The following is a 42687-nucleotide window of genomic DNA, read 5'->3' on the forward strand; positions in this document are numbered from 1 at the left end:
CAAGAGGTTGTTCCAGAGGTTATGCCTAAGGAGCGTGTATCAGAGTCTCAAGAGGTTGTTCCAGAGATTATGCCTAAGGAGCCTGTATCAGAGCCCCAAGAGGTTGCTCCAGAGGTTATGCCTAAGGTGAGCGCATTAGAACCTCAAGAGGGTGCTTTAGGGGGGCTGTCAGAGAAGATTCTAGAAACGTCAAAAAATCAAGAAAATACATTGTCGGATGAATCCACAAATACGACACAAAAAGCACTTGTAGAACGCGCACAAGCTCCCAAAATTACGCTACCTAGTACATCTCCCCTTCCACAGTTTAAGCCAAAATCTGCTAACGACAAAAAATCCTTGCCTCAAAATGCGCAGGCAGCAAAACACAAAACTCAACAAACAAATGTGCAGACAATTGAAGATATTTTAGCAATGGAAGAAAAAAATCTGCTCAACCATACGCGCACACAGGGAGGTGGGGCTAAGCGTTCCAGTGAACCAGAAGCTTTGGGTGCACGAAAAAATATGGGCAATACCATAAAAATAGCACAAACATTAGTTAATATTGTAGGCTCTTGTATTCAAAAAAAGCTTAAACTCGTTGCTCTTGGTGGAGATTTAAAAAACCGTCCGGCTGTGCGTTTGCGATTTTACTTAAACTATGAAGGAATGGTTGTGGGAGAACCTGTTATTGATCCCTTAAGCGGTGGAGAGAGTCAGCAAGCTATTATGGTGAGACAGGTTTATGCAGCTGTTTTTTCATGTCAACCTTATCCGGGTCTTCCACGTGATCAATATGATATGTGGGAGCAAGGTTTTGATTTTAATGTTGATCCATTTAAAGATATAACCCGATGAGTTACAAATATATTTTCTTCCTCAATGAAAGGGATATTTCATTATGGCTATGACGAAACACACATTTTTTTCTTGGTTTATTGTCACAGTGGGGGTGTGGTTTTCGGGTTTTTCATCTGCTCAAGCACAGTTAAAAGGTACCATTGCTAGTGCTGATTTTAATCCCATTCCGATTGCCATTACAGATTTTGTTTCTGATGATTCAATTGGGCCGAGGATAGCGGCTGTTATTACAGCAGATCTTGAACGATCGGGACTTTTTTTGCCGCTTAGTCGAGCCTCTTTTTCTAATAAAATTCCTGATCCCAAGAGTCAGCCGCGTTTTGCTAATTGGCAAAAGATAAATGCACAGGGTTTGGTGACTGGTCAGGTTATGAGAGAAACTGATGGACGGTTGAGAGTGGATTTTCGTTTATGGGATGTCTTCGGGCAGCGACAACTTAAAGGGCGGCGCTTTTACACAGCAATAGAACGCTGGAGGCGTGTTGCGCATCTGATTGCAGATGAGATTTACAGCGAAATGACCGGGGAAAGCGGTTATTTTGATACGCGGATTGTTTTCATAGATGAAACAGGGCCTCAGGATGCGCGGATTAAACGCTTAGCGATTATGGATCAAGATGGTGCAAATTTGGTTTATATTTCTGATGGTAGTGAATTGGTTCTCACACCACGGTTTTCTCCTAAGCGTCAAGAAATCACCTATATGGCTTATGGGTATAAGAAAACACCTCATGTATATCTTCAACAAATCGAAATGGGACAAAGAGAATTAATTGGTGCTTTTGACAATATGACAATTGCCCCACGTTTTTCGCCTGATGGACAACAAGTGATTATGAGTTTGTTGCAAAATAATGGCAGTGCAAATCTTTACACTATGAATTTACGTACCCGCACAATGACACGCCTTACAACAACCTTAGCGATTGATACGTCAGCTTCTTATTCGCCCGATGGGAGTAAAATTGCCTTTTCTTCAGACCGTGAAGGAAAACCGCAAATCTACATAATGAATGCGGATGGTAGCAATGTTCAGCGTATTTCTTCAAACGAAGGAAGCTATTCTACTCCCATTTGGTCACCTCGTGGTGATTATATCGCTTTTACACGACAATTGGAGGGTAAATTTTCCATTGGTGTTATGCATCCCGATGGACAAGGAGAACGAATTTTGACTACAGGCTTTCACAATGAAGGACCAACATGGGCTCCTAATGGTCGCGTATTGATGTTCTTTCGCAAAGATCCAGGCATGGGGCCTAAGATTTATACGATTGACATTACTGGTCGCAATGAACGTCAATTGCCTACGCCCAATGATGCTTCTGATCCGGCATGGTCACCGTTACTCAATACGCGATAAAAAGGTCAACCATTTTATTTTATAAAGATGTAAAGCTATGCATTACTAACATATAATGATAGCTGTACATTTCCAGCTTAAAGGAGCTAAATTGCTCTTCTGTTATAGCTATTGTGTTTGGAGCATCTGGATATGGCAATGGCTTTTGTCTTGAGAGACTTTTTTAGAATTTTAGAAAAATTGGAAAAAAATCCAAGAGTTTTCATCTTTGAGGTTTTGGTTAAAAATATGGAGAAATATGAAGGAGAAACCCCGCAAGGCGGGGTTTTTACGTGTTAAGCTATAAGAATGAAAACTGTAAACAATTTTGGAGAAGGCTCCTGTACAGAGAATATCACCAAAGAACAAGCATAAGGGAGACAAATCCTATAGAAGGGGTCTTATTGGCATGATAAAGCGATAAGAAATTATGCAGACAGTTTGGCTAAAATCTCATCACTGACATCAAAATTAGCATAGACGTTTTGGACATCGTCATCTTCTTCTAATGTTGCAATAAGCCGTAAAATTGACAGAGCTTTTTCTTCATCAACGGGAGCAAAGGTGGTTGCTTTCCAAACCGTTTTGATTGATTCTGCTTCGCCAAGCTTTACTTCAAGCGTTTTAGAAACTTCGCCAATATCTTCAAATGCGCAGGTGATATGATGCCCAGTTTCTTCGGATTGTACATCTTCGGCTCCTGCTTCGATTGCTGCGTCCATTATGCTTTCCATTGTTCCTGCTTCAGGCTTATAGATTATTTCACCAATCCGATTAAACATAAAGCTGACGGATCCTGTTTCTCCTAGGGCTCCACCTGATTTGGTGAAAGCGGCGCGCACGTTTGAAGCGGTGCGGTTGCGGTTATCGGTTAAAGCTTCAACAATGACGGCAACACCCCCTGGACCATACCCTTCGTAGCGGACTTCATCATAATGTTCGACATCATTTCCAGAAGCCTTCTTAATCGCGCGTTCAATATTGTCTTTCGGCATTGATTGCGCTTTAGCGTTCTGGATTGCAAGTCTCAAACGCGGATTCATGGCTGGATCAGGAGCACCTTGTTTGGCTGCAACAGTAATCTCGCGTGCAAGCTTAGAAAATATTTTCGAGCGCATTGCGTCTTGACGCCCTTTACGGTGCATAATATTTTTAAACTGTGAATGGCCTGCCATGGTTTTCCTTCCAATTTTCTGGTTTTTTTCTGTTGGGAGATCCTTTCCGTTAAAAAAATTAACACGCGTCCCAAGAAAAAATATGCCGCATTATGAGATGAAGTGATAAAATAAATTCCTTATAAGAAAATTTACATTAAAGGTAAAGACACGCACTTGAGGTTCATTAATAAGACAGATATCTTGTCGTTAAGCAAAAATCACGCTATAACAGTATGTGGTTTCATGGAAAAAGTGGTTTATTCCATATCTCGCTAATGTTGAGAGCGGGTGGAGAGAACCTGACGTGTAAGAACTGAAGCTTCAGTGCTCCAAAGTGAGCGATAACCTGCCTGAAAAGAGGCAAATGAGAGGATATTATAAAGATGGCAACGCAACTTTTGATGCCTAAAGCTACGGCTGTTTGGCTGGTTGATAATACTGCACTTTCTTTCGATCAGATTGCAGAATTTTGTAAATTGCATGTCTTAGAAGTAAAAGCTATTGCTGATGGTGAAGCTGCTTATGGTATTAAAGGTTTGGATCCAATCAGTTCTGGTCAGTTGACACGCAGTGAAATTGCAAGGGTGGAGGCTGATCAAAACGCACGTTTGAGAATTTCAGAGTCCAGAGTACGCATTCCTGAAAAAAAGCGCAAGGGCGCGCGTTATATTCCTCTTTCTCGACGTCAGGACCGTCCTAACGGTATCTTGTGGTTGGTGGTCAATCATCCTGAGTTGAAAGATGCACAGATTGCACGGTTAATTGGGACAACAAAAGCAACAATTGAACAAATTCGCCATAGAACCCATTGGAATAGCGCGAATTTGGTTCCTCTTGATCCTGTAGGGTTGGGGTTGTGTTCGCAAATTGATTTGGACTTCGAACTCCAACGCGCAGCAAAAAATCGTCCAGCCTCTGTTGAAGGAGATAGGTCTTTGCTTCCCGCATCCGTGACAGAAAATGCTGCACTCAATGAGGTGGGGGATGAACAAAATTTCAATGAAAATTTCGATGCCGATAAAGTTTTTGCAAAATTAAACGCACTTCAAAAAAGTCATCAGGATGATACATAAACAGAATACTGCCTCGCAGCGGTAAGTGTATGCAGCTGTTTCCATGAGAAATACAAAGCTGTGTGTGAGAAAGATTAGGTGTAACGCAAAAAATAATGGTGAATAAAAAAAGAAAAATTTTATCTTTATTCAGAATTGATAACTATTCTTGAAGAGCTATTGAAATATGTATCCCTTCAATTTCAGTGTTTACTAACTAAGGAGAATTCCTACATGTGCTCTATCAAAAACATTATCCTTCATCCTCTTGCTGTAATCCTCTTTTTTTCGCTGTCTTTAGTTGGTTGTGGGCAAAAACGTATTGATGGAATAAATAGTTCTTGGAATAGTGCGGGCTTAAATCACGGGCCTTCAGGTTCAGGGCAGGACTTTATTGTTAATGTTGGAGATCGGGTTTTCTTTAGTCTTGATTCTTCTTCAATTGAACCTGATGCTCAGCGTGTTTTGATGCGACAAGCAGAATGGTTGCTTCGTTATCCTTACTATTTTATTACGATTGAGGGGCATGCTGATGAGCGCGGAACACGTGAATATAATTTAGCTCTGGGACAACGCCGTGCTGTTGCTGTACGCGATTATCTGATTTCTCTTGGTGTTTCTGCGCAACGCTTGCAAACGATCTCTTATGGGAAAGAAAGACCTGTTGCAGTGTGTGATGATATTTCCTGTTGGAACCAAAATCGCCGTGCTGTTACGACAATTCAAAATGTGAATGGTGAGTAACAAAACTGATGCCAATATTTAAATAAATTATTGGATTGATTCTTTTTGGAAGAAATGTATGTGTGCGTGTAAAAAACAGAATTGGAAAGCCGTTTTCTTTATATCGGCTTTCATTGTGTGTTTTGCTTTGTTTACACAAAGTGCACCACGAAAGGTTTCTCCATTCCTCCCTTATGATACGGCTGATATGTCGTCTGCTCCTGTAGGTGTTGCTCCAAGTGCGACTTCTAATTCTCAGAGGACTGCTCAAAAGCAAGGAATGCGTTTGGAAAATCAAGATTCTCTCCTTAAAGAGTATGATTTGGATAAGCTTTTGCATAGAATACAAACCGTACTTGAGCATAACAGTCTGGAAAATACCAAACAGCAGTTTCACCGGTTTTTTGATAAAAAGGACTCTGCTGTTTATTCTTGCCCGTCTTATTATCCCCCTTTGAATAAACAGTTGCAGACCATAAAAGACATAAAACAGAACCATACTACGACAAATGATCAGAATAATATTGCTCATGGAAAGAGCGATGATCATGAAAATCACCCGAAAGAAGCGCATAACCGTTTAGAGAAAATACATGAAGAGAACTCCCATACGGAATTGCATCAAGGCGAAGATTTGTCTCTTCTCACTGCCAAAACATTATATAAAAAGAGCTATGATTTTATTCTTTCTGCCAACTATGTTGAAGCTGAAAAGGCCTTTTGTGTTTTTCAAGACCGTTATCGAGAAGATCCTTTGAGTGGTGATGCTTTGTTTTGGTTAGCAGAAGCTTTATTGGGACAAAAGCGCTATCATGATGCTGCACAAGTGTATCTCGCTGTGTGGTATACAGATAAAAAGACTCTCTATGGATCTGAGATTTTACTGAAATTAGCAATAAGTATGGCTGCTCTTGGCCAAAATAAAGAGGCTTGTGCTCTCTTTTCCAATATACCAAAGCGTTATAAATCATTGGAATGCGCCTTTTGTAAACGTCTTGAAAAGGAGCGGAGTCGTTCGCAGTGCTCGTTAGACTAGCAGGAAATCTCTTTAAAACATCAGATTTTATCCAGTGTCAGAAGTTAATTCTTGCAGTTTCTGGGGGAGGCGATTCGCTTGCTTTGTTGTTTTTGGTTCAAGATCATCTTAAAACATTGTCTTTTCCGCCGGAGATGATTGTCGTTACTGTTGATCATCAATTGCGTCCAGAATCAGCGCGTGAAGCAGAAAATGTTGCAGAAATTTGCCGTGCTCATCACATTAAGCATATCATTGTGCGGTGGAAGGGTAAAAAGCCAAAGACACATATCGCTGAAAAAGCGCGCATTGCACGGTATGATCTTTTGTTCGAAGAAGCGCAAAAACAAAACGCGACGCTTATTATGACAGGACATACGCTTAATGATCAGATCGAAACCTATCAGATGCGGTATCAGCGGCTTCAAAAGGATATGGATGTTTTTTTGCAGGATAGTTCCCTTGTTACTATGCGTGAGGAAATCTTTAGGAAAGATGAAGGAGCAGAGAGTGCGAAAAAAAACACTGGGCTGTTGTATGCACGCGGTTTATCTTGCATTCCGCGTGAAGCATTGTTGCATCGCTCTGTGCGTTTAATTCGTCCACTCCTTGGTGTAAAGCGCGAAACATTGCGTGCTTATTTACGCTTAAAAGGAAAAACATGGATTGAAGATCCAACGAATGAAGATTTGAATTTTGAACGCGTGCGTGTGCGGCAGTCCCTTCATCCCCAACAGTTTATTACATTTGTTAAAAAGGTTCATGAAGCAGCGCTAAAACGTCGAGAACAGGCGCAAAAGATTGCCGATTTGATCTTGGCTCTGGATATTATTGTTGAACATGGGCGTTGTTTTATTGCAAAACCTGCGCCGTTCTTACACCAACATCCAAGTTTTCCTTTTGTTGTTGGGCTTTTTGCGGTGCTGATGGGAGGTAGCTCTTATTTGCTTCCTTATAAAAAATTAATCATGCTTGACAAAAAATTGTGTTTACACTCTTCTCAAAAACAGCGTTTTACTTTGGCTGGGTCTGTCATTGAATATAACAGCGATGGAATTTCTTTTTGGCGCGAATCTCGAAATATTAAAGAGATAAGCCTTGATCCAGGAAAAACGTGTTTATGGGATGGGCGCTATCAGATCACTAATCATGAACCTGATGCTATCAAAATTGGAGCAGCAAATTTGGAACAGCTAAAATATTTATGCAAAAACAGTAAATTAGATTGCGATCGTCCCCATTTTCCCTCTTTACAATCACTTTTGATGATCTCAAATGGTAAAGCTTTCTCCATTCCAGAGTTGACATCTCAAGCTGCTTCTCTACAAAATATAACCATGAAACGCGTAATGGCTCCCTTCAATTGGCTTTTGTCATATGAAGATGCCGTTTTTATTAATGTTCTTGAACCTTTTTTTAATATAGAGGTGAAAAGATGAAGAAAAATTACTCTAAAAGACAATAAACATCTTCTTATACCTTGGCAAGGGATAGACAAGGTTATATGTTAAGAAAAACTATTTGAAATCTATATTTGATGTATTTGATTAAGTGGACATAATATGAATTCCAATTACCGCTCTCTCCTCATTTGGGGAGTTATTGCCTTGATTTTGATTGTATCATTTTCTTTTTTTAATGGAGATAGCCAGCGTGCTGGAAGTGGAGAGGTTTCCTATTCCGAATTCTTGCAGAAAGTTGAAGCGAATGAACTTCGCTCTGTAACAATTCAAGGGCAAAAGTTAACAGGACAGACGACTGAAAATAGAGTTGTGTCTACTTATGCTCCACGCGATCCAGGGCTTATACAAAAATTGGAAAGCAAAAATGTAAATGTGAAGGCTGTTCCTGAAAGCTCTGGCAATAGTATTTTCCTCAATCTCCTCTTTTCATTGTTGCCTGTTATTATTATTGTTGGTGCGTGGATCTTCTTTATGCGACAAATGCAAAGTGGATCACGTGGCGCGATGGGATTTGGTAAATCCAAAGCAAAATTGCTTAATGAAGCGCAAGGGCGTATTACCTTTCAGGACGTTGCTGGCGTTGAAGAAGCAAAGCAAGATCTACAAGAGATTGTAGAGTTTTTACGCGAACCACAAAAATTTCAACGCTTAGGGGGGCGTATTCCTCGAGGTGTCTTGCTTGTGGGACCTCCAGGAACTGGTAAAACCTTGTTAGCACGCTCTGTTGCAGGTGAAGCCAATGTACCGTTCTTTACAATTTCAGGGTCCGATTTTGTTGAAATGTTTGTGGGTGTTGGTGCAAGTCGCGTACGGGATATGTTCGAACAGGCTAAAAAAAATGCACCTTGTATTATCTTTATCGATGAAATTGATGCTGTTGGACGCCATCGTGGTGCAGGTTTAGGTGGGGGTAACGATGAACGTGAACAGACCTTAAACCAATTGCTCGTTGAGATGGATGGATTTGAACCTAATGAAAGCATTATTCTCATTGCGGCAACAAACCGTCCCGATGTGCTGGACCCTGCCTTGTTAAGGCCAGGACGTTTCGATCGGCAAGTTGTTGTGCCAAATCCTGATGTTTCTGGGCGTGAACAGATTTTGAAAGTTCATGTGCGCAATGTACCGCTAGCCCCTAATGTGGACCTGAAAATTTTGGCAAGGGGAACACCAGGATTTTCCGGTGCAGATCTTATGAATCTTGTCAACGAAGCTGCTCTTATGGCTGCGAGCCGTAATAAAAGAGTTGTGACTATGCAAGAGTTCGAAGATGCTAAAGATAAGGTTATGATGGGGGCTGAACGCCGGTCAAGTGCCATGACACAAGAAGAAAAAGAGCTAACAGCATATCATGAAGCTGGACATGCTATTGTCGCGCTCAATGTGCCTGTAGCTGATCCTGTCCACAAAGCGACAATCGTTCCAAGAGGGAGAGCTTTGGGTATGGTTATGCAATTGCCTGAGGGGGATCGTTATTCTATGAGTTATTTGTGGATGATTTCTCGGCTGGCTATTATGATGGGTGGACGCGTAGCTGAAGAATTGAAATTCGGAAAAGAAAATATCACATCTGGTGCTTCGTCCGATATTGAACAAGCAACAAAGTTAGCACGGGCGATGATTACACGATGGGGATTTTCTGATCTTCTTGGAAATGTCGCTTATGGTGATAACCAAGATGAAGTTTTTTTAGGCCATTCTGTTGCTCGAACGCAGAATGTTTCTGAGGAAACAGCACGCATGATCGATTCTGAAGTGCGCAAGCTGATTGATGATGCTTATACCAGTGCTACAAAAATTCTGAAAACAAAAAAGAAAGAATGGTTTGCTCTTGCGCAAGGTCTGTTAGAATATGAGACTTTAACCGGTGCTGAGATTAATGAAGTCATTGCTGGAAAGCCTCCTTCACGAACACAGAAAGATGAAAATGCGCCTTTGCGTACTTCATCTGTGCCAAAAACAGGAGCAAATAAGGGAGAGAGTGCTGAACAAACGTCAGGGAAAATCAATACTGATAAAGGTGAAGCGGGAAAAGCAGAACTGAAAGTTGGAAAAGAAAAAACAAAATCTAATGATGTTGAATCCAAAGATACTGCATTTAAAGGCGCTAAATCTCATGAAATTGAGAAAAAAACACGGAGTACCAAAAAGAGTACCGAAGCTGTAGATTCTTTTGAAAATAAAGAAAATGCTAAAAAAGTAAGTAATACCGGACGGAAAGGGAAACAAGAACCTTCTAATGATGCCTGAATGACCGTGTTTTTTGAAAGATTCTAAACAATTTTTTTGACAGAGGCGCAAGCTTGCTTGCGCCTCCGCCATAATGTTTAAAGACATGCGTGTAAAGCGGTACGACATTTTTGAGAAGAGTATTTAAGGGTGTTTTTTTGAGGGAAGACGGTACGTTTGTTCTTTTGGTTGTATGCAAAGAAAGTAGCGTTTTCAAAACATGTCAAAGAAGAACATTGTGGGGTGTGTTAAGGCTTTAGAGGTGTGTCTATTGAAGTGATGTGTGGGGTTATAGAAATAGGATTTATTCTGAACGAAAATGTGTTCAACGTTTTGAGTTTTTTAAGAATAAAGGGATATATAAATGATCTCATTACATCGAGGGGCTCGCTGTACGAGGAATTTTTTCTGTCAGGAAAACAAAAGAAAAAGTGTGTATAAAGGAAAGAAGGATGGCACAAAAATATTTCGGTACAGATGGAATTCGGGGCAAAGCGAATTCTTTTCCTATGACACCAGATTTTGCCATGAAAGTAGGGATGGCCGTAGGGGTTTTGTTTCGTTCACAACATCAATCGTGTCGTGTGGTGATTGGTAAGGATACCCGATTATCTGGTTATATGTTGGAAAATGCTTTGGTTTCAGGTTTTACTGCTGCTGGAATGGACGCTTTTTTATTAGGTCCTGTTCCAACCCCCGCTGTTGCGATGCTCTGTCGTTCGCTGCGCGCGGATGTTGGAGTGATGATTTCTGCTTCTCATAATCCCTTCTATGATAATGGAATTAAACTTTTTGGCCCTGATGGCTTTAAGCTTTCAGATGATATCGAAGCAAAAATTGAACAATTAATTGAGACAGATCTTTCAAAATCTTTAGCAAGTTGTGCAGAAATTGGTTACGCAAAAAGGGTTGAAGGTGATATTTATCGTTATATTGAATACGCTAAACGGACCTTGCCACGTGATGTTCGCTTGGATGCTTTACGTATCGTTGTCGATTGTGCAAATGGCGCTGCTTATAAAGCTGCACCGCGTGCTTTATGGGAATTGGGGGCTGAGGTCATTGCTATTAATGACGCGCCAAATGGTCTTAATATTAATAAAAAATGTGGCTCAACCGATTTAACCTCTTTAAAACAAAAAGTTCATGAAGTGCGTGCTGATGTTGGGATTGCTCTTGATGGGGATGGAGATCGTGTTCTCATTGTTGATGAAAAGGCACAAACCATTGATGGAGACCAGTTAATCGCTGTTATTGCTGAACATTGGCTTAAAACGGAGCGTTTACAGTGCAACGGTGTTGTTACCACTATTATGTCAAATCTTGGACTTGAGCGTTTCTTGAATAGTAAAGGTTTGGATCTTATTCGGACAAATGTTGGGGATCGTTATGTTGTCGATGCTATGCGTCAGAAGGGATATAATGTTGGTGGTGAGACTTCTGGGCATATTGTCCTTAGCGATTTTGGAACAACTGGTGATGGACTAGTCGCTGCTTTACAGATTTTAGCCTGTATGCAGGAAAGCCAAATTCCTATGAGTCAGTTGTGTAAACGGTTTGAACATGTACCGCAAATTTTGAAAAATGTAAAAGTTCAAAACAAAAATGTGCTGAAAAAGGATGCTGTTAAAACAGCAATAGATCAAGCAAAGCAGCGTTTAGGAAAAGACGCACGGTTGGTTATACGTTCCTCTGGGACTGAACCGGTCATTCGCATTATGGCTGAAGGAAATGACAGAGAAACTCTTGATGCTGTCGTTACAGAAATGGTCTCTATTATCGCACATCATGATATCGCTGCAAAAGTGGGGGGAGCCATTGAAAAAGCATGAATTCTTTACGCAGAATTGCTGAAAGGTTAAATAACAAAGTACTTAAAAAAGAGGAATGATTGTTCTTTTGTCTTTCTAGAATTTGGCTGCTCATGGTTATTGAGGGTGCATTTGAGGCATCGAGGACTAAAGGCAATAATGTTTTGAGCGCTGTTGTTGGACGTGTTTTGTATATTTCCCTTAAATTGAGGAGAGGGTTTAAAGGAAAGAGCCGGTAGTTAGTAGGGGCCTTTGTGTATAACAGGAACATTGTTGTGTTTCTGTAGAGAAAGTTCTCAGGGAAATGTTCTTGGGGAAATGTTTTTGGGGGGATGAGAGTGTTTTCGTTACAGAAATGGTCTTTGTTATTTGCGTATTATGAGAGCGCTTCAAAAGGGCATGTTTGAAGAAATCTATAGGTTTCTGATGGTTATTGCCATTAAAAAACAGTCAGATGGAAGGGGATAAAGCCTTATGGGATAGATCTTTGCTGTCGAACATTCTTATTATTTTATTATACAAAAGATAGGGAAAGCATTTTCTAACCAAAGGATGCTAAAGTGATAGGAAGGATTAGCATTTTGTAGCATTGGCTGGGAGGTGTGGTGTTGGAACAAAAAACGCTTTCTCTGTATGCAGAGAAAGCGTCTTGGAGCATAGAGTGATAGAAGAGTTCTTTTTAAGAGTGATCTTTTTTATCTTTTTTCCATAAAAAATAGGTTGCGAGTCCAAGGACTGGAACGCCTAATTTCGCAAAAGGGAGATTTTTACTGAGCAACGAAAGCCCAGAAAGCGTGGCTTCTGTCATAAGCTTATGGCGTTGTTCTTCTGTCTTCTTTTGATGATTATAGCGTTGATAAGCTTTGAGAAGGCGGTGCGCCAAAATACCTAGTCCTGCAATAAAAAGCCAAATGAAAAACACAGTGTTGGCTGCTGCAAGAGGTTTCATGATCGAACATAATGCAATAAAGCCCGCGACAGATAAAAAAAGCAATGACATAAATAATGAAACGGCAATAATACTACAGCAAATTGCTTGAAGACGCATTTGCTTAACAGTATTTTTGAGCTCTCCGCCCATAAGGTTGTTTAAAAGAGGAGCGATAAATGTATGCATTTTTTAACGACGTAATAATTGTGCAAGAATAAAGCCAACACCTGCTGCAATAAGAACGCTTTTGCCAGGGTTTTTGCGAATACATTGATTCATCGTTTGTTCAAAATCACCTATTTTATCCTTTGCTTGAGAGAATATTTCTTCACCATTTTCTTTTGCTGAACTGTATAATTTTTCAGCCTTATCTTTGGCGGTGTTGAATTTATTTGTTCCAAGATTTGTGAGAGTTGTGGTTATACCTGAAATTTCACTGCGCAATTTTTCTAATTGTGTTTGGAGATCTTTTTCTGATGCTGTTTTTTTATTTTCTGTCGGTTTATTGTTTGCCATGATGTTTTTTCCCTCTCTGACTCATTTATGACTCATTTTTGTGTGTTCACAGTGATTATTTGCATTGGAGTAAAATTTTCACTGTTTGGGTAACGTCAAACAGTTTTTTTCGTTCCACCTCTTTGTATAAATCTATTCATTGCCCTTCTTTATACAATCTAGAAGTGTTTTTGATAAAATCAATCTTACCTATGAAATCAGTTTTGCATCTCTCTGTTTTTATTAAATATAATGATGCTTGATAAATTTTTGAGATGGAATTCTTGTTGTCGTGGTAGGGAATACTTCTTCAAGAATCCTGCTTGAAAGAGGCAATTTCTGAATTAAAACTAAACTTGATTTATCAAGTTTTATTCCTTAAACTGAACACGAAGTGGCATTAAGAAAAGTCTCCCACAATATTGTTATAAAAAGGGCTGTTACGGAAGAGGCCATTATAGAAGCAGTGTTGTGGAAAGATCGTGCTATGGGGTGATGACACGACTGTAAAATCAAAACTTTAAGACCAAAATGGTGTGAGACGAAATGGAATCTGAAACAGTATCGTTAGACAATATGTCTACTGCGTTTGCTGCGCATAATCTTTCCCCTTTTTCTATGTTTATAGCCGCTGATTGGGTTGTAAAAACGATTATCGTTCTTTTGTTGCTCGCTTCTCTTGCTTCTTGGACGATTGCTTTTGTGAAAGTTGTTGAGATCTTCTTAGCAAAACGAAGAGTACGTCATGAGCTTCAATTCGTTCTTAATGCTCAAACCCTCCCGCGTTTAGCTGCTAGCTTGAAAGAAAGCAAAGGAGTGGGGGTATTCTTTTTAAGAGAAGTCCTTAAAGAGGTGTATCTTTCTACACAACAGGTTAATTTTATTGCTTCTGATGGAAGCAGTGGAGGCTCTCGTGAAAAAGCACATGAAAGGCAATGTGCACAAAAAGGAATATCTGCACAGGGAATATTCGGAGAGGGAATATTCGGACAGGGGGTATTTGGAGAGGGGATTCCAACGCAGCAGAATCCCTATGATGATTGTCTCTTCTCTGAGGAGATTGATCGATATGGAGAGGTTGGTCGCGATATGAATGAGGGCGTAAAAGAGAGAGTGCATTCGCTTTTGTCACGCTGCTTGCTTTCTGCTGTGCGCCGTGTTGCATGTGGAAGTGCTGTTCTTGCAACGATTGGTGCACTTGCCCCCTTTGTTGGTCTCTTTGCAACCGTCTGGGGGATCATGAATTCTTTTATCGGAATTGCGGAATCTCAAACAACGCGACTCGATGTGGTTGCTCCTGGAATTGCTGAAGCCTTACTTGCAACAGCTATTGGGCTTTTTGTAGCTATTCCTGCTGTTGCTATGTATAATGGCTTAATGCGTGCTATTAATGGTTATCGCAATGATTTAGGTGATATTGCTGCAGCCATTGAAAGACTCTTGAGTCGTGAACTCGATAGGCATCTACAACAGAAAAGTCACAAAAAATGAAAGCAAACTTTAATGATGACTGGGATGATGGTGATTTACACAACGAGATTAATGTAACCCCTTTTATTGATGTTGTTTTGGTCTTACTCGTTGTTTTTATGGTAGCGGCGCCTTTGGCGACGTCTACTATTCCTGTGCAATTACCTTCTATAACGCAAGCACCCGCTGCCATTCAGCCTGAGGAACCGCTTTATGTTACTTTGCAAAAAGATAATTCTCTTTATGTTGGTGATCGTCTTGTGAACAAAACAGAGTTTCCTGGAATTTTGTTGAAAGAAACAAATCAAAATTTAGAGACAAAAATTTTCATTAAAGCTGATCGTGAAATCGATTATGGTCTTGTTGTTGATTTGCTTAATCAAATACGTACCGCTGGATATACTAAAATCGGTCTTATGGGATTGCAAAAATCCTCCAATGTTATGGCAAAGGCGGTAACAGGGAATGCTGCTGTGCAGAAAACAGCTAATGCAGTGGAAAATACATCAGCCGATGCGACAAGAAATGTCGTTAATACTGTGACCACTACTCCTTCTCCCATGGAGAATGCTGCTCCTGTACAGTAAAGAGGGGGATTTATCTTTTCTGTTAAACCACAGGTACCAAAACTATCATTTCTCATGTTTTCTGGTATGGGGTCGAGCAACACCTTCATGGGAAGGATGTTTCTTCCTGTACAGTAAAGAAGGTGCTGTTTTTCTGCTTAGTTGTGGCCTGTTGAACCAAAACCCCCAACACCACGATCTCCGGCATTTCTTGGTGTGTTATCTTCTTGCGTTGGTTCAATTTCGCAAACATTGACTTGAACAACCGGAGCGATGACTGTTTGTGCAATGCGCATGCCGCGTGTAATGGAGAAGTTTTCTTGCCCCAAATTAATGAGAAGCACTTTAACTTCACCACGGTAATCACTATCAATTGTCCCTGGCGTATTCAGGCATGTAATGCCGTGCTTTAAGGCTAAACCAGAGCGTGGGCGTATTTGTGCTTCAAAACCAAGGTGAAGGTGAAAAATAAGCCCCGTTGGAATAAGAGCACGTTGTCCAGGTGCGAGGACAAGTGTCTCTTCTTCTCCAAGTGCTGCGCGTAGATCAAGTCCAGCAGAGCCTGCTGTGGCATAGTCTGGGAGTTCTAAACCTTGCCCATGTTCAAGACGCTGGATAAATAAAGTCGCTTTTTGTGAAAGCTGAGGGGATGGATTCGACGAAAGGGGGCTCTTTTGGCTGTTCAGGGGCGTATAGGGCATGGTCAAAGCATCTCCAAAATATAAAAAACAAACACAACTCTAACAAAAGATCCCTTCTGAAACAAGAAGTGAAAGGTTTATAAAGAGAACGACAGCTTCCATGGCTTGTTTTATATGGTAAACGCTTATTTTCCAGAGTGTTTGTTTTATATACTACCAATGAAGATCCCCGTAGCAAAAACGAGAGTTCCGCCAAGAATAACTTGTAAGGATGCGCGCCAAAAAGGTGTCGACATATATTTATTTTGAATCCAAACAATGGCCCATAATTCGAAAAAGACAATGATAAATGCAAGAACCGTTGCAACATAAAAAGAATTGATCAAATAAGGAAGCGCATGGCCTAACCCTCCTAGCGTTGTCATAACACCGCTAGCAAGACCTCTTTTGAATGGAGAACCACGCCCTGATAATTTCCCGTCATCATGAGCTGCTTCTGTAAATCCCATTGAAAGACCCGCTCCAATGGAAGCGGAAAGCCCTATCAAAAAGGTTTGGTGTGTATCACCTGTGGCAAAAGCCGCTGCAAAAATAGGGGCAAGGGTAGAGACAGAGCCATCCATTAAGCCCGCAAGACCAGGTTGAATCCACGTTAAAAGCATTTGCTTTTGTGTTTTGGTGGGTTTTTTCGCAGTTTGTTTTGTCGTTGTTGTTCGTGCACTTGCGCTTGGAGTTATTGTATGCGCATTTTTGCTTTGGTTTATTGTACATGCATTTGCGCTGGAGCGCTTACTTGCTACAAGGGCAGGATGGTCACAAAATGAATCAACAGCCTTTGCACGATTATTACAAGAAAGGCAAAGAAGCTGCTTATAATTTTCCAGCTCTTGCATGCCCATTGCTGCAAAAATTGCTGCTTGCTTGGAGGAATAAGGTTTTAGAGCCTTTGCATATCTTAAATAGAGCGCTGCGTGCTTCTCTTTTTCTCTCAATATGCGTATTATCATCTTTTGTGTTGAACGAAAGGACAGAGCTTTGCGTTGTATAAATGAAAATAACGGCTTCAACATTTTCTAGGCCTTTATACTTTAGAATAATTCTAAGATATAAGATAAAAAAAATGGGAGTCAATATAAAATTTAAAAATTCGTAAAAATAGTGATAAGAAAAAAAGAGCGTTGGTGTGTAAAGAGGGTAAAAAAATTAAACGTAAGAAATGATAAAATCTGGCTTTTGCAAAAATATATCTGTCGTATTCATGTGCGACAAGAATGATGGATGACAGAGAAAAAAGTCAAATCGTTTGAGTGAGAGATCTTTTCTGCGACAATGCAACTGAAGAATGTAAGAAGGCGAAGAGTGTAAGAAGGCTTTGTCATAGACATTGTGGGAATAGGCCTTGTGTGCGTATCATAGGAATACCACAGAAGAAAAGAGCCGATGCATAGAGCATATTAGACTTTATTCATCATGGAGAGTGAGGAAAAAATCAAGGATATTGATTGAATATAAAATAAAGGCATACAATGTGATTAAATTGCATTCCATGTCTTTAATACAAATTATTCAATAAGGTTATTCTTTAACCCCCATTAAAGGGAAATATCTTAATTAAGGAACAAGCCATGTGCTTTGAACAAAAGCATCGTACGTCTTTCGAGCCTTTGTATGCGTGGAATTTTTCGCAATATGATAAAGATATAGAAAATATGCGAAAAGACCAAAAATCCCTGCTTCCATTTCGATCAAATCCGCTACCGGTGTAACACCTGGGTTAGCATCTGCTTCAATGTTTGGCTCTGATTGTTTAAAAATATAATTACCAACCATATTAAGAGCTGTGATAACTTTACTCTCTTATGATGATGCTATGGAAATTAAACTGGAATCCTGAGATTCTCTCTTTAACAAATTGGCATTCGCTCCTAAAATCTGTGAAAAGAAAAACGCTGTTGTAACAATACATAATGTTATTTTTAAATTACATTTTTTCTTAGAAAAATCTTTGTATCAAGGATACACTTGTGAAATACATTGTCGTGTGGGGTAATCACTTTATTCTATTATACCGTAAAATACCGTTATTGAGGGGTAGCTGTATAAGGTCTATTCTCAGTATTATCGTTGCCAATCGGTTATAATCTGCTACGCAAACGGTTATTTTTCAGATGACATAAGAATTACTGACTCTCTTTACCGAAAGTGATGCATTCAAAGAGCTATGAAGTGCTCTTGGTGTTTTTGTGCTTGAATGATTAAATGATTTTTGTTCATTACGGGTGAGTGTGAAAAGTCAGAAAAATGTTGCAATATTATAAGTGTTGATTCAGCGTTAAAATTTATGATTTATTCAGGATAATTTTTGTATTGCGACTTGAATGAGAGTCCCGAATATATTAGGATTTTCTCGTTTTAAACTCTCTTATATTTAATAAAAATCTTTTGGCACATGTCTTTGGGAGGATTTGCGCGCGCCCGTGATTTTCTCAAAGAGCACGATACGTTGCAGTGTCAGAAAGTGCGTAATTTCTATGTGATAAAAGAAGGTGTTCTTGATGTTTCAACAAACAGTTAAGTTTTGCAGATAAAAATAGGAAAAATATATATGTTCATTGATGACGGTTTGGAATTTTGGCGTCTTTTTGATAAACTAACATTACCGCAGGCAGCGTTTTTGATTATTGGATTGAATCCAGGAAAATATGAAGTTGTTGATAAGCTCTGTCCAGAAAATAGTACTATTCGTTGTCGAAATAATGATGTTTTAAGATTATCTGCTGCTACTCAATTCCGTACAGTGTATAATGGCATGCTTACAGCAGGAAAAAACAATCAATTAAAGGTAGAATGGGCGTATGATTTTTGTGATGGGATATATGGACATGATTCATCTGTTAACGTTGAAGATTTAAAACGTTGGCTTTCATCTTTCGGTCTGCGACCTGCATTTTTTTTCCCTCAGGTTGATTCTCATGAAATTTCTGAGGCGGATTCTCATAAATTGAAAGAACAAAAATATGCCTTTCAAGATCCAAAACATCCACGCTATACCCCAAAGCTTGCAGCTGTTGTTGCGGCATGGGAGGCCATGGACACAGTTGAACAAAGTAAAAATGCTAAACATACGCTTAAAAAATGGCTGGAACAAAATGCAGCTCAATATAAGTTATTAAATCAGAGTGGTAAATTAAAAACAGATGTCATTGAGCAGCTCGCAAGTGTTGCTAATTGGCAACCTAAAGGAGGTGCTCCAAAAACAGCAGCCAGCGTTGCTTTATCAAAAGAACAAGTTATTAAAAAGAGTTATAATTCTGTTTCTTCTCATTCTATTTCTGAAACAGAATTTCCTTTCTAGGGGAGGTTTAAGATAATCTCCCCTATATTTTAATCTATTGTTTTTTAATAATAAAATATTCTTTATGGTTTGTAGAAGTGTTTTTTAGAATAAGAACCTAGGCATAGAAAGGCTACAGTAAGAGTGGAATTTACCCTTTAGTTTTCGTAACTTCGGTCTCTATTTTTGTTTGATTTTTTTTGGCATTTTTCAGTTCATGCCAAAAAATGGAGTTCAAAATGCTTGAGACTGATTCTTTTTTAACTATACGTGAAAGCTTACCTGTAAATGACAGTCCGAAAAGTTTTCAGAAAAGAGTACCAACATCTTGGTGGTGTGTTGCGGATCAGACGATGCACAAGCCGTGCAAAATAGGTATGTATTATTACGCTGTTCCAAATCTGAAATTATCGCTGTTGGTGAAAAAGATAAAGCCAAGCGTAATGCGTTCGTTGCGTAAAGAAACATTGCCTTATGAAAATACTCCAAGAATAACACGTGCAGCATTGCGTAATATATGGTGTGATTGCTATGGACTGGTATACTGCTCCACGCATGAAGGTCAACACTCTCGTTTACCTCTTGCCAATGGGGTTGATCGATGCTTATTGCTGCATTGTGATGCTGGTTGTACATTTTTAGGAATGACAGGGACATTAAAAGCAGTGGGGCGGATAAAGCGTAGAAATCACCCTACCAGAAATGTGCGTGTCTTGGAAATAAATCTGAAACTTAACATCACTCTCTTTCAGAGAAAAATTATGGATATCTTTTATATTTTGAGAAAAAAGATATCCAAAGCGCAAGAAATTAACAGCAAACAAAACCTATCAAAGATTGTTTAAAATAGACCTATTTGTGAAAAGGGAGTACCGCTTACTCTGTACTACAAAATTGATGCTTTCATGAAACACCTCCCCATCGATCGGGGAATTGTTCTCTTTGTAATGATTTTTTTGCAGAAAATGGTTTTTTGTAGAAGGAGGCAATTCTTTGTTCTTTAGCAAACCTATTTGCGAAGAGAGGATACAAACATGGAAATTCTCTCTGCTATGTTGGGGCCTGTAACAGGTGGGGTAGTGTATGAAACTGAGGCAATAAATCTATTATGTTTATTTGCGAAGGAAGTGAAACTGGTTTGTTAAGGAAGTGAAACTGGGCTTGTGTTTACTTTTCGTCTGTTACCAGAACTATGTTAATCTCTGGACAGCTTTTTCTACCAGTGGAATGATATAACAGAAGCTTCCAGATTGGAAAGCATACCTTACCGTAGCAATAGATGGGAATAATGGTGTGGTGATACAGTAGGTTATAAGATAGGCTTTTTCTTGTCGGATAAGTGTATCAGTAAGCGTATTAGCAGGGCTCTTCTGAAAGCACCACAAAAGGGATCAGACTTTAAAATGTGGTGCTTTCTCAAGAAGAGAAATATGGACAGTATGAGGATAATACCTGTCTAAAGTTGTTTTTATGAACAGTTCTTTAATCGAATGATTGGAGTTTCATCTCTTATAAGTACGTACATAATAATGTTGTATTTCATCCGCATCATAATACACAGCAGACATTATACCGTCATTTAGTGGTGTTATTGTATAAGTCAAAGTTATAAAATTTACACCTGTGTTTTGCTGGTTCTTTGGTTGATCTGTAGAGGTCACTTTATATCCATTCTGTTGCAACAGCGTGATGAATAAAGGAGTAAAATTGTTTTCTGTATTAATTTTTTTGATAATAAGTGCCGTTTTAGCTGGTGGTAAGGCTTTTTTGAGATATTGAACAAAATCTTTAGCGATTAATCGGGCCTCATTCTTCGTAACACTTTTATCAACATAATTTGATGGACCATTTATAGATGCGCAACCAGCCACCAACATAAAAGGTAACGGCAATAAATATTTTAGCATCTTAATTCCCCCTATTAATTATTATTTGAGAAGCTCCTAAGTCTTTTTTAAAACGACTATCATCTCTAATAGCACTTAAAGCTTATGCTTAACATACAAAATATATGTGTTAAAAGTACACGAAACATATGAAAGGTATAGAGTGTACATATACTAAACTTATTTTTATGATGTATTGTAGTGATATAATACTTTTAAAATGGACTTATCAGTAAGGAAGTATTGCCATTGGAGGACCTGTCACCATCTGCACTGTGCGATTATGTTTATAATAGTGCTGAATGTTCCAAATGACGACCTTAAAGATAACGACCTTAAATGACGAAAGGAGTGGGGAACCACTCCTCCGTTCCTATCTCCCCTTACGGGGAAGCGGCCACCATTACTGATGCCGTAGATGGGTTTTATATACGCTTATTTTTCTAAAAAGTCAGTGGTATAAACGGGGTAAATGCTTCAACATGAGAGCTACAACCTTATGAAAATCTTCCTCAGGTAATCTTGGGACAGTATGTGCGCAACTTAAACGACTGACGAAACTGTTGTGACATGAGTTGCAGATAATCCACGCCTTTTTATTTTCTATGGGAGATTGCCGCGGATAGGCAGCAGGATTATTCGGCTGTGACTTTGTTGAAAAAGGTAAAACCGCAACATTTCCATACAATTTTGCATTTTTAGAGAGGACTAAAACAGGTCGTTTTTTCCAAAATTCAGGCAATATTGAATCATGAGGAAAATCGCACCAAAAAACCTGTCTAATACGTGGTGCTGATTTAATTCGTGGTTTTATATGGGATGGTTTTTGTAAGGAGTATTGAGATCCCCTATTTGTGTATGTTCTCGCCATGCATCATAATCATGCTCCATGACGTCGTTGGGGTTCTTTAAGTTGGCATATATCTAAAGAAGAAGGCGAGAGTGAAAGAGAAGGTGGTGTGTTTTTATCTTCAGACATAGCAGACTGTTCATATTTATCAGTCCGCTCACTTGTTCCAAGAATTTTTATCAGAATGTCGCAAATAAGTACAGAAAATTGAAACAGTAAAATGTGCATAGCTCTTTTGCTTTATTTTTTCAGCGCAGAAAAAATGTCTGGTGTGAAAGAGGGGGAAGATGACCGTGAAGGTAAGGGGAGTGCGCTACCCCCTGAAAAATAGGGTGTAAGAAGCGTATGGGTATTTTGCTTTAGAAAATGAAGATGTGGGCTTTTTCAGGAAAGGACAGATGGTGTTCAGAAAACGAACATAATTGCGCAGAAAATGGGCACAATGTTGCGGTAATAGAGGTTGAGAGGCAGCGGGGGTTGAAACAATGGAGGTAAAACAATGAAGGTTCAGGCATCTGGTGGGGGTGAGGCAATGGAGGTTGAGGCAACGGGGGTTGAGGCAATGGAGGTTGAGACAACAGGGGGTAAGGCAAGGGGGGGTAAGGTAAGGGGCGGTAAGGTAAGGGGCGGTAAGGCAATGGAGGTTGAGACAACGGGGGTTGAGGCAATGGAGGTTGAGACAACGGGGGTTGAGGCAATGGAGGTTGAGGCAATGGAGGTTGAGACAACGGGGGTTGAGGCAATGGAGGTTGAGACAACGGGGGGTGAGGCAAGAGGGATTGAGGCAATGGAGGTTGAGGCAACAGGGGGTAAGGCAACGGGAGGTAAGGCAAGGGAAAGAAATAAAAAATGCGATAAAAGCGTGTCTTGTGTTGTGTTGTAAGCACTGATGGGGTGTAAAGTGCTGGTTGAGGCAGTTTTGTTTTGATGTTGTGGTTATGGTTTTTTACAGCCTGAAAGAAGCCCTTTTGAACTCATATAAAGACTGATGAGCATGTAGAACAAGCTGGCAACGGCATTCCAACCGGCAAATGAAAGAAAAAGAAAACGTTTTGGTGCATCAGAACAAGAAGGTGGATGGATGCTGTTCAATTGATTGAAAAGTTGGGAGGCATCTGTTGTAAATCTTGTTGCTCCCGTACCGCAACTGGTAGGTGCTGGCCAAACGCCATATTCAACACCCGTATGGTATATCGCTAAGATAAAGCTAATTGTCATCAATATAAAAACGCAGAAGAATAAAAGCTCTACCCAAAAAAACGCGCGAAAAAACCATGCTCCAAAACCCGCTAAAAGCAAAAATGGTATGGCACCATAATAGGGAAAGCGTTCAATCAAGCATAAGTCACAAGGAAGATACCCACCAATATATTCAAAACCAAGTGCGATACCTAGTGTTACAAGGAGGCAAAAAGCGAGAAAAAAAGCCCATAAACTTTGTTCTTTTTTGCTTGGTTGATGGTGAAGATGCTTATTCAAAATAGGCAAAGAAGATAAAAAGCATTTCATAGAGTATGTTCCTTAAAATGAAAGGTGCTTGTTCACAAGAGCTATGAAAATGCCATAGACAAGCAAAAGACTAACACAGCCGAGGAGGATAATCCATTTGAAATTACGGAAAAGAAAATTCATTGCTTTATCTCCAAAACGCTGAATTAGCCATGCAAGAAGGTAAAAACGTGCCCCACGTGCAAAAGTACAGCTGAGAACAAAAATACCAAGATGCACACCCATGACACCGGATAAAATCGTGACAATCTTGATGGGGGGAAGGTGAAAGAACCCTGAGGTTATTAGTAAAACGACCAGAAATTGCAATGTTGCATCATTGCGTAGTGCTTGAAAACTTTCAACTGTACCGTAAAATTCTAAAATCGGTTTGGCAATAGTATCGTAAGCAAAATGCCCAATGAACCAACCCAGAATACCCCCCAAAACAGAACATAGGGTTGCAAGAAAAGCATAGTAATAAGCTTGACGGGGGCGGATAAGCGCCATCGGAATGTATAAAATGTCTATCGGAATTGGAAAAACAGAACTTTCAATAAAAGCAATAAAGCCAAGCCAATGTGGGGCTGTGCGCCGATTGGCTAAAGAAATCATCCAAAGCTTTAATTTGTTCAGTATCATGAGGACTTTCATAAAACTAAGAGGTAAAGACTTTACAAAGAGTATCCCATAAACAAAAATATATCTTATAAATCTGCTGATGGTAAAAAATAGTATGAATTCTTAAAAAACAAGCAGTCTGCTGTTGACGAATCTACCTTTCTTCATATAGTGCAAAGAGATAGTAAATAGCTCTGTTCTTACAACAGTGTGCGGGTGTGGTGGAACTGGTAGACGCGCCAGACTCAAAATCTGGTTCCGAGAGGAGTGTCGGTTCGAGTCCGACCACCCGCACCACTTTGTAAACATTATTCTTTAATATTAGATGTCCTTTAATATTAGATGTTCTGTAGTATTAAATGTGCTCCTTAGCGTTAGAAGTGTGTCTCGAGTGCTGTAAACTATAATATGCTCCTTGAGGACGGGAGAACAGCGCGTTCGTCTTTGTGCAAAATAATCGTCTTAGTATGAAAAAGCAATATTGCCTTGATTTCAGTGTCTTGCTTCAATACGAGGGCTTATAATCAGGGATTTCCCTTTGCATATAATAGGAAAATTGTTGCTCTCCTTTAGGAAAGGCTTTGAAGATTAGGCTTTGAGCGCGTGTTTGGGGAGGGGGAATCCTGTTATTACAGACATGATTTCATTGTGATTACGTATAATATATCGCTTCAAAGGTGAGGATATCGCTTCAAAAGTGAGGGATCTTTCATCGAGAAATCGTGAATTTTTGCGCAGAGTTGCGCAAAGGTTATGTATAAAGTGAACTTGAAGACAAGCTTTAGGGTAGGATTTTTCCGGTAGTGGGCTTTTGTAAGTGTGGTTTGTGGGTATGGAGAGCAAAAGCATCTCTCTTCTTTGAAATTTCTGAAACTATTTTTGTTCATTTGGGGGGAGATTGTAGGCAATTGCGACGAAAATCTCTATGTGAAGGGATTTTCTGAAACAATGATATATTCTTTTGCATCAGTATATCCCATTCGTATCAGGAATTTTGACAAAATTTTAAATGCTATAGATTCAATCAATCGTACGAATGTGATTTGTTTATCTCTTTTCTATCCCGAAAGAAGATGTTTATCGTATAATGAATAAAAAAATACCCCCTCCTTTGGAGGGGGCTTTAATGCTTTAATTTTATAATTAATTAGAATTTATATGCTACACCAACACGGAAATTATTGGTTCTGGAGCTAATTTCAAGGTCATCCTCTGCAAATTTCTTTTTACCAAAATCTGCATAGCGATACTCTGCACGCAGAGTAATATTATCTGTCACTGCAAAATCAACACCACCGCCGAATGTATAACCAACCATTTTTTCTGTCTCATTCACGAGCTCACCTTCAGCAATTATCGATTCATCGTTTTGGTCTTTTGCTGAAAGTGACATAATGTATTGTATTTGTGCATAGGATATACCACCAGCGATATATGGCATAATACGATCACAAGAAAAACCTATGCGTACACGCGTAGCTCCAGCCCATTTTTCTTCCAAAGTGACACTGCTTGTGACAAGATCACCAATGTTAGGTGCTGTTTGATTCAAAGCTTTAGGTTGCTCAATGGGAATTTCAGCTGCGTTAAAGACTGCTTTAAGAGAGTGTACGCGAGCGTAACTTGTAATCGGTTCCGCATCACCCGTTTGTGTAGCTCTCCTTTCAGACCGAACTATATCCGTCTCAACACCGAGAACAAATTTATCTGCAAGATCAATATTATAACCTGCATAAAGGCCGAATACCGGCCCTGAAGGTTTTGGTGATAAATCTTTATCGACCCACTTCCATTTTCTCTTATTTGTTTCTTCAGAGTAAGTCAGAGTGTTTTCACTTGAAAAAACACCAGCCTGTCCTCCGATATAAAAGCCTTTCCAAGAAAAAGATGGTGCAATAATAATAGGCGCAGCAACAGGCGCAATTCTCATTTTTTGTTCTTGGAAAGCCACAGTATCCGCTGCTTGTACTGCAGACGTTGTCATTAAAGTGAAGACTGAGATTTTAATTAAACGTTTTGTATTCATTTACATCCCCAAATTATTTCAAATACGTAATGTATTATACACAATAAAATCAAAAAAGATATAGCTTTAGGAAAATAAATGCTATATTGGTGTTTAATCATAGGCATCAAGATTTATAACATATTGTTTTATATCAGTTTTTTATAATATAGTTGGGGTGTTCTGCACAAATTTCTTGTATCTCATAGGACTTATTTCTTACCTTAAAGAATGGATTTGCGATACATAACGAAAACATTCATTAATACATAATGAATCAATTCTTATTTTGAGAATAACTGTTTTAAATGTGCAATGACATTGTCTATTGCATCCATGAGGCGGGAAAAATCAAGAATTAACAAAAAGATGAGAAATGCTATCCATTTCATAAAGCGGGACATTAATTTCATACTTTGATAGGTCAGGATAATTTCTTGAAGCATTACTTTTTCTGCTTCTGTAAGCTTTATTTCTGTATTCTCTGAGCGTTTTTCAGTTGTTTTTTTGATCATGTTGCCATCCACACAAGTGTTCACCCTGCTTATTATGCTTTAAAATGTCTCTTGCTAAATCTGTACTTATGGCGTTTAGATCTTGTCTATTTAAATAAATGGGCAACCAGCCAATACAGGAAGAAGAGTGCTCATTTGTCGCGCAACCAGTGAGAAAGCTCAGTACGCACATCAGTATCATTTTTTCCGTTAACTTCATTTTCTATCTCAAGCCGTGTTGTTGCTACCTTTAAAGTGTTTTCTGTTTGCTTTTTTTGTTCTGACGCTTTTCCAAAAGTGAAAGCTTTTGCTAAAGCCATAAAAAAAGCAGCAAAAGCTGCAACGATTACTATGAGATTTTTTTTCATCCACCATATCATAAGCGATGTTCCTGAAAGCGTTTTACTACAAAGACCATGCCAATACATGCCGCTACAACCATAATTCCCGCTAATGCCCATTGGATTGGTCCGTTGCCCGCTAAAAAACCACCAAGACCGGAACAAGAACTTATGACTGTTGTGAATGCTTCTGCTTTGAAAATCCCTGTTGCGTCCTTCGTTTCAACTTTTTGTGTGTTGGAAGAAACATAAGAGCCTTTTGCCCATAGCCCTGCTTCGGCTGCTCTACGGTTTGCAAGCCCTTGAAGAGGTTTACCCCCTGCTTTATTCCATTTCTGTAATTCAGAAGGAACTGCTTCATAATTACCCGTGTTCAATTTCTTTAACAGGTTTGAATTGCAAAAGGCTTTTGTTCCGATATTATAACAAAACGAAACTAATGCTGCGAATTGTTCATTCGTTAACGAAACCGTTACGGCTTGCTCAACGGCATTCTCAAATTGTTGCAAGTCTTGACGAAGAAGCTCTTCCGCTTCCTTTTCTGTGATATTCATCTCTTTGTGAACAAAAGGTTTTCCTGCTTCACTGGTATGGCCATAACCAATTGTCCATATTGCGGCAGAATCCTGATAGGCCTTCAAACGCAAACCTTCCCATTGTTTTATCAACGCTAGACCTTCTGGTGATATTGTTCTCATCTGCTCCTCCATAAAAAAAGCCCTGCGTAAAAGCAGGGCTGAATGAGATTTAAAAATTAACCTGTCTTGTTTTCTCAGAAACAGAACAAAAAAATGCTTGTATAAAGGTGTGTAAATGTTATGAAAAAAACTTACTAGAATATACTTAGATTTTTATAAAAATCCAAAAAATATATTTGATATTCTCATTTATGTATTTTATAAACAATATACAATTTATAATTGTCTTTTATAAGTTAAATATACCAATAGTATATAAACAACAAATGTTATAAAATGCTTATGCTTTTCAAAAAAATAACATTGTTTTGGTTTACAGGAGGAAAAAGGCTTCTTAGTAATACAAATTTTTCTGTTTAATTGCAGAATAAAAAATAACTTATAAAGTAAGAATGTCGTATTGATTTTGTAATCATAAGGGTGAGAAATTCTTTTACTTCTTAATGGCGGTGTTAAATCTAATCTATTGAGCAAGAAAGGATATCAAAAAAACTCTGCAGATAGTGAAGGAAATAAAAATGGAAATCGCCAAATTGAATGCTCGCAAATATTGTGAAATATCTGATAAAGAAGTACAAATCCTCTTACAAGATGCTCTCAAAACGAAAAATAGTCACTCTCTTGCCAATGCTCTTGGGATTATTGCAAAAAGCAAAGGAATGACAAAAGTTGCCAAAAATACGGGATTATCAAGAGAAGCTCTCTATCGTTCTTTGAGTAACAAAGGTGATCCACGCCTTTCTACCTTCTTTAGTGTTTTAAATGCTCTCGGTTTGCAGATCAATTTAATACCTGTTCAAAAAAATCCTTATAATGAATAGGGGCTTTTAAAAGATGTTCGTTTGGTTTTATTGCGCACAGCATTGTGTTTCTTCTCTCTTTTTCCGCTAGAGTGTTCTTTTCATATCTTTTATTTTTTCACGTATGCATTGTGCTCCCTCGCCTTTGTCGTGAGATATGGTGAGTGGGGCGTTTGCGTCAATGCTCTTCTCTTTAGTTTAGGGATGTTTTGGAGATGTCCTTTACCAAGAAAGAATAAATAAAAAAACAAAAAAGAGGTTCAAGCTTGGTTTCTCTTTGCATAAAGAGATCACCAGAAATATTATAAAAAGGGCAATGTATTCCCTAATAAGTTAATGTATTCCTTAATACCTTATTGCGATAAGTGGTCAGATGGGAAGTAGAGATGAGCGTACTTCCTCGTTTTATGTTTTTCCCCTTTGTTTCTTTCCTTGTGTTAATATGCGTAATGCGTAGCTCTTTTTCTCATCACTAAATTTAGCCGGCATCAGTAAATTTGTAAGATATTATGAAGCAACCAGTGATTATGGTGCAATAGGTGCAGCGATGATGTCATGAAATTGACGGTGTCGAATTCAAGTGTGTATACGCAAATCCTGTAAGAAAAAACGTTAATTGGCAATGCAATGATACCACCATACCCCAAAATGTTACTATACAGTTGTGTATGTTCTCTTCTTTGAAGGATAGGATTTTTAAGTCCTTTGAAGAATACCCTAAGGTTTCTGTTGTTATACAATTTTAATTTGTTACAGATTAAAATTAAATCTGTAATTGATTAACCGATTTTGTTTTTACTTTAATTTTTTACGGGAATTTACAGCATCTTAGAAGAAAGTGAAGTATAGACGCACCAATAGTTCCACCGCACGTGTTATTAAATACTATTTTTCCTATTTTGTCAATAAAAATGTTTCTCTTATGTTTTTTGACATAAGTTTTGTTTCTTTCAAAAGAGTAAATGTAAAAAGAGTAAATGTAAAAGTCCTTACGATCAGTAATACTGATATAAAACTTTACGCATCATCACAAATTGGAGAGTTTTTATAATTTTTTGTCGTTTTTTTGCATTATACCCGATACGTGTGCATTTACAGGGTAAAAATCAATCCTGTGCGACATTTTTACTTTGTGGCAATTTTACCTGATGAACTTGATGAAAATGCCATTTTAATACGCAAAATGCCATTCTAATACGCAAAATGTTTGTAGAGCACATTGAGGATAAGGCGCAACGAATCCACAAGATGGGGAAGTGGTTGATCCTCTACAACAAGATATTGTAATGCTGCATGAAAGTTGTGTTGTGGATGCAAATATTGTGCTTCTTTTATTGCTTCTCTCATAATATTGTAGTGATCAGTTGCTTTTTGAATCCATTGTTCTTGTGCCTTTTTATCTTTAGATGAAAGAGTAAAGCCATCATAGTAGCCATTCGGCAAACCTTTTGCACATAAGTAGTCATTTCTGATTTGGAGATAGTGTTGTGCTGTGTCATATTGGTCTTTGCTGATGCCCAATGCTTCTTGCTTATATCCAAGTAAACAAAGCCGTCCGATATAGGAACTGGAAAGCGGGTTTTTGGCTTCTTCCATCGTTAAACCAAAGTGTTTGGCACGCATTTCAATCGTGGGCTGATGAGGAGGTGTATATGATCTTTTGGCACGTGAGATGTGGCCATTGGGTTCTCTGCGTTTTTCCACTCTTGTTGGTCTACCGCGTTTTTTATGTATTTTCATGAGACTACCGTTTTGAATTCAAGAGGATCTTTCATTTTTAACAGATACAGCTTCGTAAGCAGGAGCTGAGACAATGGCATCATTGAAGACCGTAATGAATGAAGAAGAAGATGCTGTAGAATTTTCTGCTTGCATGAAGCAAGGACAGCTTATCTAAAATAACGACAACGCAGCTTTGGGTGAAAAAACAAGCTTTGTTGTTGGTTATTTATCCCCCATTTTGTCCTTTACAGTTTATAATATGCTTTCTTTATACAGCTTTGCGTTTTTGCTGTCGGTTTGAAGAGCAATTTCAGATATGGATGAAAAAGCATAATGGCAATGCGTTATGGTTTTCTCTTTTTTGAGGTTGTTTTCTTTATCCTTTTTAGAGGAAAATGGTCATTTCTTGAACAATGATTTTTTGCAAGAAATAAATTTTATTCCTGAACTATATTACCATAACATGCTGCACTGTTTCAAACAAAATATCAGAAAAATACCGAAAAAAATATCGGAAATGCAATAAGAATACACGGGGAATAAAAAAATATTTCATTCTCAATGTCTCTTTTATAGAGGAAATTTTAATCTTTTATCTTTTTCGTTTCTGTTTTCTCAAAAAAATTGACGGCTTTGATTATGATGCTCTTTTTATGTTGTCAGTGTTCCGTTGATAAGATGCCGTTTTTCTTATGGGGTGCTATTACCGATAAACGCATATCGCATGTTTGTGGTAAGCGCGTCTCTTTGCTTTTATTGGGAAAAAGCATTTTTCTACTCTCGATATATACGTTCTTAGAGATTATTTAAAATAAGTTGAAAATTTTCCTTCATCCTGTTATTAAATTCTTAATGCATAAAGATAGCAGATGTGTTTGTGTGCCAGATGTGTGTATGTGAAGCAAGGTGTATGTGTGCGAAGGAGGCGGTGGCGTGATCAAAGTCAGAGTACTGTTTTCTTCCCGTTTTTTGGCCCGTTTTTGATTCATAAAACAGCATACGGTTTTGCATCATTGTGTGCGCTTTTTCTTTGTGTACGCTTTTTCTTATTGTAGGAGGGGTCTTATTATAGGGAGAGGTTCTTTAAGGGCTTTAAGCAGACTCTTCATTTTTTGAGGGCAGTTCTGTAATTTTTAAAGCGTGGAGGGATGTTAATTGACAGTGAAAAAATCACACCATGAATCTGCTCAAGCAAAGGAGTGCAAGTTCTGTGTCTCGTTCTGCATTTGATAAAAAATCTCAATCCTCTTCAATTAAAGAGTTAATTTCTTTTAAAGAGTCAATGGAAAAGTCAATGGCTTTTTCAATGAAAGACTCTATCATCATCTTTTTGATTTCTCTCCTGATGGTGGGGGGAGTCGTTGCTACTGTTTATCTAAAACCAATGGAGTGGTTTACCATCGTCCCTGTGGAAGACTTGCAAGCAATGGTTCAGGAAAGCCTTAAAAGTGGAACAGTCCTTGAGATGTATAAAAAACTGATCCTAGAAAGTTGGAAAGGTGGGTACATTAACGAGTGGTGGAATGCCGTGCAGTGGCGTGATGTTTATGCTTTTCTTCTTATGATACCAAATGCACTTTGGGGGTGTCTTTTCATACTCTTTCCTGCTTTTTTGGTGCTTTACATTCTCATAACGTGTGATTTGAAACAAATGATAGCACAATTGGAAAAATCTCTTGAACAGCAAGATAAACCAGACATTTCACATGATATGTCATAGGGGGATAAAGTGAGTAGTTTTATAAATTGTCTTCTAATACTGTCTATCATATTAGTTTCAATATTCATTAGTCTCGTCTTTTTCACGCTTTTGATTTGTACTACCATGCTTGTTTTTGCGCTTTTTTATTCCTTTATAAAGCGTGTATGTTTGTGGTTCAGAATAACCCGGAAACTCAAAAAAGCTGCAAAGTCTGCAATGCACCAATTGCACAGTGGTGAGAAGAAGCTGAAAAAGCAGAATTTAGCTTGTGACACAAGTATGAGTCCTTCTGCTTTTAAAGATTCTCTGGTTTTACGCGCGAAAGATTATAAAATCATATTCTGTCTCTCGTTCATTATGGTATTGTTGCTTATAGGTTTCATAGCTGTGAACGCAACAATTCAAGGGAATCTTGATTTTGTTGCGGAAAAATGGCGTCTTGTGACTGTAATCTTTTTCTTTGTGACAACGGGGTGTTGGGGTATTATGATGGCCCTTTTCCCTGTTTTCTTAATCCTTCATGGACTTTTCAGCTGTCTCTTGAAAAGAGTGATGAAAAAACTGAAAATATTGGATGTACAGCAAGGTACACCGATCATTCCACAAATATGAGAGGAGAGAAAAAGTGATTATTCTTAAACCAATAGGAATTCTTGCTGTTACAGGATTCATTCTGTTTTATATTTTATTTTTTGTGATAACCATCGCGCTTCCTTATTTTTCGATCAAGCGTGTGAGATTGTTTTTTAGAATGATACGGGAATTGCCCAAAAGCATAACACAGCCCGAGAGCACAAAACAGTCATTGAAGCATTGTGAGGCAAAAGAGCAGGGCGTAACAGGAAGTACAACATCCTCTCTTCTTTCCTTGAGGGAATCTTTCTTTATTCAGCCAAAAGAGTATAAAAAAATATTTTTTATTTTTCTCATTATCACAGTTTTTATGGGTGCTTATCATATCATTAACATGTTCAATTTAGGAAATGGCGGAAATTTCTTTATTGCCATGGTGCTGCAATTCATAGTGATGTGTCTTTTGGTCTCTGCTCCTCTCATTGGGGTAGCGGCCATTATAGTGACGGGTAAGGTGAAGAAAAAATTTCAGCAATTGGAAGAAGCAATTGAACAACGCGATAAAGCGCTCTATAGCCTTAAAGCAAATGCGCGTCTAAAGCATGATGGGGGAAAAAGTGACAAGTAGTTTTATTGTATTTATAAGTTTGTCTTTCTTGAGTACTGTGTTGGCAACCCTTTTGTTTATTCTACCAAGTGTGCTCATTTATTACTATTTTATTAGACGTGCATGCTTGTATTGTAGAGTAACGAAAGAGCTGAAACGGGTGATGAAAGAACGCGATGCGGCGCTTGAACAGAGTACTAAACTTGAACAGAGTACTAAACTTGAACAGAGTACTAAACTTGAACAGAGTACTAAAAAAATGAAGAAAAGCGCAAAAACAGAATTTCGTGCTTGATAAAGGATTATCACTTTTTCTCTCCTCTCATATTTGTGAAATGATCGGTGTACCTTGCTGCACATCCAATGTTTTCAGTTTTTTCAAGAGACAGCTGAAAAGTCCATGAAGGATTAAAAAAACAGGGAAAAGGGCCATCATAATGCCCTAACACCCCGTTGTCACAAAGAAAAAGATTACAGTTACAAGACGCCATTTTTCCGCAACAAAATCAAGATTCCCTTGAATTGTTGCGTTCACAGCCATGAAACCTATAAGCAACAATACCATAATGAACGAGAGACAGAATATGATTTTGCATTTTCCTTTTTTGAGTTCTTTGGTAACATTAAGACTGCGTGTAGAGGGAGAGTGAGCAGGCTTTCCCTTTTTGCTTTTATGCTTGGTAAGGAAAGGTTGCGGAAAAGGAAGGATTGGTGGTGGTTGTGCACGCTTTTTCTATCAGTGGGTAGGAAAGAGGTGACAACAACCATAACGCTGCATGTGAAATAACAACCTATGTGCAATGAAGTGTATCACCATAACATATGTGCTACTCTGTATAATGTCTTTCTCCTTCTATGTGTCATACCTTTTCTTTCACAAGTCGGTGCTATCATACTCTTCTTCCAATTCCCAATGTGTTGCGACAGCCCTTGCCAATGAATACGGTGCATCAGAAACATCTTTATTTTTTTCTTTGCGTGTTTTTGTTCACAATCAGCTTTGTTTGTGACGTGCAAAGGAATGATTTTTATTGATTCAATATATACAGCTTTGAAATAAGAGAAACTTACAATATTCTTGGTCTCTCATTTAGCAGGAAAAACGATTATCATTATAAATCAAAGTTTATATTCCAATATAACGCATAGAAAAGAGAATACCTTACCAAAGCACAATGGTGATGCACTTGGGGGTGATGCACTTGGGAGATCATTTAATCCTCTCAGACAGAAGCAATTTTTATGGATGCTTGTTTATGGATGCTTGGGGGGGGCGTTACTAAGAATGCTCCAAGTGGCTATCATTCAAGTGGATATGGGTTTTGCTTTATGCTTCTTCTTTTGCTGTTCTATCATATGAACGGGGAAGTGAAACCTCATTCAGTAAGGTGGAGGGCGTGCGTCCTGAAAAATACGCAACGCGTATTTTTAGCAAGAAGATAGAGGAAATAACAATGAAAGGAACACAAGCCTTCATTGTGGTCTTCACGTGAAGTGATGAGCTCTTTATGTGTTGAAATTGATAGAGGAAAGAATTGTTTTGGTATTGCTTACATAAAGAATGGTGAATGCATATTTTCGATATCAAACTTTCAAGAAGGATGTGTAATTTTAAGGACTGTATAGGTTTTCTTTCTTTATTGTCAGAAATTTTATAAGAATAAGAAAATTAAGCAAATGCTTTTACAAGATAATAAGCGCAAAAATATTCATGCAAAAAGTGGTGAGAACACTGAATGTTTTGCCTCTGGTTTGCTCATTTTAAAATGATAAGGGCATTATCGCTGTTTGTGAAAAAAGTGCTTTGTCTTATATGTCGTAAAATATCCTGTCACCTGTGTCTGATTTAAGTTTTGTATCCCTCTTTCGTGTATTCAATAAGCTTTCACGAAAGTTCAGAGCAGGAATTTGTCCAGTGTGCTTGAAATAAATCACATGAAAGTTCGTGACAAAAGCAGTCAGTAATCAAAGTCTACTAGAAAATCCAATCTCATGATTGAGTTTGGTAGGAGGCTTCGTCCTTTAAAGATAAAAAAGAAAGCGCGTTATATCTTCAAAGATAAAGCAAAAATAAAAATAGTACTCGTATTGCTAAACGTACAATAAAACAAAGGTCTTAAAAACAAAGATCTCAGCTTTGCTGAGATCTTTGTCCTGTATTGCATAGATTAGATAAGCTCTTTCCCCTTTTTATTAAGAACTAACCTTTGCTAAAAAGCCAATTGATGCAATACATAAAAAAAGAGATTGTAAATTCAATTATAGAATTAAATAAGTTTTTGCTTTTTTCGTATAAATCCTCTCTATCTCTTTGCTGTGAGTTACTACTAACTTTGTGTATTAATGTAATTTCCGTATCTTCTATATTACTTTTTCTTTCAAAAAATTCTAAACTATTTGCGTATTCAGTATAAGGTGCAACAATAGGATATATTTGTTTAGCAACTATATGATCAGATGTTTGAATTGCAAGCGTTAATCCACTTGTAATTGCACCTGCTATGAAAAAATATCTGATACTCATAGTTTCCCTCCTCTATTTATTAACATAAATAGATAACAAAATGTACATTACATTGATTCACTTTAAAATGCTATAGTAAAAATGCAACAGTCATAAAAAAGAATAAAAAATGACAATAATTTGACATATAATGATCTTTATTGCCTTATTTTAATCTTTAAAAACATATTTTTTGGATGCTTAAAAGAGGGCGTAAAAGGTTCATAAACACAATTATACCAAAATATATGTGGGAAAGTTTCTGATTTATGCTCTGGTAAAAAGGCTTATGAGAACGCAATCATTCATAAAATATGCTGGCATGAAAATGTGCTGGGACACCTCATCGGTATTGCAGGGGCATTTCAGAAGCAAATCGGGGTGATCGTATTTCTATGAAGATGAATTGTTCTATGAGGGAAGATGTCTCTTAAGGAGTGAGATGTTTCCTATGGAAAAGTTTTTATAGCTAAGAAAGCTTATGTTTCTTGCATTAAATGTGTATGAGCTATCACTTTTGTTATAGGTATTCTTCTTGGTTGTTTATTCTTTGCTCTCCTTCAATATTTGATAATGATGCGCGCATAGTAATGAGGATATCAAATTGGTGAAACAGCAGAAAGAACTGAAAAATTTACAGTCATGAAAGAAGAGCGTTGTCTGATAATTTCTTATTTTGTCTCGTTGATACACGTTTTATACCTTATGTCGTTGTAGGGTATTTGGTTGCGCATAATTAACACAATAAAATAATATGCATAAGACAAATTATTTAATATGTGTTTTTATTTCCTGTTCTATGTCTATCATAATTTCTTAAAATTATATTTATTTATCCATATTGGATTATTATTAGGGCCTTTCTGTCTTAGAGGTATAGAAGAAGAGAGAGATTTCGCTCTAATCCTTTTATTACCTATTAAAACGGGGGTACTGAGAAAAGAAAGTCAGCCTGAAATTTTTATATGTAAATAATAATGGCAAGAGTGATGCCGTGTACGCATGGGATGAGGATTTCAAAAGAAGAGTGACCATTTTACAATGAAGCTGAATTTTTTGAGGCTGGGGAGGTTGAGGCTGGGGAGGTTGAGGCTGGGGAGGTTGAGGTTGGGGAGGTTGGTGTGAGGGAGGCTGAGGTTGGGGAGGTTGAGGCTGGGGAGGTTGAGGTTGGAGAGGCTGGTGTGAGGGAGGCTGAGGTTGGGGAGGTTGAGGCTGGGGAGGTTGAGGTTGGGGAGGCTGAGGTTGGGGAGGCTGAGGTTGGAGAGGTTGGTGTGAGGGAGGTTGAGGTGTGGGGTGAGAGGTGAGAGGATGGAGCATAAACAAAATTGCATCAGGCCAATATAAGGCAATATGAAGCCAATATCTTAGAGCTGAATATTGATGCTCCAAAATGCGCGCGCGATATTTTGCACTCTGCTTCGTTTTCGTTTTAAAGGTGCAGTTCTGTATTTTCTCTAGATGAAACGCTGCTTCGTGTTTTATTCTCTCTCTGGAGTTGGGGAATTCCTAGAGTTGTGTAATTGAGTTGTGTAATTGAGTTGTGTAATTGAGTTGTGTAATTGAGTTGTGTAATTTCTTGGGGGGGGGGGCGGAGAGGGAGGGCTTAATTTATCACTTTTTCTTCGAACTGGGGAAATCATTGAGAGTGTTTTGGGCTTGCATATCCCCAGTGCAATGCGAGCAAGTCTAAACAATCGCGGAAATGATCAGCAAGGGAGTTCTGTTTCCGTTTTGAAGGGCTTAGGTCTTTGATTGCTTGACCGTGGCCAACAATTTGTTCAACAAGGGAGTAGCCAAGAATTCCAAGAAAAACTTTGACCGTTTGTAAATGATTTGTTGCATCTATTTTACGTTCTATAGCATGCATATGACTATGCGCATAATTTTGGTCGCAATCAATCTTTTGATGCCTGTAATTAGGGCTCATATTGAGGTCTCCATGACTTTGAATCCAATAAATATAAAAACGTTCCGCTGCTTTATATTGTGCTTTGTTGATATGTCCTTTCGCATATAAAAGTGCAACGGGACGGCTGTTGGCATTGGCAATGGCAACGATGGTGCGCGGGTTTTTAGAGTTTTCTGGAGAGGTTGGCTGAAAATAAGGATTGCTCATTTCAATGGGAACTTCTTGTGTTTTTAAGTGACCAATGTGCTGTTCCTCTTTATTGCGGTGGAAGGGATCACAAGTTTGTGTGTTGGGTTTTTGTTCTGCGTTTTTCTGGTTCATGATATTTCCTTAAAAGTAATTGTTTGGTTATGGGATTGAGAAAATTGCATGGGGATCATGCATCTCTCGTAGGAGGGGCCTATGTTGATGGGAAAAAGCTTTCCCGCATATTTCTTGTTTTGAGCAGGGATGATGCTGTTGAGAGGAGGGCGCGTTTTACGTATGCTTTTTATGGTCTTGTGGTTGCACCTTCAAGATAATGTCGTGGAGTTTGGGAGGGTTCAGAAGAACAGCGATAACGGTAGGTTTGTGAATCAAACCAAAGACCAATTTTGCCTTCAAAATCACCAGAGCGCTGTTTTGCGATATTCATAATGACGCTTGGTCGTTTTGCTAATTGTGCTTTTTCTTCTGCATGCGATGCAGCAAAAATTTTGTCTTCTAGGGATTTGTTGCGCCAGATTGTAATGATATTAAATGCATTTGCTCCAATTTCTGAAGCGCCTTTGATATCTTCAGTTCCAGGGATGTCTTTATCTAAACCACCTTTGCGTGCATGCGCAACAAGATGAATGTGTACGGCATTTAAAACGGCCCAATCAACCATTTTATAAACTGCTTGTTCTTGTCCTGCATAGTCATCCGAAGTAATGCCTAACCGCATGAGACTGTCGATAATAAATTGATCGCAGCCATAACGTGCACGGCAATAGTCAAAGACATCGAGTAAGGTGTCGACACTCGATTTGCCAACATGCTCGTAGAGAATAAGCCCGTTATCTAAAAAATATAAAACGCGCTCAATCATGTCTTTTGTTGGTTGTTCTATCCCTCCCGTTTGTTTCGTTAAACGACGCAGAGATTGCTCTCCTTTCATTTCTAACGATGCTAAGCAAAGACGGCTTTTTTGCGCAATCCAGTGGGGAATACAATCCGATAAAAGTTGGCTCTTCCCCGCTCCACTCGCTCCGCTCCAAAGCGTTAATTCTGCTGGACGAAAATAAAGTTTGCCATTCAGTTTAGGATAAGGAACCGTGTAGCCAAGATGCTTTTCCGGTGTTGGCCAAAAGAGCCCTATTACTTGATCTTTGTATTCTGAGGCACGCCGTAATCCTTTGGGGGCAAAACTTTTTGCTGACGAAAAGGCTGCGGCTATGCTCGCTGCATCAACACCAGCCGTTAAACACTCATTAGCATCCTTGCGCGGTAGGTGTACACGATAGCAGCGGTGGCGACCAAGCCTATTGGCAATCTCATGTGCTGCTTCTTCACCGGGTTTATCCATATCGGTGGCTAAAAAAATTGTCTCAAAAATTTCTAAATGGTCAAATTCATTTTCAATCCAATTGTGTTTGCCTCCCGTGCCTCCCCCAAATGGTAGCGAAACTGCGGGGTATCCGTAAGCAGCTAGGGAAAGTGCATCAATTTCTCCTTCGGTGATGACAATTGTACGCTTTGTGGAAAAAAATCCTTGATCCTGAGGAGAAGGCACGTGGTCTGTGGGTGTGTGTGTGTTGTCTGTGATGGCATGTGCGTTGTTGGTGGAGGCATGTGCGTTGTTGGTGGAGGCATGTGCGTTGTTGGTGGAGGCGTGGTCCATTGGATAAAAAGCTTGCCAGCCAAACAAAATCGGTTCGCATTGCGAGGTTGTTGGTTTTGTTTTTGCACCTGCTTGCGCAAGACGTTCTTTCACCAAAGCAAGGGTCCCATCAGGTTTATAAAATGGAAAAATGATCGTATTTCCATCTTCCCCTATCCGATAGCGTTTTAAAATCTCAAGAGGAATACAGCGCTCTTTAGTGAGGTAAGTTTTTACCAAATTTTCTGGTGTGTTTTTTGTAGGAAGTGCTGGACGGCGATAGAAACGATGAGGTGCCATAAAGGGTTTTGGACGTGTAAGATTGAGAGTCGCACGTGCTTCTTCTAATGCTTGAGAGAGGCTTATCCCCTTTACCGCACACCAGAGATCTAAAAGGTCACCCCCGCGCCCTTCTGCAAAATCATACCAAAGACCAGATTTATCGCCGCTTAAGCATACCGATAAACTTTGTCCAGCTTCACCTTGGGTGCTGCCCACAATCCAATTATTGCCTCGCTTGTGCCCTTTGGGGAGAAGCATTTCTGCGATTGTACTTGCTTGGGATGAAAGCTGTTGTTTTATTTCAAAAATCGTATTCATGTTAAATCGTGTCGTAGTTGATGAGGCTTTTGTAAAGAGCATCATGCGCGTTCTTGTCGTTGTGATTTGCTGCAAGAGGAGAGCGAGCAGATAAAAGAGCAAGTTTTTCCTGATGTTCTTTGAGCCGCTCAATTTCACGGCGAAACCAGTTGCGCCATGTGGCTTGCCAATCTACTTTCAGTGCTTCTTTGCCGCTTTTGGCATGCCAATAATCGCGAAACTTCTTTTCTTGCCAACGGGCTTGCTCTTCACTCAAACCTTCTGAAATTGCCGCGCTTATGTTTGCTGTCCAGTCAGCAGGAAGACGGTGCCCTTTGGGGATTTTCGTGCGATTTGCATCTTGTCTGCTAGAGCTTGGAGAATTTATTGTTTTCTCGTTGGTGTGTGGCATGTTTCCTGCTGGTGAGGGAGGGCTTGATAGGCTTTTTGCAGGGGCGAGGGCGTTTGTGTGTGGGATGTTCCCTATCATATCTTGTTTCGTGACAATGCGAGGAGAACAAACAGATACACATGGTTTTGCCCGCTCTTCCCACGTTTCTTCAGCCTTTGTCTCAATCAAAGAAAATTTCTTTTCTGAAACACCGTTAGGTGTTTCCTTTTCTCCTATTCTCTGAGCTTCTGAGTTACGTTCATCATCTCTTGTATTCTTGTTGAGCAGTTGTTCATAATGATCATTGATTTTCTTGCGTTTTTGCGCTGAAGAGCGACCCGCAAAGGATTTTTGTTCAAGCAATTTTGAGCGTTCAGAAAAGGTTTTTTCACAACGCTTGTTCCATAAACCATTCTCTAAATTTAAAATTTTTCCTTCTTCTATAAGCATTTTTAAAACATTTAGAAAAGTTCGCTTGTCACAACCACAAAGACGCGCTAAACGTTGTACTGATAACTCTAAAGGGCGTCCGCGCGCGTACATTTCATTGAGAAGAATCGTATAGATGCCAACTTCATGTGCCCGCATACCACGAACACCACCTAAAAAATCATTTTGATACCAACAAACATAAGGAAGGGTAGATGATTCATAGTTTGGGGTTTCTTGTTGATTGGTGTCTTTCATACTTCAATCTGCTTTCTTCTTTTTTTATATGTCTTTGTTCACAATAAAATTAGAAACAGTGTTTCTATGGAGGCGCTGGGTTTTTGTTTAAGCACATTTTTTAGATAATGCGCTCTTTAGAGGGCATTGTGGTATCTAAGAGGTTTGTGCATGTTCATATGTTGCAACATTACAGTTGGAGATTGCATAAATGGCAAAGGTAAAATAATACAATATTTCAGAGGCATGGGCTGTCGGGAGCGCCTTTTTGCATCCTTTGAGGTGATGAAGTGTTTTTGACCCGAAAATGCGCTTTTTCTCCCAAAAAAGTAAAATTTATTTTCTTAATTCTATCCTTTTTAGAGGATATTGCAAGCTCGTTTTACAAAAGAACGTGTTTTTTTTTAAAGACGCGCTATATGGTGAAGCTATGAATATTGATGGTTGGCGTCAAAGATTAAATAACGCACTTGAAAAGAGTGGACGGTCAAAAAGATCTGTCTCCCTTGCGGCAGGTAAAGGTGCAGGGTACCTTCATTCTATTCTCTCTGAAGGAAAAGAACCAACAATTGAATCTCTAGCACGTATTTGTCATGAAATTAATATCAGTATGAACTCTATCCTTTATGGAGAGGATGCAAGTTCTGAAGATAAAGAATTTCTCGCGCTTATTTCAAACCTTTCTCCTGAAGAACGACAGGCGATTTTGACTCTCTTGAAGCGGACAACCGACGAAGCAGCAGGATAATATTTTTCCGCGTTTTTGAGTCAAGAGTGCCCCAATATTTTATTAATTCTAAATCACTCATTTTAGCTCTCCTGTCTGTTTGTGGTTGCTTTGAGTAGAACAAATAGAGAACATTGCAAGGATGTGAGATGAACAAAATAGAGTGAGTTTTCGTTCACACATACCTTTTTGAATGTCGTAAAGATTAAAAATATATCTTTTATTAAGGATAAAATAAGTTTGACATCTCCCCCATAGAGGATATAAGACTAACGCTATATTTGACCTTGTCAAGTAAAAGCTGTGCTTTATCAACTACCAAAAGGGGGAAAATCATGAAAAACATTCCATTTGTTAAAGCGGATGAAGTCATCGTCATTCTTTGCGAAGATGAAAGATGTGATGCGTATGAAGGGCCAATTGAACAAATTGAAGAAGTTCTCGAATTTATTGAAGAACGTGATACAGTGGAGAAAATCTTACGCCTCGATCTCATAACACTTCATGCGGATGATGTGAGTGAGCAGCTTGCTGATATCTACGTTGCAAATTATGAAATCGACGAAAACAATACGCGACTTCAACCATTCATCCTCAATAGTGATGCCTATCATGTCTGTTTAGATGAAAAAGCCGCACGCGCTTATGCAGATAAGCTCTATGGCTCTTACGAAAAACAACATCGTTTGCGTCCGTGTGATGTGTTGAAGGATTATTGGTGGTGAAAAGAGATCCTAAGGTATCTCCGAAATTATTTATAATAAAATGCTTCTCTATAGAATCGGGAAATGCAGAATCGCGAAATGCCAAAAATACAATCAAATTTAAATCATAAAAATATAACGCAGTGATATTTTTGTCGCAAAAAGCTTCTGAGTATGTCGCAAAAAATTTAACTGAAAAATACCTCCAAAATGGATTTTCATCGTTCAAGAAGCATGATTGAGAAACTGTATCATTGAACATTATATCCATAAGACACTGTAAAAAAAGAAAAAATTCCATTTTGGGGCATTTTGTTCATTGCTGAAAGGAAAAAGATTGTGGTGTGGTTAAGAATGAAGTCTAGAAGGCGTCTTGGGCCCCCCAGGCCGGGAGGGGGTGAGAAGAGAGGTTTGGGAGTTCAAGCAAAGGGGTGTGTGAGAGGAGGGGTGTGAGGTTTGGGAGCCCAAGGCCGGGAGGTGAGAGGAGGGGTGTGAGGTTTGGGAGCCCA

General features: G+C 38.8%; 39 protein-coding genes, 1 tRNA gene and 2 pseudogenes. 23 read left to right on the plus strand and 19 right to left on the minus strand.

Annotated elements, in window-relative coordinates; all coding sequences use genetic code 11:
• The 3 genes and pseudogenes from MCS_RS06125 to MCS_RS08365 form a co-directional block, all read left to right on the plus strand.
• Positions 1-840: pseudogene (locus MCS_RS06125) on the plus strand (cell envelope biogenesis protein TolA); the annotation flags it as partial.
• 43 nt (positions 841-883) lie between these two features.
• A complete protein-coding gene (gene tolB, locus MCS_RS06130; RefSeq protein ID WP_004856478.1) occupies positions 884-2206 on the plus strand; it encodes a Tol-Pal system beta propeller repeat protein TolB in 1323 nt (440 codons plus the stop codon).
• A 132-nt stretch (positions 2207-2338) separates the two neighbouring features.
• A complete protein-coding gene (locus MCS_RS08365; RefSeq protein ID WP_004856480.1) occupies positions 2339-2485 on the plus strand; it encodes a hypothetical protein in 147 nt (48 codons plus the stop codon).
• A 128-nt stretch (positions 2486-2613) separates the two neighbouring features.
• On the opposite strand, the gene MCS_RS06135 is transcribed toward MCS_RS08365, so the two are convergent.
• Positions 2614-3360 (minus strand): YebC/PmpR family DNA-binding transcriptional regulator, encoded by a 747-nt coding sequence (locus MCS_RS06135; protein ID WP_004856482.1) that lies wholly within the window; start codon positions 3358-3360, stop codon positions 2614-2616.
• A gap of 365 nt (positions 3361-3725) precedes the next feature.
• On the opposite strand from MCS_RS06135, the gene MCS_RS06140 reads away from it, so the two are divergent.
• The 6 genes from MCS_RS06140 (at position 3726) to glmM (ending at position 11656) form a co-directional block, all read left to right on the plus strand.
• A complete protein-coding gene (locus MCS_RS06140; protein WP_004856484.1) occupies positions 3726-4415 on the plus strand; it encodes a DUF1013 domain-containing protein in 690 nt (229 codons plus the stop codon).
• A 213-nt stretch (positions 4416-4628) separates the two neighbouring features.
• Entirely contained in the window at positions 4629-5138 is a 510-nt protein-coding gene (gene pal, locus MCS_RS06145) for a peptidoglycan-associated lipoprotein Pal (protein WP_004856485.1), read from the plus strand.
• A gap of 58 nt (positions 5139-5196) precedes the next feature.
• Entirely contained in the window at positions 5197-6153 is a 957-nt protein-coding gene (locus MCS_RS08370) for a tetratricopeptide repeat protein (protein ID WP_004856487.1), read from the plus strand.
• Entirely contained in the window at positions 6138-7571 is a 1434-nt protein-coding gene (tilS, locus tag MCS_RS06155; protein ID WP_004856489.1) for a tRNA lysidine(34) synthetase TilS, read from the plus strand. Before MCS_RS08370 ends, tilS begins: the two co-directional genes overlap by 16 nt.
• A gap of 123 nt (positions 7572-7694) precedes the next feature.
• Positions 7695-9845: an ATP-dependent zinc metalloprotease FtsH gene (gene ftsH, locus MCS_RS06160; protein WP_004856491.1), complete on the plus strand. Its 2151-nt coding sequence runs from the start codon at positions 7695-7697 to the stop codon at positions 9843-9845.
• 431 nt (positions 9846-10276) lie between these two features.
• Complete coding sequence (gene glmM, locus MCS_RS06165) at positions 10277-11656, plus strand: phosphoglucosamine mutase (RefSeq protein WP_004856492.1); 1380 nt, start codon at positions 10277-10279, stop codon at positions 11654-11656.
• 658 nt (positions 11657-12314) lie between these two features.
• Here the strand turns inward: glmM and MCS_RS06170 are convergent.
• Together MCS_RS06170 and MCS_RS06175 are read right to left on the minus strand one after the other, a co-directional pair.
• Positions 12315-12752: a phage holin family protein gene (locus tag MCS_RS06170; RefSeq protein WP_004856495.1), complete on the minus strand. Its 438-nt coding sequence runs from the start codon at positions 12750-12752 to the stop codon at positions 12315-12317.
• Positions 12753-12755: 3 nt separating this feature from the next.
• Positions 12756-13082 (minus strand): ElaB/YgaM/YqjD family protein, encoded by a 327-nt coding sequence (locus MCS_RS06175; protein WP_004856496.1) that lies wholly within the window; start codon positions 13080-13082, stop codon positions 12756-12758.
• A 525-nt stretch (positions 13083-13607) separates the two neighbouring features.
• Between MCS_RS06175 and MCS_RS06180 the strand changes: the two genes are divergently transcribed.
• A complete protein-coding gene (locus MCS_RS06180; protein ID WP_004856497.1) occupies positions 13608-14552 on the plus strand; it encodes a MotA/TolQ/ExbB proton channel family protein in 945 nt (314 codons plus the stop codon).
• Complete coding sequence (locus tag MCS_RS06185; protein ID WP_004856498.1) at positions 14549-15118, plus strand: biopolymer transporter ExbD; 570 nt, start codon at positions 14549-14551, stop codon at positions 15116-15118. Before MCS_RS06180 ends, MCS_RS06185 begins: the two co-directional genes overlap by 4 nt.
• 137 nt (positions 15119-15255) lie before the next feature.
• Here MCS_RS06185 and dut read toward each other — a convergent pair whose 3' ends face one another.
• The 3 genes from dut to MCS_RS06200 form a co-directional block, all read right to left on the minus strand.
• Entirely contained in the window at positions 15256-15798 is a 543-nt protein-coding gene (gene dut, locus MCS_RS06190) for a dUTP diphosphatase (RefSeq protein WP_004856499.1), read from the minus strand.
• A gap of 146 nt (positions 15799-15944) precedes the next feature.
• Entirely contained in the window at positions 15945-16808 is an 864-nt protein-coding gene (locus tag MCS_RS06195; RefSeq protein WP_004856506.1) for a VIT1/CCC1 transporter family protein, read from the minus strand.
• Positions 16809-17349: 541 nt separating this feature from the next.
• Positions 17350-17568 (minus strand): hypothetical protein, encoded by a 219-nt coding sequence (locus MCS_RS06200; RefSeq protein ID WP_004856508.1) that lies wholly within the window; start codon positions 17566-17568, stop codon positions 17350-17352.
• A gap of 775 nt (positions 17569-18343) precedes the next feature.
• Between MCS_RS06200 and MCS_RS08140 the strand changes: the two genes are divergently transcribed.
• Both MCS_RS08140 and MCS_RS07985 read left to right on the plus strand, forming a co-directional pair.
• The gene (locus MCS_RS08140) at positions 18344-19093 is read left to right on the plus strand and encodes a hypothetical protein (protein WP_004856510.1); all 750 of its coding nucleotides are present in this window, start codon (positions 18344-18346) and stop codon (positions 19091-19093) included.
• Positions 19094-19311: 218 nt separating this feature from the next.
• Complete coding sequence (locus tag MCS_RS07985) at positions 19312-19917, plus strand: hypothetical protein (protein ID WP_004856512.1); 606 nt, start codon at positions 19312-19314, stop codon at positions 19915-19917.
• 657 nt (positions 19918-20574) lie between these two features.
• Here MCS_RS07985 and MCS_RS06215 read toward each other — a convergent pair.
• Together MCS_RS06215 and MCS_RS06220 are read right to left on the minus strand one after the other, a co-directional pair.
• Positions 20575-20979 carry a hypothetical protein gene (locus MCS_RS06215; RefSeq protein WP_004856515.1) on the minus strand — a complete coding sequence of 135 codons (405 nt, stop codon included), beginning with the start codon at positions 20977-20979 and terminating at the stop codon, positions 20575-20577.
• Positions 20980-21409: 430 nt separating this feature from the next.
• Positions 21410-21937, minus strand: a pseudogene (locus MCS_RS06220) (type II toxin-antitoxin system PemK/MazF family toxin).
• Between the two features lie 370 nt (positions 21938-22307).
• Between MCS_RS06220 and MCS_RS06225 the strand changes: the two are divergent.
• Positions 22308-22691: a hypothetical protein gene (locus MCS_RS06225; RefSeq protein WP_004856521.1), complete on the plus strand. Its 384-nt coding sequence runs from the start codon at positions 22308-22310 to the stop codon at positions 22689-22691.
• Between the two features lie 53 nt (positions 22692-22744).
• Here the strand turns inward: MCS_RS06225 and MCS_RS06230 are convergent, their stop codons facing one another.
• A complete protein-coding gene (locus MCS_RS06230; protein WP_004856524.1) occupies positions 22745-23317 on the minus strand; it encodes a disulfide bond formation protein B in 573 nt (190 codons plus the stop codon).
• Between the two features lie 12 nt (positions 23318-23329).
• Positions 23330-23938 carry a YqaA family protein gene (locus tag MCS_RS06235; protein ID WP_024864207.1) on the minus strand — a complete coding sequence of 203 codons (609 nt, stop codon included), beginning with the start codon at positions 23936-23938 and terminating at the stop codon, positions 23330-23332.
• Positions 23939-24129: 191 nt separating this feature from the next.
• Here MCS_RS06235 and MCS_RS06240 point away from each other — a divergent pair.
• Positions 24130-24214 (plus strand) — tRNA-Leu (locus MCS_RS06240).
• An 850-nt stretch (positions 24215-25064) separates the two neighbouring features.
• On the opposite strand, the gene MCS_RS06245 is transcribed toward MCS_RS06240, so the two are convergent.
• From MCS_RS06245 to MCS_RS06260, 4 genes are all read right to left on the minus strand, one after another.
• Entirely contained in the window at positions 25065-25943 is an 879-nt protein-coding gene (locus tag MCS_RS06245; protein WP_004856527.1) for an outer membrane protein, read from the minus strand.
• Positions 25944-26206: 263 nt separating this feature from the next.
• Positions 26207-26437 carry a hypothetical protein gene (locus MCS_RS06250; RefSeq protein WP_004856529.1) on the minus strand — a complete coding sequence of 77 codons (231 nt, stop codon included), beginning with the start codon at positions 26435-26437 and terminating at the stop codon, positions 26207-26209.
• Positions 26438-26568: 131 nt separating this feature from the next.
• Positions 26569-26796 carry a hypothetical protein gene (locus MCS_RS06255; RefSeq protein ID WP_004856531.1) on the minus strand — a complete coding sequence of 76 codons (228 nt, stop codon included), beginning with the start codon at positions 26794-26796 and terminating at the stop codon, positions 26569-26571.
• The gene (locus MCS_RS06260) at positions 26793-27455 is read right to left on the minus strand and encodes a lysozyme (protein WP_004856534.1); all 663 of its coding nucleotides are present in this window, start codon (positions 27453-27455) and stop codon (positions 26793-26795) included. Before MCS_RS06260 ends, MCS_RS06255 begins: the two co-directional genes overlap by 4 nt.
• A 518-nt stretch (positions 27456-27973) precedes the next feature.
• Between MCS_RS06260 and MCS_RS06265 the strand changes: the two genes are divergently transcribed.
• Positions 27974-28276 carry an addiction module antidote protein gene (locus MCS_RS06265; RefSeq protein ID WP_004856535.1) on the plus strand — a complete coding sequence of 101 codons (303 nt, stop codon included), beginning with the start codon at positions 27974-27976 and terminating at the stop codon, positions 28274-28276.
• A gap of 1170 nt (positions 28277-29446) precedes the next feature.
• On the opposite strand, the gene MCS_RS06270 is transcribed toward MCS_RS06265, so the two are convergent.
• Positions 29447-29995 (minus strand): hypothetical protein, encoded by a 549-nt coding sequence (locus MCS_RS06270; protein WP_004856538.1) that lies wholly within the window; start codon positions 29993-29995, stop codon positions 29447-29449.
• A gap of 1192 nt (positions 29996-31187) precedes the next feature.
• Between MCS_RS06270 and MCS_RS06275 the strand changes: the two genes are divergently transcribed.
• The 4 genes from MCS_RS06275 to MCS_RS08845 all read left to right on the plus strand — a co-directional run bounded on the left by MCS_RS06275 (position 31188) and on the right by MCS_RS08845 (position 33154).
• Positions 31188-31697: a hypothetical protein gene (locus MCS_RS06275; protein ID WP_004856539.1), complete on the plus strand. Its 510-nt coding sequence runs from the start codon at positions 31188-31190 to the stop codon at positions 31695-31697.
• A 369-nt stretch (positions 31698-32066) separates the two neighbouring features.
• Complete coding sequence (locus tag MCS_RS08375; RefSeq protein WP_154645804.1) at positions 32067-32291, plus strand: hypothetical protein; 225 nt, start codon at positions 32067-32069, stop codon at positions 32289-32291.
• 13 nt (positions 32292-32304) lie between these two features.
• The gene (locus MCS_RS06285; RefSeq protein ID WP_004856544.1) at positions 32305-32880 is read left to right on the plus strand and encodes a hypothetical protein; all 576 of its coding nucleotides are present in this window, start codon (positions 32305-32307) and stop codon (positions 32878-32880) included.
• 139 nt (positions 32881-33019) lie between these two features.
• Positions 33020-33154, plus strand: a complete 135-nt coding sequence (locus MCS_RS08845) for a hypothetical protein (RefSeq protein ID WP_280641963.1) — start codon at positions 33020-33022, stop codon at positions 33152-33154.
• A gap of 1905 nt (positions 33155-35059) precedes the next feature.
• On the opposite strand, the gene MCS_RS06295 is transcribed toward MCS_RS08845, so the two are convergent.
• Positions 35060-35383 carry a hypothetical protein gene (locus MCS_RS06295; RefSeq protein ID WP_004856548.1) on the minus strand — a complete coding sequence of 108 codons (324 nt, stop codon included), beginning with the start codon at positions 35381-35383 and terminating at the stop codon, positions 35060-35062.
• A 1100-nt stretch (positions 35384-36483) separates the two neighbouring features.
• Between MCS_RS06295 and MCS_RS08475 the strand changes: the two genes are divergently transcribed.
• Positions 36484-36666, plus strand: coding sequence for a hypothetical protein (locus tag MCS_RS08475; protein WP_004856550.1), 183 nt, complete (start codon positions 36484-36486; stop codon positions 36664-36666).
• Positions 36667-36998: 332 nt separating this feature from the next.
• Here MCS_RS08475 and MCS_RS06305 read toward each other — a convergent pair whose 3' ends face one another.
• The 3 genes from MCS_RS06305 to MCS_RS06315 form a co-directional block, all read right to left on the minus strand.
• Entirely contained in the window at positions 36999-37592 is a 594-nt protein-coding gene (locus MCS_RS06305; RefSeq protein ID WP_004856553.1) for a hypothetical protein, read from the minus strand.
• Between the two features lie 169 nt (positions 37593-37761).
• Complete coding sequence (locus MCS_RS06310) at positions 37762-39711, minus strand: bifunctional DNA primase/helicase (protein WP_004856555.1); 1950 nt, start codon at positions 39709-39711, stop codon at positions 37762-37764.
• A gap of 1 nt (position 39712) precedes the next feature.
• On the minus strand, positions 39713-40768 hold the full coding sequence (locus MCS_RS06315) for a YdaU family protein (protein WP_004856556.1): 1056 nt from the start codon (positions 40766-40768) through the stop codon (positions 39713-39715).
• Positions 40769-41177: 409 nt separating this feature from the next.
• Between MCS_RS06315 and MCS_RS06320 the strand changes: the two genes are divergently transcribed.
• Together MCS_RS06320 and MCS_RS06325 are read left to right on the plus strand one after the other, a co-directional pair.
• Entirely contained in the window at positions 41178-41495 is a 318-nt protein-coding gene (locus tag MCS_RS06320; protein WP_024864211.1) for a transcriptional regulator, read from the plus strand.
• 314 nt (positions 41496-41809) lie between these two features.
• Positions 41810-42199, plus strand: a complete 390-nt coding sequence (locus MCS_RS06325) for a hypothetical protein (RefSeq protein WP_004856560.1) — start codon at positions 41810-41812, stop codon at positions 42197-42199.
• Positions 42200-42687: the final 488 nt, after the last annotated feature.

This window comes from Bartonella doshiae NCTC 12862 = ATCC 700133, from assembly GCF_000278155.1.
Lineage (GTDB): Bacteria > Pseudomonadota > Alphaproteobacteria > Rhizobiales > Rhizobiaceae > Bartonella > Bartonella doshiae.

Bases quoted from the DNA above. Each gene is read 5' to 3' on its own strand.
- MCS_RS08140 (WP_004856510.1), top strand. From the start codon at position 18,344: ATGTTCATTGATGACGGTTTGGAATTTTGGCGTCTTTTTGATAAACTA.
- MCS_RS06320 (WP_024864211.1), top strand. From the start codon at position 41,178: ATGAATATTGATGGTTGGCGTCAAAGATTAAATAACGCACTTGAAAAG.
- MCS_RS08365 (WP_004856480.1), top strand. From the start codon at position 2,339: ATGGCAATGGCTTTTGTCTTGAGAGACTTTTTTAGAATTTTAGAAAAA.
- MCS_RS06305 (WP_004856553.1), bottom strand. From the start codon at position 37,592: ATGAACCAGAAAAACGCAGAACAAAAACCCAACACACAAACTTGTGAT.
- MCS_RS06195 (WP_004856506.1), bottom strand. From the start codon at position 16,808: ATGTTGAAGCCGTTATTTTCATTTATACAACGCAAAGCTCTGTCCTTT.
- MCS_RS06270 (WP_004856538.1), bottom strand. From the start codon at position 29,995: ATGAAAATACATAAAAAACGCGGTAGACCAACAAGAGTGGAAAAACGC.
- MCS_RS06260 (WP_004856534.1), bottom strand. From the start codon at position 27,455: ATGAGAACAATATCACCAGAAGGTCTAGCGTTGATAAAACAATGGGAA.
- MCS_RS06200 (WP_004856508.1), bottom strand. From the start codon at position 17,568: ATGGTTGGTAATTATATTTTTAAACAATCAGAGCCAAACATTGAAGCA.
- MCS_RS06235 (WP_024864207.1), bottom strand. From the start codon at position 23,938: ATGATACTGAACAAATTAAAGCTTTGGATGATTTCTTTAGCCAATCGG.
- MCS_RS06215 (WP_004856515.1), bottom strand. From the start codon at position 20,979: ATGCTAAAATATTTATTGCCGTTACCTTTTATGTTGGTGGCTGGTTGC.
- MCS_RS06170 (WP_004856495.1), bottom strand. From the start codon at position 12,752: ATGCATACATTTATCGCTCCTCTTTTAAACAACCTTATGGGCGGAGAG.
- MCS_RS06175 (WP_004856496.1), bottom strand. From the start codon at position 13,082: ATGGCAAACAATAAACCGACAGAAAATAAAAAAACAGCATCAGAAAAA.
- MCS_RS06230 (WP_004856524.1), bottom strand. From the start codon at position 23,317: ATGAAATGCTTTTTATCTTCTTTGCCTATTTTGAATAAGCATCTTCAC.
- MCS_RS08370 (WP_004856487.1), top strand. From the start codon at position 5,197: ATGTGTGCGTGTAAAAAACAGAATTGGAAAGCCGTTTTCTTTATATCG.
- MCS_RS06265 (WP_004856535.1), top strand. From the start codon at position 27,974: ATGGAAATCGCCAAATTGAATGCTCGCAAATATTGTGAAATATCTGAT.
- MCS_RS06325 (WP_004856560.1), top strand. From the start codon at position 41,810: ATGAAAAACATTCCATTTGTTAAAGCGGATGAAGTCATCGTCATTCTT.
- MCS_RS06140 (WP_004856484.1), top strand. From the start codon at position 3,726: ATGGCAACGCAACTTTTGATGCCTAAAGCTACGGCTGTTTGGCTGGTT.
- dut (WP_004856499.1), bottom strand. From the start codon at position 15,798: ATGCCCTATACGCCCCTGAACAGCCAAAAGAGCCCCCTTTCGTCGAAT.
- MCS_RS06315 (WP_004856556.1), bottom strand. From the start codon at position 40,768: ATGAAAGACACCAATCAACAAGAAACCCCAAACTATGAATCATCTACC.
- MCS_RS07985 (WP_004856512.1), top strand. From the start codon at position 19,312: ATGCTTGAGACTGATTCTTTTTTAACTATACGTGAAAGCTTACCTGTA.
- MCS_RS06180 (WP_004856497.1), top strand. From the start codon at position 13,608: ATGGAATCTGAAACAGTATCGTTAGACAATATGTCTACTGCGTTTGCT.
- MCS_RS06310 (WP_004856555.1), bottom strand. From the start codon at position 39,711: ATGAATACGATTTTTGAAATAAAACAACAGCTTTCATCCCAAGCAAGT.
- MCS_RS06245 (WP_004856527.1), bottom strand. From the start codon at position 25,943: ATGAATACAAAACGTTTAATTAAAATCTCAGTCTTCACTTTAATGACA.
- MCS_RS06185 (WP_004856498.1), top strand. From the start codon at position 14,549: ATGAAAGCAAACTTTAATGATGACTGGGATGATGGTGATTTACACAAC.
- glmM (WP_004856492.1), top strand. From the start codon at position 10,277: ATGGCACAAAAATATTTCGGTACAGATGGAATTCGGGGCAAAGCGAAT.
- pal (WP_004856485.1), top strand. From the start codon at position 4,629: ATGTGCTCTATCAAAAACATTATCCTTCATCCTCTTGCTGTAATCCTC.
- MCS_RS06135 (WP_004856482.1), bottom strand. From the start codon at position 3,360: ATGGCAGGCCATTCACAGTTTAAAAATATTATGCACCGTAAAGGGCGT.
- MCS_RS06225 (WP_004856521.1), top strand. From the start codon at position 22,308: ATGAAGGTTCAGGCATCTGGTGGGGGTGAGGCAATGGAGGTTGAGGCA.
- tolB (WP_004856478.1), top strand. From the start codon at position 884: ATGGCTATGACGAAACACACATTTTTTTCTTGGTTTATTGTCACAGTG.
- MCS_RS06255 (WP_004856531.1), bottom strand. From the start codon at position 26,796: ATGATATGGTGGATGAAAAAAAATCTCATAGTAATCGTTGCAGCTTTT.
- MCS_RS06250 (WP_004856529.1), bottom strand. From the start codon at position 26,437: ATGATCAAAAAAACAACTGAAAAACGCTCAGAGAATACAGAAATAAAG.
- ftsH (WP_004856491.1), top strand. From the start codon at position 7,695: ATGAATTCCAATTACCGCTCTCTCCTCATTTGGGGAGTTATTGCCTTG.
- MCS_RS06295 (WP_004856548.1), bottom strand. From the start codon at position 35,383: ATGAGTATCAGATATTTTTTCATAGCAGGTGCAATTACAAGTGGATTA.